The sequence below is a fragment of the Microcoleus sp. AT8-A3 genome (assembly GCF_036705675.1).
Classification (GTDB): Bacteria; Cyanobacteriota; Cyanobacteriia; order Cyanobacteriales; family Microcoleaceae; genus Microcoleus.
Genome location: NZ_JAUBVD010000025.1, coordinates 1 through 57,671, shown reverse-complemented (window position 1 = coordinate 57,671; position 57,671 = coordinate 1). Strand labels below are relative to the sequence as shown.

Genomic DNA, 57,671 nt, shown 5'->3' with positions numbered 1-57,671 from the left:
TATGGTGTTTGTCACTATAATTAAGAAAAAGAAGTTTGTCCGGGGTTTTTTTTATGAAAACTACCACAGAAAGCCTGCAGCTCACAGGTTTTGAAGAAATCTTAGAAGACCAGGAACTAACGGTTTCTTCAGCAGATTACAGCCTTTTGACCGATCTCTACCAGCTAACGATGGCCGCTTGTTACGTCGGGGAAGGGCTCGACGGGCGGGCCGCGAGTTTTGAGTTGTTCGCGCGCAGGCTGCCAGAAGGTTTTGGGTACGCGATCGCGATGGGTTTGGCTCAAGTTATCGATTATTTGGAGAAATTTCGGTTTTCTCAGTCGCAAATTGAGGCTTTGCAGTCCACTGGGATTTTTGCCGGCGCCCCGGAACGATTTTGGACTTTACTCGCCACAGCCCGTTTTACTGGCGATGTTTGGGCGGTGCCGGAGGGGACGGCGGTTTTTGCCAATGAGCCACTGCTGCGAATTGAGGCTCCTCTGTGGCAGGCTCAGTTAGTGGAAACTTATTTATTGAATGCCATAAATTATCAAACTTTGATTGCGACGCGGGCAGCGCGGCTGCGGGATGTGGCGGGCCCGGAGGCTAAGTTGCTGGAATTCGGGACGCGCAGGGCTTTTGGGCCTCAAGCTGCTGTTTGGGCGGCTAGGGCTGCTCTGGCTGCGGGATTCGACGGAACTTCTAATGTTTTGGCTGCTTTGAAGTTGGGCCGCAAACCTGTCGGTACGATCGCCCATGCTTTGGTAATGGCTGTTGCCGCCCTCGAAGGCAGCGAGAATCAGGCGTTTGCAGCTTTTCACCGCTATTTTCCGGGGGCGCCACTGCTGATCGATACTTATGATACTGTGGGGGCGGCGCGGATGTTGGCCGATCGAGTAAACAGCGGTGAAATGCAGTTGGAAGGCGTGCGGCTGGATTCGGGCGATTTGGCGGTGCTGTCGCGGGAAGTTCGATCGATCCTGCCTGGGGTTCCAATTTTTGCTAGTGGCGATTTGGACGATCGAGAAATTGCTAAATTAAAAAGTAGCGGTGCTTGCATTGACGGTTACGGTTTGGGAACCAAGTTAGTCAGCGGTTCCCCTGTCAACGGTGTTTATAAGTTGGTGGAAATTGACGGAATTCCGGTGATGAAAGAGGCAAGCGGCAAGGTAACATATCCAGGAAGAAAGCAAATTTTTAGACATATTGAAAATGGGCAAATTCTCGGAGATTGTTTAGGATTGTCGGGAGAAACTATTCATAATTGCGATTCTTACTTACCATTAATGGAGTTGGTTTTCAAGGAGGGAAAACGAGTCAAGAACCAGGAAAGTTTGGAGGATATCGCCAAACGCACTGCTGCTTCTGTCGCCAGTCTTCGACCCGAAACTCGTCAACTTGACAACCCGATTTCGCCGTCAGTGGAAATTTCTACAGATTTGCAGAGTCTCACCGAAAAAACGAAAAAGAGTCAATCGATTTTAGATTTTAGATTTTAGATTTTAGATTGAAGTCAACAGTCAACAGTCAACAGTCAACAGTCAACAGTCAACAGTCAACAATTACCGATTCCCTATGCAGAAGATTGCTCTTTTTGGAACCAGTGCCGATCCACCAACAGCGGGACATAAAACAATTCTGAGTTGGCTTTCGCAACATTTTGATTGGGTAGCAGTTTGGGCGTCGGACAATCCTTTTAAGTCGCACCAAACTTCTCTAGAACACCGATCGGCAATGCTGCTGTTAATGATTCAAGAAATTAATTCGCCCAGACACAATCTTTGCTTGCATCCAGAACTCAGCAGTCCGAGGACTGTGGAAACTGTGGAACAAGCAAAATTGCTGTGGCCGAATGCAGATTTGACGCTGGTAATAGGTTCGGACTTGGTGGGGCAACTGTCTCGCTGGTACAAATTTGAACAATTGTTAAAACAAGTGGACTTGCTGATAGTACCGCGACCCGGTTATCCATCAGAACAATTAGATTTGTGGCAGTTGAGGCGCATGGGTGCAGAGGTGGCGATCGCATCTTTGAGTGCTCCCAATGTTTCTTCTACTTCCTATCGGGAAAAAGGAGACAGGGAAGCTCTGACTCCCACCATCGAAGATTACATCCATAGGGAGCATTTGTACGCATGGCACGAGGCACAAACAAGAGCGAGGGTTGCTCATTAGCTGACTTTAAAGTAGGAGTAGATAATGTTATTTTTTCCGTCGATACCGTGCAGAACCGCTTGTTGGTGCTGTTGCTAATGCGGCCAGACGAACCGTTTATCGATTCTTGGAGTCTTCCCGGTACTTTGGTGCGACACGGAGAGTCTCTTGAAAATGCGGCTTACCGGATTTTGTCTGAGAAAATTCGGGTAAAAAATTTGTATCTGGAGCAATTGTATACTTTCGGAGAACCGGGGCGCGATCCTCGGGAAATTACCAGGGGCAATCGCTATCTTTCGGTGAGTTATTTTGCTTTGGTTCGTTTTGAGGAAGCTGAGTTAATTGCTGGGAGTGTAGTCGCGGGTGTGGGCCACCGCGTCGGCGGCATTGCTTGGTATCCCGTGCAACAAGTTCCTAAGCTGGCCTTCGATCACAATCAAATTCTCGAATACGGATATCGGCGACTGCGTAACAAACTTGAATACAGCCCGGTAGCTTTTGAAGTGTTGCCGGAACTTTTTACTTTGAGCGATTTGTATCAACTTTATACAACTATTTTGGGGGAAAATTTTTCTGATTATTCTAATTTTAGAGCTCGATTGTTGAAATTGGGTTTTTTGTGCGATACCGGTGTTAAGGTTTCGCGCGGGGCGGGCCGCCCTGCTAGTTTGTACCGCTTTGATGCGACCGCTTTTGCTCCTTTCAAAAATAAGCCTCTGGTGTTTATCTAGCTGTTTATTGGATGACATTCGGGGAGCAATTTAGTAACATGAGAATAGAAGCTATTAAGGAGTACGGACTATGAAAGATCCAGATGAATGCGCTAATATTCACGAAGTTCGGGAGGAAATTGATATCATCGATCGAGAAGTGATCGAGGCTTTGAGCAAGAGATTTCAATACGTCATCGCTGCAGCAAGGTTCAAAACGAGTGAAGCTAGCGTTAAATCGTTCGATCGCTTTCACGATATGTTACAGCAGCGGCGCGAGTGGGCTCAACAATCGGGTTTGAATCCTGATGTGGTTGAAAATATTTACCGGGATTTGGTAAATTATTATATTGAGGAAGAGTTGAAACATTACAAATCCAAGTAATCTTTCGCTACATTCAAATCTAGGACTATAGGAAAGTGAGTCCGCGCGGGCGGACTGTTAGCAATATTTATTAGGTGATTTGGTGAGATGAAAATTGCGATCGCACAACTCAACCCTACTATTGGTGATATCTTGGGCAACTCCAACCTAATTCTGGAGGCTGCGAAAAAAGCTGAGGTTGAGGGCGCAAACTTATTGCTAACACCGGAACTTTCCCTGATCGGTTATCCGCCGCGCGATTTGTTAATCAATCCGAGTTTCATTGCAGATGCAGGTGCACAGTTGCTGCAACTGGCGCAAGCTTTGCCGCCGGAGTTGGCAGTCATAGCAGGCACTGCCTTACCTAATGCTAATGCTGTTCAACTAGGCGGAAAATCATTGTTTAATAGCGCTGTTTTGTTGCAAAATGGCGTGGTCAAACAAGTTTTTCATAAACGCTTGTTGCCTACTTATGATGTATTTGATGAAGATAGATATTTTGAACCGGGAGAAAACAGCAATTACTTTTCTATTGGCGAAGTCAAAATCGGCGTGACAATCTGTGAAGATTTGTGGAACAATGAGGAGTTTTGGGGTAAACGCAGTTACGCGGGCGATCCTGTTTCCGATTTGGCAAAATTGGGTGTAGATTTAGTGGTGAATTTGTCGGCATCGCCTTATTCTGCTCTGAAGCGGGGAGTGCGATCGGCTATGTTGCAGCACAGCGTCATCCGCTGCGGGATACCGATTATTTATGCTAATCAAATAGGAGGAAATGACGATATTATTTTTGACGGCAGCAGTTTTGCTGTGAATCGAAAGGGTGATTTAATTCAGGTATTAGCTTCTTTTGAAACGGATTTTGCGGTGCTGGAATATGATGCAGCTAAACAAGATTTAGTTGCCAGCGGGAACGGGCAAGATGCCCGTTCCACAACTGATTTGGGATTAGGTGAAGGACGACAAAAACTAGGTTCGATCGGCAGTGGCGTTGGCAGCGGGAACGGGCAAGATGCCCGTTCCACAACTGATTTGAGTTTTTATCCGGCGGTTGGAGATGCCGAAATTTGGGCTGCTTTGGTTTTGGGAGTGCGAGATTATGTCCGCAAGTGCGGTTTTTCTAAGGTTGTACTCGGTTTGAGTGGCGGGATAGATTCGGCTTTGGTGGCTGCGATCGCCAGTTGCGCGATCGGGCCCGAAAATGTTCTAGGGGTGTTGATGCCTTCTCCTTATAGTTCGGATCATTCGGTTAATGATGCTTTGGAATTAGCCCGAAATCTGGGCATCGCGATCGAAATGTTGTCGATCGACGATTTGATGAAAACTTACGATCGCACTCTCGCCGATTTGTTTGTCAACACAACTTTCGGCATTGCTGAGGAAAATATTCAATCGCGGATTCGAGGCAATCTGTTGATGGCAATTTCTAATAAGTTCGGACATTTGCTACTTTCGACTGGCAATAAGTCGGAAATGGCGGTGGGTTACTGCACCCTCTACGGCGATATGAATGGGGGATTGGCGGTGATTTCCGATGTGCCGAAAACTCGCGTTTATTCGCTTTGTAGGTGGCTGAATTCTGGCGGATATGTAGGGGCGGTGCCCCCGTGCCCGCCCTCTCCCTACCCACCCCCGTACCCGCCCCAGGGAAAGGAAATTATTCCGGTTAATATTATTACTAAACCGCCTAGTGCTGAACTGAAGCCTGGACAAATTGACCAAGATTCTTTGCCGGATTACGATGTTTTGGATGACATCTTGCAGCGGTCGATCGAACATCATGAATCGGTTCAACAAATTGTCGCTGCTGGACACGATGAAGCCGTGGTTAAACGTGTAGTAAAATTAGTCAGGCAAGCGGAGTTTAAGCGGCGGCAAGCAGCCCCAGGTTTGAAAATTAGCGATCGAGCTTTTGGTACCGGTTGGCGGATGCCGATCGCCAAATCTTCCTTCTATTAAACCCATCCTTAAACGCAAAATGGTTAACATCGACGGTACTTTTGGCTTCGATTTTCTCGCGGGAACTCTCAGCAACGATACGATTAGAGGATTTGCGGGTAATGATACTATTCAAGGTTTGGGGGGAAACGACCGAATTTTTGGCGATCGGGAAAATGACTTGCTGGCAGGAAATGAAGGCGCTGATACGCTGTCGGGTGGTCAAGGAAGCGATACAATCTATGGAGGACAAGGTGAAGATTGGATTTTTGGCGATCGGGGTAACGATTTGCTAATAGGTGGCGAAGGCGGGGATATCTTAACAGGAGGCGCGGGGGATGATTTATTTGTGATGGAAAAAACCGCCGCCGCATCTACTATTACAGAAGCCGATATAATTACAGATTTTGGCAACGGCAATGATCAAATTGTCTTGACCGAAGGCATGAAATTTAGCGATTTAGAGCTTTCAGTTTCCGACAACCAAACTATTATGAAAGATAAAAACTCTGGCAAATATTTAGGAGTTGTTTTGGGAAATTCTAATCTGACAGAATCCAACTTTATGTCGCTGTTTGGCGGACTAGATAGGGGTCAGCTTTTGCCAATTTCTGTTAACACGATTATAGCCGATCGCGCGTTAGCGCAGCCCTCGCAGAGGATCGGACTAGAAGTGGCGCAAACTCCCCAAGAACAAGCGACAGGTTTAATGTTTCGCACAGAATTGCCAGACGACAGGGGAATGCTTTTCCCGATCGAACCCCCGCGAAACGTGCGTTTCTGGATGAAAAACGTGTTTATTGAACTCGATATGGTTTTTCTGCGGGAAGGCGTCGTGCAGGCGATAATTCCTAACGTACCGCCGTGTTTGAGCGAAACCTGCCCCAACTACGGCCCGGATGTTCCCGTTGACGGAGTGATTGAACTCAGAGGCGGAAGGGCGGCCCAATTGGGATTGAAAGTGGGCGATCGGATTCCCAATTTACCCTAAAAGGTAGATGATATCATGTCTGTTTGATTCGGACTTGTATGATGTTAAATTTTGTAGGGGCGGGTTCACCAACAATAATTGCCCATAATCTACAATATAATAAACCCGCCCCCGCCCATACTACCGGACATGATATGATTTTATCGCAGCATTCAACATTTGTGCATCCCATGAATCCTATTGAATTAAAAATAATCCCCAATCAAACTCAAGACGGTTTAGCTTACCAACATTTGCGCTTGCGAATTACAACTCAAGACGGTATCATCACACCCGATGATTTACAAGGTTTGAAACTTCCTCAACACGTTCAATTAAGCCAAGGAATTGTCATTGAAGGTAGAGGAGCAATTTGGCTGTACGGGTATTTAGTGCACGAATGTCATCCTGCAGCTTGGGTTGGATGTTACGATCCGCGATTAGAAGGTGCGGTGGTAGTAGCGACGCACAAGCACGAGGTATCAGTTGGACAGGTATTAAAATTGAGTTTACCGAGCGATTAAGACTCTCCTGAGTTTTAGGTAATAATAAATAAAAATAAAACTTCCCGTGGTGGGGGCATCTTACCTGCCTTAGCGACTGTGAATTTCTTACTCCCTCCCCTTGCTAAGGGGAGGGTTGGGGTGGGGTAAAAAATTTACGAGTCATTTAGCATTGCTATAGCTGCCTCAGAAGATTATTAGCCACAGATGCACGCACAGCAATCCGTATAAATTCACAAAACATCTGCGCTGTTTAGCGTGCAGTTGGTGTTGTCATGCACCTTGCTGAATCCGCACTAAGGCAAAAAAATAGTTTGACGGGCAATATACTATTGTTAGTTGTTATTTCTTAGTTATTAATTATGGCAAATTACAGAACTGTATTGTTTTTCAACGGTCTAACTTTAGTGTTAGTAGGGCTAGTGACGGCGTGTCTGACTTTATTTGGTTCTTCGGTAAAAGGGTTGTTTTTGCCGCCTTGTTCTGCCACGTATCCGGGTGCAGGTTTCTTTTTCTTGGCGTTTCAAATGTTATTTTATTTATCGGTAATGGTGTGCGCTTTTACCTTTGGATTGCTGAGAATTATTCAACCCGATCGCCCAGAAAATCGATTTATTTTATATTCGGCACTGTTTGCAGGTTGCTTTCTGTGCAATGAAGTTTTTCGCACCCACGTTCATCTGGGACGTGCGGGTTTTCCGAAAGTTACAATTGTCATATTTTACGCGGTGCTGGCAATTGCATATGGATTAGCTTTTCGGAGACAAATTCGCTCGACTCCCTATGCTTTACTGCTGAGTGGCGTTGGTTTGTTATTTGTTGCCTTTTTTGCAGAAGCGCTGCCTTTAAAAAACGAGATTGTTTCGAGCTTGCTGGAGGGAATACCGAAGCTGTTGAGCGGGATTAATATTGCACTTTATTTTTGGTTTTTGTGTCAGGGTTTGATAGTGCGATCGCTCAATTTTTCTAACAATAAATTACATCCCGAATGAAGTAAGATGAAAATTTGCCGTTGGGTGGGGGCGGGTTTTTGAGATAGTCGGTTTTTGGCAAATATTGTTGGTAAAACCCGCCCCTACATGATTGTATAATCGGTTAAAACTGAGATATTGCACAGTGTCAATTAGCTTTTTAGGAACAGGCTTTCCGGCCTGTTCCACAAGAAAATTTATATGTTGTGGAACAGGCCGGAAAGCCTGTTGCTGACAATGGTGCCTGTTCCACAAGAAAATTTATATGTTGTGGAACAGGCCGGAAAGCCTGTTGCTGACAATGGTGCCTGTTCCACAAGAAAATTTATATTTTGTGGAACAGGAATCTTGCCTGTTGCTGAAAATGGTGCAAAATATCAGTTAAAACAAAAAGTACCGCTGCGCCATTGGCAAAACTGTTGCCGGTTCGCAAGTTAACAATTCCCCATCCGCCCTGACTTCATAAGTTTCTGGATCGACTTCCATTTGTGGCAAATAATCGTTGAGTTTCATATCTCTTTTACTAATTTGTCGTGTGCCGGAAACTGCTACAGTGGGCTTTTGCAAACCAAGCTGTGCGGCAATGTCTCGATCGCGCGCAGCTTGGGAAACAAACGTCAGACAAGTCGCCCCAATCGCACCGCCAAAACTGCCAAACATCGGCCGCATATGCACCGGTTGCGGCGTCGGAATGCTGGCGTTAGCATCTCCCATCTGCCCATAGGCGATCGCCCCTCCTTTAATTACCAGTTCCGGTTTCACCCCAAAAAAAGCCGGCCGCCACAAACACAAATCCGCCAATTTCCCCTCTTCCACCGAACCGACATACTGACTAATTCCGTGAGTAATCGCCGGATTAATTGTATATTTCGCAATGTACCGCTTCACCCGAAAATTGTCATTAATCCCCTCTGTTTCCCCCCCTTGGTAAGGGGGGGTTATCCCTCTTGTTTCCCCCCCTTGATAAGGGGGGGTTAGGGGGGGTAAATTCCCCCGCTGCACTTTCATTTTATGTGCCGTTTGCCAAGTCCGAATAATCACCTCTCCCACTCTTCCCATCGCCTGCGAGTCAGAAGAAATCATACTAAACGCACCTAAATCGTGCAAAATATCCTCAGCAGCAATAGTTTCCCTTCTAATTCTCGACTCAGCAAAAGCCACATCTTCAGGAATGCCTCGATCCAAATGGTGGCAAACCATCAACATATCTAAATGTTCTTCTAAAGTATTGACAGTGTAAGGGCGAGTCGGGTTAGTTGACGAAGGCAAAACATTAGCTTGTCCGCACACTTTAATAATATCCGGTGCGTGTCCGCCGCCAGCACCTTCCGTGTGGTAAGTGTGAATAGCGCGATTTTTAAATGCGGCAATTGTAGCTTCCACAAATCCCGCTTCATTGAGAGTGTCGGTGTGAATTGCAACTTGCACATCGTACTCGTCAGCGACACTCAAACAAGTGTCGATCGTTGCTGGTGTAGTTCCCCAATCTTCGTGGAGTTTCAAACCCATTGCACCGGCAAAGATTTGTTCGACTAATCCTTGGGGTTGACTGCTATTTCCTTTACCTAAAAACCCTAGATTTACCGGGAAAGCGTCGGCTGCTTGCAGCATTCGGTACATATGCCAAGGCCCAGGAGTGCAGGTTGTGGCGTTTGTACCCGTTGCGGGGCCAGTGCCGCCGCCGATCATTGTCGTGATTCCAGAGGCGATCGCCACTTCAATTTGCTGCGGACAAATAAAGTGAATGTGAGTGTCAATTCCCCCAGCAGTCAGAATCATTCCTTCACCGGCAATTACTTCAGTACCAGGCCCGATAATAATATCTACCCTATCTTGAATGTAAGGATTTCCGGCTTTACCAATTTTGTAAATTTTCCCGTCTTGAATCCCAACATCTGCTTTAACAATTCCCCACCAATCTAATATTAAAGCATTAGTAATTACCGTGTCAACAGCGCCGTCCGCATTAGAAATAGGCGACTGTCCCATGCCGTCGCGAATAACTTTGCCACCGCCAAATTTAACTTCATCCCCGTAGGTTGTGAAGTCTTTTTCAACTTCTATGAATAATTCTGTATCGGCTAACCGGACGCGATCGCCCGTTGTCGGCCCGAAGGTTTCCGCGTAGGCGCGGCGATCCATTCTGTAACTCATATTAATTAGCTCCTTACTTGATTTAATTTTCCCACAAACTGGTTCACCTGTTCTTCTGTTTTAAAGAATCCTTCAGCAATTAAACCAAAGGAATCATTTTGTTCTATTTCTTGATAGTTAGGCAACAAATTAGCAAACTCTTCTGCATCAATGTTTAAATAGTTTGAAATTCTATCTATGTATACCTTAACTTTTAGACCATTCCTAGGCGTGCTTTCAGTTAACAAAAGATTTAAGATAAGTTTGCCATTTTGACTTCTTTCTCTCAATGCCAGACCTTTTGTTGTTGTATTTATCCAAAATATATCTGGTACAACTTCGTCATAAAGTAGTCTATAGACTTTTCCAAATTCATTGCTATCTGCTATTTCAAGTAATTGTTCCAGGGTCAAAGTGGGATTTTTTTTTGATATATTTACAGGTTTTATTTCAGGCTCGATAAACATTTTTCTTGCTAGTAACTCTCTACCGCTTGAGTCACGGAAATACTGGAATGTTGCGACATTGATTCTCACACCATAAGTTTCTGACAAGTATTTAATAATCCTTTCAGAAATAATATCTATCTGTGCAGCTACAATTATAATGTTGTGCTGATAATTCAAAATATCAGGGAATTCTGAGCTAAATTTATCACAGAAAGCATCTTCTAAGTTACTGCCATTTTTAGTCAGTAAATAAGCATTGGCAATTTCTGTAACTCTCTCCTTTGACAAATCCTTAACCCATGAGGCGTAATCCAAGGCTTGTGCTGTTACTTCTCTTGATGTTTTGTCCTTCTTTAACTCAACAATGACTAAATCTCCGTACCTATCTATACATAAAAGGTCAAGTTTTCCACCATAATCAGTAATCACTTGCCGACCAATTACTAAGAGATCATCTGCTAGGAGGGAAATATCATTATCTAGCCAGGTTTCCAAACGAAATTCTAAGTCTAACTTAGATTCGGTAATTTCATTCAATTTATCCTTTGATATTTCCCACAATCTAATTTGATCGGGCATATCGAATTATCCTCCTACTAATTATTCTTTTTAAGTTCGGCCAAAAAGTCTCGTCCCTCTAAAAATCTCATCCATCTAACTCACCATTCACTTTTCCATTGAAGCCGTAGACTTGACGACTACCAACAAACGGCACTAATTGCACTTCCCTTTCATCTCCCGGTTCAAACCTGACTGCTGTACCTGCGGGGATATCCAACCGCATTCCTTTTGTTTGTTCTCGATTAAATTCTAAGGCTTCGTTGGCTTCATAAAAGTGATAGTGGGAACCGATTTGAATGGGTCGATCGCCTTTATTTCCTACCAGCAACCGTAGTATTTTACGCCCTGCATTTAATTCTATTTCGCCTGCTGAAACAATCATTTCTCCGGGAATCATCTTTTCCTCCTCTGAGTCTATGTGGTTGATTTTTTAACGTATCGGATCGTGTACTGTTACCAACTTAGTTCCATCGGGAAAAGTCGCCTCAACCTGGACTTCATGCACCATTTCTGCTATCCCTTCCATCACATCTTCCCGCGTCAGGAGAGTTGTTCCGTAACTCATTAAATCGGCGACGGTGAGGCCATCTCTGGCTCCTTCTAAAATGGCGGCGGAAATGTAGGCTAGTGCTTCTGGATAGTTTAATTTTAAACCTCTTTGTTTGCGGCGCTCTGCTACCAGGGCGGCGGTGAAAATCAGCAGTTTGTCTTTTTCTTGGGGGGTGAGTTGCATTTTTATTCTTGTAAGTGCGATCGCATTATTTGGTTATGATATCGTTTACGGTTGTTGCTGAATGATTAAGAATGATTAAACCGCAGAGGGCGCAGAGGGCGCAGAGTCTCCAGAAGAGAGAGATGAATAATCTAGTTAGGAGGGCAACTATAGATTGAAACTCAAATATCATCCTATTTTATCCAAACTCTGGGCAAACAGCAAGGGCGTTCTGAAAAAGACAAGCGCAGCAAGTGCCAAATGCTGACAAACCAGTCTCTCGCTGCAGTTGTGGATGTACCGCGATATCGGCACAGCAAACCGTTAGGAATACGAGTCACGCCGACGGTGGAATTACCAGGATAAATTGTTGCCTCAGATGGCAAATCTCGCACTTTTTCGACGACTTCTGTGGTTACGGGTTCGCCTACCCAAGCGAGGGTGGCGACTACGGGTTTTCCTGCGAGGCCGTGAGGACTTTCGAGCATTTTTTCTCCACCTTTTAGCAATTGTCTATCAATCCATAAAGGACTGTTTTGTTGCCAGACTTCGGTGTGCGAGATCCATTCTCCCGACAAGAACTTTTCGCCCCTAGCACTGCGTCCAAATCTGGTAATTTTCCACAGTAAAATCTTCGCTGTTGGTGCTAATTCTACCCGCAAATTTTGCCGATATATGGCGCCATCAAAAACTATAGTTTCTTGGGGCAGCCATTCTAAATTAGCACCAGATTCTAGTTTAATGTCAATATTTTGTTGTGATTCTAGTCCGCTGCTGCGATAGATTTTACCAGCGGCGGCCGTGGTAATCAAGGCTTTGGCGTTGGCTTGGAGGTGAAAATGGCCCGAAAGTCGATCGCCCCCGACAACTCCCCCAGCCGTGTGCAAGATGACGCTGTGGCAAATCTCTTTCCCTTCAGGATAAAACGGGCGCTGCACCTTGAGGGGTGCTTGCATTTGATTGTGAATGATTTGAGTTGCACCGCTGCGGTTAGCGTAGACTAAATTGAGGTGGCCGTGCCATCCAGTTTCAACTTGATCTATATGTTGTTTGGTCAAATTTTCAGTCACTAATTTTTTAATTTAAAAACATTCACTATCAAAAACATACCACGACTGCGGCGCTTCCCTCCAATTAGTTAAATAATGATAATCGTTATCGGAAATATTTTTGGTTTCTGCACTTATTAGTATAAGAATTTACATTTATCAACCATCAGATCGGCGAAGATGCGCGTACCATGTAAAAATCAGTAACTAGAGGAGTGCAGAATATGCCTCAAGTTCTCTTCAAAGTTGATTTGACCAAACCGATGTCCGAACAGGAATTAGTCGGTCACAATCGCTGGCATCCAGATATTCCAGCAGTAGTTTCCGTCAATCCCGGCGATGTATTTCGCATCGAGTGCAAAGACTGGACAGACGGACAAATTAAAAATGACGACAATCCCGACGACATTCGCGATGTAGACTTAACAGTAGTTCACGTTTTGAGCGGGCCAATTTACGTTAACGGCGCGCAGCCCGGGGATATTTTAGTAGTCGATATCCTCGATATCGGGGCTTTGCAAGGGGACGAATGGGGTTTTACGGGAATTTTTGCTAAAGAAAACGGCGGCGGTTTCTTGACCGAACATTTTCCGACTGCTGCTAAAGCAATTTGGGATTTTCAGGGAATTTATACCGCTTCCCGACACATACCAAAAGTCAGGTTTGCTGGGATTACTCATCCGGGTTTAATCGGCTGCGCTCCTTCTCAGGAATTGTTGAATAAATGGAACAAACGGGAAGCGGAATTAGTAGCCACAAATCCCGATAGAGTGCCGCCTTTAGCAGCACTGCCGAACCCCAAAAATGCTGTTTTGGGGTCGCTGCAAGGGGCAGAATTCGAGCGAGTGGCGGCAGAAGCGGCGCGCACTGTTCCTCCCCGCGAACACGGCGGCAATTGCGATATTAAAAACCTGTCGCGGGGTTCGAGGATTTATTTCCCGGTTTATGTCGAAGGCGCGAAACTTTCGATGGGAGATATTCACTTTTCTCAAGGAGACGGGGAAATTTCATTCTGCGGGGCAATTGAAATGTCGGGTTACATCGACCTCCACGTTGATATTATCAAAGGTGGCATGGATAAATACGCGATGGTCAACCCGATTTTCAAACCCGGGCCGGTGGAACCCCGCTATTCTGAGTACCTCGTTTTTGAAGGGATTTCTGTTGATGAATTTACGGGTCAGCAGTATTATATGGATGCCCACGTTGCTTATCGCCGAGCTTGTTTGAATGCGATCGAATATTTGAAAAAGTTTGGTTTTACCGGAGAACAAGCGTATTTACTGTTAAGCTGTGCTCCGGTTGAGGGTCGCATCAGCGGCATTGTGGATATTCCTAATGCTTGCTGCACGATTGCTTTACCGACAGAAATTTTCCAGATGGATATTCTGCCGTCTTAATTACAGTCCTGGACGCACGTCGAGGTCAGAAACCGGGTTTCTTCGTAAATCTCTAGTTATCAACCAACGATTTTGCAGAGAAACCCGGTTTCTTTGCCTAAGTCCTGTTAGTATCAGCAATCAAAAATTGATATGCCTCTCTACGATTTTAAGTGTGAAACTTGCGGCACTTTTGATAAGTGGCGCCCTCTTGCAGAAGCAGATACACCGGTGCTTTGTCCGAGTTGCGAAACTGTTGCTAAACGCATCTTTTCGCCGCCGATGATTCTAACTGGAAAGCTGCGGTTGAAAGGTCAAGAAAATCGGGAACCGGAGGTAGTTAAGCGTTCTGAGGAACCTAAACCGCAGCGGAATCGCGAACACCGAGGGGGACGGCCTTGGATGATCGGTCACTGATGTAGTTTGATATTCCGACAGTCCGATAGTCCGGCAGGGAATGAATTCCCTGCCTCAAAGCGAAAGTCCTCGCTATGAGGACTGTAAAGTTAGTATTTGCTTGCTGTGCGTAAGTCCTGTATTTCAGTCGGTTTCAACCGACTTTTGCTATTAGACAGGGACTTCAGTCCCTGGCGGGCATGGCGGGCATGGCGGGCATGGCGGGCCAAGGAAGTATGAATCAATTCTACTCTCTTTAAAAAAGGCTAGGGAGTATCGAAATTTTAAGCGATCGCTGCGTAACTTCTAACCAGATTATACTAATTAATATGCGTTTTAAATTATCCTCCCATGCCAGCCACCCCTGAAAGCCTCCAAAAATTCGTCACCTACTGCCAACAACACATTACAGGCGATGAAAAAGGACAAGCACAGGTATTTTTAGACCGCTTCTTTCGGGCTTTCGGCCACGAGGGGGCATTAGAAGCCGGCGCAACCTATGAGGAACGCATAGAAAAAAGCAGCAAAAAAGGTCAACTCGGATTTGCTGATTTGGTGTGGAAAAAGCACGTTTTGATTGAAATGAAAAAGCGCGGTGAAGATTTGACTAAAAGAGAACACCGCACCCAAACAGAACGCTATTATATTCGCCTCAAAAAAGACGATCGCCCGCGCTACGTGATGATGTGCAATTTTGACGAGTTTCACATTTACGATTTCGACCTTCAGCCGGATCAGCCTGTAGACATTATATCCCTAAAGCAATTGCCCGCGCGATCGCCCGCTTTTGCCTTCATGGAATCTACCAGCCGCCGCCCCATATTCAAAAACAACCAAGTCGAGATTACCGAAAAAGCTGCTAGCAGAATGGGGATGCTGCTGGAAATGTTAATCGATCGCGGCCAAGAGCGCAAATTTGCTAAATTTAATCAGTTTCAGGCCCAGCGATTTGTGTTGCAGTGCGTCTTAGCAATGTTTGCCGAAGATAGAGGACTTTTGCCGCCGGCATTCTTTACTCGCTGCGTCAAAGATTGCCTAGAAGGAGCAAGTTCTTACGATGTCTTGGGCGGCTTATTTCAAGCAATGAATCAGCAGGGAGTCACGCCCGCAGGACGTTATGAAGGAGTCGAGTATTTCAACGGCGGATTATTTTCGGAAATACACCCCATTGAACTGCAACAGGGAGAGTTGAAAATATTAGAAGTTTGTGCCGAACAAAATTGGAGTCAGGTACGCCCTTCTATTTTTGGCAATATCTTTGAATCCGCTTTGAAAACAGATAAAAAACAGCGCCGCGCTTACGGGATTCACTTTACTACTGAGGGAGACATTCGTCGCATTGTTTTGCCCACAATTAGCTATTACTGGGAAGAGCGAATTAACGCTGCAAATACCGTAGCCAAACTGCAAAATCTGCACCAAGAATTAGGTCGCTATCGCGTCCTAGATCCGGCTTGTGGTTCGGGTAATTTTCTGTATGTAGCTTATCAGGAACTCAAGCAAGTTGAAAAGTTACTTTTAGATAAGCTAAACGAGTTCGACGGTACAAGAGGTTATATGAATTTAGTCACGCCGCTGCAATTTTACGGCATGGATATTAACTCGTTTGCGGTGGAGTTGGCGCGAGTGACGTTGATGATTGGCCGCAAGGTGGCGATCGACAATTTGGGATTGAAAGAACCTTCTCTGCCTTTGGATACTTTGGATAAAAATATTGTCTGTGCTGATGCTTTATTTACTGATTGGGTAAAGGCTGACGCGATTATCGGGAATCCTCCGTTTTTAGGCGGAAAGCACATGAGAATTGCCCTGGGAGATGAATATATTGACCGCGTGTTTAAACGCTTTCCTGATGTGAAAGATTCGGTTGATTTTTGTGCTTATTGGTTTCGCATTGCTCACAATAATTTAGAACTAAATGGCAGGGCTGGTTTAGTTGCTACTAATTCAATTAGTCAAGGTAAAAGTCGTGCTGCTGCTTTAGATTATGTCGCGCAAAATGGCGGTTACATTTATGCAGCCGTTTCTACTCAGCCTTGGTCTGGGGAAGCTAAGGTTCATGTTAGTTTGATTAACTGGAGCAAGGAAAAGCCGAAAGTTTACTATTTAGATAATCTCGCGGTTTCAAGTATTAACTCTTCGCTACAAGCTACGATTGATGTTTCTCAAGCTGCCCGGTTGTCAGCGAACTCAAACAAATGCTTTCAAGGTGTAATTCCAGTGGGAATGGGGTTTATTGTTACTCAACAGCAGGTTAATGATTGGATTAAAGCTGATGCGAAAAATCAAGAGGTTCTTAAACTTTTTTCAATGGGGGCAAATCTCGCAAAAAATCCTAATTGTACGCCGGAACGCTGGATTATTGATTTTAATGATATGAGTATTGAAGAAGCTAGCAATTACGAACTACCACTAGAGCATATTAGGATTCATGTTAAACCTGAACGCGAGCAAAACCGCGAAGCTATTCTGCGAGAAAAGTGGTGGAGATTTAAGCGTACTAATCAAGGAATGAGAAAGGCGATCGCCCCCTTATCTGACTACTTCACTGTACCGAGAGTCTCAAAGTGGGCTGTCTTCATTCCCGCCCCCGTTAGTTGGCTGCCGGGAGACAAATCAGTAGTTGTTGCCTCAGAAGACTTTTATATTCTCGGCATTCTCTCATCTAACATTCACCGAATTTGGATGCACGCTCAAAAATCAACTCTCAAAGGAGATATCGCATACACCCACAATACCTGCTTTGAAACTTTCCCATTTCCCCAGACACCGACTCGTAAATCAGTAGAGCAAATTCGGGCAACGGCGGTCGAATTGCATCAATACCGCACTCAACAAATGTCCGCAAAGCAGTGGGGAATTACTCAAGTTTACAATAAGTTTTTTGAAGAACCCACAAGTCAACTTTATAAACTTCATGAAGCGCTCGATCGCGAATGTAATGCAGCTTATGGATTTACTGACAGCGACGATATTTTAGCAAAAGTGCTGGAATTCAACCTAGAACTGGCAGAAAAAGAAAAACGGGGAGAGCCGGTAGTTGGGGCTTGTGTTCCAACTGACTACAAATACTAATCGCTCTTATCATAACTTTTGTAAATTTGCGTATAATCACATAGATTGTTGATATAGATCACAAACACTCTAGTCGAAAAAGAGAGATACTAGGGGAAGCCTTGAGTCTTGAGTTGTGATTTTTGAGTTAAAAATTTAAAATTTAAAAATTAAACACTCAAAACAGCTTTCTGCTTTCAGCATAAGTGCCTTCTGCATTTATTCGCTCAATTACTCCTGATTGTTTTGGGAGGAGCTTTCAATGTTATTATTTACCCACACTCAGCCCCAAGATAGCAAAGTAGAGCAAGAACACTCTGCTAAAAAAACCTTGTTACACCATTCAAACATTAATATAAGTTGGCTAAAAGGACGATTCAACTATTTGCGGATCGGTCAAAAAATCAGCTATGGCTATGCTTTAGCTATCGGCATAGCGATTTTGGGAACTGGTGCGGGACTGAGATTGGGAGACTACTTTCACCAGCAAGCTTTAGTTCAGGTAAATGTTGCTGGGCAGCAGCAGCAACTGCTGCAAAATTTGCAAAATACCGTATTTGAAGCCCGATCGCACGCGGCGAGATTGCCAGTCGTTTTGGGAAACGCCGTGTGGCTGCAATACGAACACGATCGCTTTGTCGGGCAAATCAATCAGGCCAAAATCCTGATTTCAGAACTTGAATCTTTCGCACGAGAACATCCCAAGAGACTAGCAACAGAAGAGGCAGCATTGCACGCTATATTGAAGAAATCTGCCCTCGTCATTGATTACTACGGTCAGCTAATTAAATTGCAGTTAAAAGAAGCGGAAGTTTGGAATTTGCCCCCCAACAGCATCGAGTCCGCACAGCTACAAATGTTGAGGACTAGCAGCGGCCAAGAGGCGATCGTACTAGATAACCTCGCTCAACGTTTAACTGAGCTAATTTCTCAAGTAGAAATTCACAAACAGGAAGGAACCCAAGCATTAGAAGAATCTGAAAATTTGCGAAACCGAATTATTCTCGGAAGTATGCTAATTTCAGCACTCATCGCCGCGGCGCTAGCGGACAAAACCAGCCGCGCGATCGCCCAACCCCTCGAAACAGTCACTAATGTCGCTCAGCAAGTTGCTCGCGAATCGAATTTTAACCTGCAAGTACCAGTCACAACCGACGACGAAATAGGAGTTTTAGCTGTCTCTTTCAATCAATTGATTCAGCGAGTTAGTGAGTATACAAAAGAACTCAAAGAAACTCAATCCCAATTAATTCAAACCGAAAAAATGTCGTCTCTCGGTCAAATGGTGGCAGGGATAGCCCACGAAATTAACAATCCTGTCAACTTCATCGGGGGCAACATTGACTATGCCAACCAATACATCGAAGATTTGGCAGGTTTGGTAACTCTCTATCAAGAATACTATCCCAACCCACCAGATGCCATTCTAGAGCGCATCGAAGACATTGAACTCGAATTTCTCAGAGAAGATTTGCCAAAAACCCTCTCTTCGATGAAAATGGGAGCCGATCGCATTCGCGAAATTGTCGTATCCATGCGGAATTTTTCGCGATCGGACGACGGAAAAATGAAATCAGCCGACATTCACGAAGGAATTGATAGCACCCTCGTAATTCTCAATCATCGGATCAAACAAGGTATTCAAGTTATTAAACAATACGGCAATTTGCCTGCGGTTGAGTGCTATCCCGCGCAACTGAATCAAGTATTTATGAATATTATTAGCAATGCAATAGATGCGCTGGAGGAGGTGAAAAAGGAAGACAAAGGCTATTCGCCAACGATTTGGGTGAGCACGGAAATTACAGCCGACAATACTGTCACCGTCAAGATTCGGGATAACGGGCCGGGAATTGCAGCAGCCTGTGTCCAACAGATTTTTGACCCATTTTTTACTACAAAGTCGATCGGCAAAGGTACTGGATTAGGATTGGCTATTTCCTATCAAATCCTTGCCAAGCATCAAGGCAAAATAGAGGTGAATTCTCAAATAGGACAAGGTACGGAATTTGTGATTACTTTGCCAGTTGCTGTGTAATATTCGCGGGGCGACTTCGTTTTTGTTTGGACGTGCAAAAATTAGACAATCAAAGTCCTCTTGAGGCGTGCTGGTGATACGGGATTGTACACCATCAGAGATCCGTTGAGGCGATCGCTCCCTTCAAAGCGGTTGCAGGATAGCCAGACGCTTAAGCGCGATCGCACCCTCGATCCAATCTCCGAAAGCCTGCCCATCACCTACGTTATCGATCGCAATACAATTTTTCTAAGTTTTGGCATCTCCGGGGCCGAAACTCTCAACGCCGATCGCGTTTACATTAGTGTCAACGCTTTAGATTATTCCGGCTATCGGCACTGTCGCCCCCATTATATTCAAGCCATGCAAGAAGTATTTCGGATCGGGGCATAATAGGAGAGAGAAGGCGATGCACTCTCTATCTTAATACCTCTGATTGAGCTAAAAAAGACAGCAATCATTAAATTAGGCAATAATGGGGGAGTGCCTTGCAAAAAAACTTGGTTTTGTTACGGCGGCGGTAAAGTTGCTGACGGCGTTGGCAATTCCTGTGAGGAATGAGAATTAAATAACTTCCACTCTTGAAAGTGGGATGGGCGTCCCGCCCGTCCACTCATGATGGGCGGGACGCCCATCCCACAATAACAATTAAAATTGTAAGTTATTTAATTAGCGCTCCTGAGTTAAAGCTGGCAGCGTTTCATGAGTTAAGTTTACAAGATCCGCAGCCTGATACTCGCAACCATAAAACCCCTCGATAAAAATTTTCTTAATAATTTTGCCACAACACTTGACTGAAGCTTAACCAACGGATAATCTATTTTAATGAAAGTTTCTTCCAAATAGCTTATAATAGTTATGCAATTTTCAACTGCCACTCAAACTCCTAAAAATTATGAAGCGGCGGCATTTTGTTGGGTTATCCCTATTGTTTGTAGCAAGCTGTTCTACAACAGTAAATCAATCTAATCGCACTTCTTCCAGTTTGGCCGTAAGTGAACCTGAAACCCTTGAATTTGCTGTGACTGATGTTCATGGTGCAGAAGATTTGCAGCAAAATTATCAAACCTTTCGCAGTGTTCTTGGGGAAGTTTTGGAGAAAAAAATTGAATTGTTCCCTGTCGATAACTATATAGAAGCAGCAGTAGCTCTCCAGTCTGGTCAGCTAAAACTAGCTCTAACAGGGCCATCTGAATATGTGATTATGCGGGCCCGGACAAATGCTGTTCCCATCATTGCCATCACCCGCCCCGACTATCACTCAATTATTCTTGTTCGTGCCAATAGCGAAATTAAGTCCGCAGCACAATTGAAAGGTAAAACAATAGCTATGTGGGAAATAGGTGCAACTGGTGGTCATCTAAGCCCGATTAAAATTCTCCTGGATGCTGGCTTAAATCCCCAATCCGACTTCAAAATCTCAATGTTGGGAATCAAGGGTTTGCAGGCTCTCAAAAAAGACCAAGTTGATGCCTTAGCAATTGGTGTGAATAGATACAAAGATTTACTCAAAACAGACAGTTTATCAACCAAGGATTTTCGGATTATTGCCACAGGGCAACCCTTACCTAATGATTTGTTTGTTGCTAGTAGTAATCTGCCTAATACTCTTGTTGAAGAAATTCGCGATCGCCTGGTCGAAAATCAAGATAAGCTAATTGAAGCAATTTTAGTTGGGAAAGATAATGATAAGTATCAAGGAGCTAAACTGGTCCCAGCAAACGACAGTGATTATAACATGATTCGTGAAGTTTATAAAGCTATTGGTCAGGGGAATGTTTTGTAAGGTTAAGTTTTATCTAATGCCGACTTTGTAGTAGGGCGTTAGCCCTTAATCCATAAACTATAGAGAAGATTTGGTACTAGGAATCAGAAAGTTTATTTACGTGCATTTACTAATTGATAAAGTTGTTAAAATTTAGCTCAGGTTGCCAGTATGCAAAAGTTTGAACAGGGAGAGAATAGGGCTGTGAGGTTCAAAAACCTTATCCTAAATAGAGGTAAAAATAATGTCCCTGTCAGTGAAGGATCTCGCGAAATTAAAAATTATCTCAAAAAAACTCCCTTCATTGCAATTAACCGTTTCATTTCTCGTTTGAGCATTGCCCAAAAAATTAATTATGGCTACTCCCTAGCAATTGGAATAGCCGTACTAGGAACCACAGGGGGAATGATCTGTGGAGACTATTACCAAAAGCAAGCTTTCAAAGCTTTAACCTTCGCCGACGATCAACAAGATTTGCTCAGGGATTTAGAATATTCCGTGCAGGTAGTCCAGTCACATCCCAAACGACTAATATCTATCTTGGGAGATTCAATCTGGTTTGAATATGAAACTGCTAAGTTCTCGAAAGATGTTAAGGCAGTTAAAAAAAATATTGCAGAAATAGACACTTTTAGTGAAGAATACTCGGAAGAATTAGCAGTAAATTATGCTGAATTAAAGGAATTATTAGACGGTTACACAACTGCGACAGATTCGTATTCTAAATTGCTCAAATCTTTTTGGCAAGAAATAGCTCCCTCCTCACTAAAACTAGAGGACGTTAAACAGGCGCAGCAGCAAGTATTGGATTTAATCAGAGGGGATAGAGCTGTTAAGCTCGATGTTAAGTTTGAGCGACTGTCAGAGAGTTTAAGCTTGATGACAGAAGTAGCTAAGGCACAGCAGAGACAAGCTTCTGTTAATTTTAAGAGAGCTGAGAAATTGCGAGTGCAAATCATCGTAGTGAGTATGTTAGTTTCAGTTGTGATCGCTACTTTTCTAGCCATTTGTACCAGTCGCGCGATCGCCATCCCTATCCAAGCTGTAACCAGCGTGGCTAAAACTATTACTCAACAAGCAAACTTTGATTTGCAAGCGCCTGTCACCACAGAAGATGAAGTGGGAACCTTAGCAAAATCCATCAATCAATTAGTTCAATGGGTAGCAGAATACACCCATGAATTAGAGCTGGCTCGCCAAACTTTGGAAGAGCGAGTAGAAGAAAGAACAGAAGAGCTTACAGCAGCGCTTCACCAACTAAAACACACCCAAACCCAGTTAATCCAAACCGAAAAAATGTCGAGTTTAGGGCAGATGGTGGCAGGGGTAGCCCATGAAATCAACAACCCTATTAACTTTATTCACGGCAACCTAGAATATGCCAACGAGTATATTATAAACTTGCTGCATTTACTTCGTCTATATCAGCAGGAATACCCGCAACCCACAGAGGCGATCGCACAAGAAATCGCAGAAATAGAACTAGAATTTATCACAGAAGATTTACTAAAACTGCTTGAATCTATGAAAATAGGTTCAGAACGCATCCGGCAAATAGTTTTGTCTTTGCGAAATTTCTCTCGCTTAGATGAATCTCAAATGAAATTAGTTGATATTCATGAAGGCATTGACAATACACTGTTGATTTTGAACAGTCGGCTCAAGCAGGGAATTGAAGTTGTCAAAAACTATGGAGAATTGCCAGAAATAGAGTGTTACCCAGCCCAGCTCAATCAAGTCTTTATGAATATTATAGCAAATGCGATAGATGCACTAGAAGAGTCATCCCATGACGCTAAAAAAGAGAAAATTCCTCAGATTTTAATTCAGACGCAAAAGTTGGACAGTAGCCAAATTATGGTGCGAATTTGCGATAACGGCCCTGGCATTCCATCCGCAATCCAAAACAAGCTATTTGACCCATTTTTTACAACTAAAGAACCAGGAAAAGGCACTGGTATCGGACTCGCAATTTGCTACCAAATTGTGGAAAAACATCGGGGAAAAATAGAGGTAATTTCATCTTTGGGAGGGGGAGCAGAGTTTGCGATCGCACTCCCCGCCTCATCTCAAACTTGAAGCTAGATATTGTCTATTTTGAGGACATTAATGTGTTAACGACGGCACATAATTTGTTATTCGACTATTTAAACTCAGCTCCGACAGCCGCCCAATTTCCCAAACCAGCCGATTTGCTCAACCAGTTGAAAGCCCGACGCAAAAAGTCGGGGCGAACTGGGCAGATATAGAGGCGCTTTTGGACTTAGTAAAAAACCATTAGCGCGAAAATTGAGCGGAAAACAGAACTCTTGGTGACAAGAAATCTGAAACCGTTGAATCACTAACGATTGAAATGGATGGGGGCGGAGGGACTTGAACCCACACGACCGTTTCGGGTCAACGGATTTTAAGTCCGTAGCGTCTACCATTCCGCCACGCCCCCCTTTGGTCAAGCTGCTGTGGTTTTGAGCGATTAACAGCAACAGCCTTTTATTCTACAGGCAAAACCCCGATTTACGCAACCCCTAATCAAAAAATTCCCAAAAGTCGCGCTGGATCTCCGCAAGCGGTACAATAGTTAACCAGCTAACGGAGCGTGTCAACTGACTTACCGGTGTTATTATTCCCCTAAAGCAAATCTATGTATATTACCTTACTGCTTTACGCCGTCTTGGCAGGAGCCTACCTCCTGGTAGTACCCGCGGCCACCTACGCTTACCTGAACAGCCGCTGGTACGTCGCTACCTCTTTTGAGCGGGGCTTCATGTACTTCTTGATGTTCTTCTTCTTCCCAGGTATGTTTCTCCTAGCTCCATTTTTGAATTTTCGGCCCAAACGGCGACAGATAGAAGCCTAAATGCGACGTATTGACGTAATTGGAATCAGTGTCGGCTTTTTTGTAGCAGGTGGGTTTGTCTACTTGCTACTGCAATTTGCCGGACTCGACAGTATGAATGCCGGGATTTGGAGTCAGTTGTTTTTGGTTGCTGGCTTGATTGGCTGGCTGGTGACTTATTTATTTCGAGCACTGACTCAAAATATGACCTACAGCCAGCAATTGCAAGACTACAAAGAAGCTGTCTTGCAGAAGCAACTGGATGCACTCACTCCTGAAGAATTAGCCAAACTTCAAGCCGAAATTGAGCAGGAAAAAGATAGTTAGTCAGTGGTTAGTTGTCAATTGTCAGTGGTTAGTTGTTAGTTGTCAGTGGTTAGTTGTTATATCATGTCCGGTCGAGCGATCGCGATTTTTGTAGGGGCGGGTTCACAAACAATACCGCCCATAATTGACAATCTCAAAAACCCGCCCCGACCGGGCTATTATGGTTAATCGCTCGGACATGATATTAGTTGTTATTAGCTAATACCAACTGCCAACAACCAACTGCCAACTGCCAACAACCAACTGCCAACAACCAACTGCCAACAACCAACTGCCAACAACCAATGACTGATGACTAATAACTAATGACTATTTCTAATTGTTTTGAAAAGTTACGCAAGAACCACCAATGTGCATTGATTCCTTTTATTACTGCTGGCGACCCAGACTTGGAGACAACGGCTAAAGCACTGCAAATTTTGGATGACAATGGTGCAGATGCGATCGAGCTTGGCGTTCCCTATTCTGACCCGCTAGCTGACGGGCCGGTGATTCAAGCCGCTGCTACAAGGGCTCTACAGCGGGGAACGCGGTTAGATTCGGTGCTGGAAATGGTAGCGAAAGTTAGTCCGAATTTGCGATCGCCCATCATTCTCTTCACATACTACAACCCGATTTTGTACCGAGGTATAGAAACCTTCTTGCAGCAAATCAAAAGTGCTGGAGTTCAGGGATTGGTTGTACCAGACTTGCCCTTAGAAGAAGCAGACAGTCTCATCCAACCTGCCAACAAATTAGGGATTGAACTAACATTATTAGTTGCGCCGACAAGTCCCAAAAGTCGTATAGAAGCGATCGCTCGTCAGTCTCAAGGATTTATTTACTTAGTCAGCGTGACGGGGGTGACGGGAGTACGCGAAGGCTTAGAAACGAGAGCAAAAGAGTTGCTGCAAGAACTTCGCGCCGTCACCGACAAACCCATCGGCGTCGGGTTTGGTATCTCGCAACCCGAACACGCTCGCCAAGTGAAAGAATGGGGTGCAGATGCTGCGATTGTTGGTAGTGCTTTTGTCAAACGGTTGGCAGAAGGTACTCCAGAACAGGGCTTAGAGGCGATCGGCGAATTCTGCAAAAGTCTAAAAACAGCGATTCAAAATCCTTAGTAACTGTACAATACTTTCAGCCATTAGACAGATGTGTGCGATCGGGATGTGCCATCACAATTGCGATTAAAGACCTTGTTGTACTTGAGATAATACACCACATTCCTTCTAGTTCCTGACTAGAAGGTTTTTTTTGAGCCGAACACGCACAACATTTCAACATAGTGGAGGCATGGAGAACCAAACAGCTATGTATGCAAACGACTTTGCCTTCTCCGGTGGGCTGTGCTGCGACTTTTAATAATGGGTAAAAGATTGAGGATTATTCATTCCTTCTTCCTGATTGGTGATTTCTCTCCGCTCGCCAAGCTGAAGAGCCTTCTTCCTTCTTATTTCTTCCTTCTTCCTTCTTCCTTCTTCCTTCTTCCTCCTACTATAACTTGAGGAATGTAACTTGGGATAGATGAAAAGCTACGGTTTCTATTCGTATACTTAAAAAAGTGTTTAAGTGCCTAATTTGGTAAGGCTAGCCATCTACAAAACCACCAGGCATTTGAGCATCTCACAATAGAAAGGAGCATTTTTGTCAGGAACTCAGGGCTAAGTGCCACTGAGCTTGTAAGAAATTGCAAGCTGTTCTGACCAGACCCCCGCATGGCGGAGACGTTATTTAGGTCACGACACCGGTGAATGCGACGCCAGTTTTCCGCTCTGTCATCTGCAATTAAACAGTTTTAAAGTCACTGAAACAGTGTTGCAGGTCTAACAAGCCTTTATAACCAGGTCGAGGCGAACATTACCCCGCAAGGGAGAAAGGAGACAACCATATCTCCATCGGAGGGGCAACCATACCTCTCCAACCCCGAAAGGCGATTCAAAGCGGTTGAAACCGCCGCGTCGTTTCCTTCTCAGGGCTCAAGCCACGCTTGTTTCCCACTTACCGAGCATTTTTATGAAGACACTAACTGCATTTCTGAAAAAAATTCGAGCTGTACAAATTTTAACAGTTTTTCTGGCTGGCATTTTAGTATTTGTGAGTACGGCCTGCAGCAGCGCCCCTGATATTATGGCAGGAAAAACTGATGTGATGACAGGAAAAGGAAAAACTGCCGACCAAATTAGAGAAGAAGTGCCGAGCGGCGCTGTAACGTCCGAATTCAAAGGCGGCATGAACGATTACAGCGATGTCGATCCTAGAAACAAAAAGATGACAACAACAGAAGCAAAAGCTCAGCTTCTCAAAGATCAAGCGCAGCGCCGCATTGACACGAAATCTAGCAACAATGTAGGTGAAAATGTGCGGCGGGTAGCGGATGATGCGCCTGAAAAACTCGACCAAATTGGCGAAAAGATCAAGGAGGATGCTCGCACCGCCCAGCAGAAAGCTGATGACTTTGGCGACAAAACCAAACAAGGCTTTGCTAATCTTAAAGAAAACACTCGCGAAGGCTTGAAGGGAGCAAAAGATATTGTTAAAGAAGCCACCGAGGGAGCAAAAGAAAGAGTATCAGAGGGTACTGAGTCTCTGAGATATAATACCGCCGGCGGCCAAGAAAATATCAATGATGCAGCACGAGATGCAAGATAGAAGGCTCAAGATGCCTCAGACGATATTTGCTCGAAAGTGAATCGAGATATTGACTGAACTCAACGATAGGCCCAAAGAGCGACAGACTACTAATCTCAAATAACGCTGTTTCCTTTTCTGGAAGCTACATTCCGACAGGGGTTTTAACCTCTGTCGGAATGTAGGTAAAGTCAATCAATTTTAGATTTTAGATTTTAGATTTTAGATTTTAGCATTGACTTGCGCGAGATAAATTCGGGGCCTGTATCCTGGATGCTTTCGGTAAATCGATTTTAGATTAAAGATTAAAGAATTGAAGCATTGACTTGCGCGAGATAAATTCGGGGGACTGGAATGCCACTGCTCTCACGACGGATTCTTTATAATATATATAGATTGTATTTGGACTTTTTAAGGTAATAACTTTTCGATCGGCTTTGCGGAAATTTGGGCGATCGAGCTATATTAAATTCAATTAATTAAGGTGTGTATTTTTCAATACATGACAAGGCAGTGTTTATACGGAATTTTGCGTTTATTTAATCGCCTTTGAGATTAAGAGCAGAAACTTATACGTAAGTAAACAGCTTTAATCGCGATCGCTCAAGTATAAAACATTATTTTTTAATAGATAATTTGATTTTTTGATCTACAGCTCGAAAATTATGGTGTTTATGCCCTAAGATAGATAGACCAAGTTTTGTCAAGTTAATGTCTGGGTTGAGGTCAGCCAATATGGACACAATAATAAATGGAGTATATTTGACTAGGGTAATACCGGGGTATCGCTCGATCGCGCAATCGCGCAATCGTACACAGATTCTCGATCGGCTATCGATCGATTCATGGGGGAGAAAGACCGACAACCCGCCGCTAAAATTCTCAAACCTACGCTATTGTGGCGGAGGATTTCCGAGAGGCGGTGCTGCCCAAATCTCCAAAAGTTGCATTAGCGACCGTTAATTGCATCGGTAGAAATAGTCCTAAACAGAAGAAAAATTTTCGACAGACTGAAATGCAGATCGGTTATTTACAAATACATTAAACCTTCCAATCTTTCAATTAATCTTGACTGTTACCTGCTATATAGAGGTGTATAAAATTTAGCAAAAAGAGGCCACGGATTCAGGATATATTAGAGCAGTAATCCGCAGCCAATCGACAGGGGAAATGGAGGTAAACCTTATCTTGGGAATTGTGTTTTGATGCTAGTAACGATGATGCACGACTTTTATGATGCGCTGGCAGATTTGGCAATCTATGCAGAGGCCCCACCGGCGGAGCGCCAACAAATCCTTGATCGCGTTGGGGCTAGTCAGAAAAAACTCAAAGAATTCGCGCACCATACGCCGATCAATTACCAACACAAGTTCGATCTGGTTGAGGCAGAATTGCTGGGCGTTTTGGGACAGACAGCAGAAGCAATGGAATTGTACGATCGAGCTATTACCGGAGCTAAAGCTAACGAATATGTCAATGAAGAAGCTCTTGCCTGCGAACTCGCTGCTAAATTTTACCTGTCATTAGGAAGGGAAAAAATTGCCAGAATCTACATGATAGATGCCTATGATTGCTATGTCCGCTGGGGAGACAGAGCAAAAATTGATGACTTAGAAAAACGTTATCCTCAATTATTAAAACCGATTTTAGAACAGGCAAAACTCCCTGCAAATTCATTAGCAAATTTTCCAACACCTGCTGGGCAAAATCAATCGCTTCATCCATCCATTCATCCATCCATTCATCCATCCATTCATCCGTCTGTTTCGGCGAGTGTCTCAGATTTCGGGAATTTTTCAACACTGCTCAAAGCTTGTCAAGCGCTCTCTAGTGAAAGAGAACTCGATCGACTGATTGCCAAACTCATGCAACTGGCGATGAAAAATACAGGAGCTGACAAAGGAGCGCTGATTTTACCAAACGGCAATCAATGGGAAATCGCGGCTACCAGCACGCTCGACAATTCGGGAGTCGAGTGGGCGATCGACTTATCATCCGCAAAACTCGATGACAACAGCGATATCTTGCCCCTCAAAATTGTTGACTGCGTTAAAAATTTATTGAAACCTGTGATTGTTCGGGATCTCACTCAACAACGTGATTGGGATTCCGACTCCTACATCCTCAAATATCAACCGCAGAGCCTGCTGTGTTGGCCGATTCTCGATCGAGGCAGCTTAGTCGGCATTTTGTATCTGGAAAATCGCTTAACCGCAAAAGTTTTTACCCGCGATCGACTGCAACTTCTCAATCTCCTGTCTTCCCAGGCAGCCATCTGTTTGCAAAATGCTCTGCTCTATAAAAAATATCAGGATTATAACCAACAATTAGAGCGATCGCTAGTAAAAATTAGCCGAACCGAAGCTCAGCTTGCGGAGCAGAAACAAATGCTGCAAGCAATTCTTGATGTCGCTCCGATTTGGATTTGGATGGTTAATCCTAGAGGTAAAGTACAGTTTTTCAACAAGACATTTTGTGAAGATGTGGGCGTGCCCCTGAGCGAGTTTTTAGCTGTCGATCATTACAAAGATATACTCGGAGAGAATGCAGCGAACTGTCTGGTTTCAGATGCGGCCTGCCTTGCCCAAGATTCGCCGCATTACTCCAGCGAAACTCTCAGACTTGTTGACGGCAAACTGCACTATTTAGAAGTCACCAAAGTGCAGTTAAAAAATTCCCAGGGCGAGACAATCGGGATTATCGGTTTGGGCGTGGATGCCACCGAGCGCAAGCGAGCCGCAGAACTTTTGCAAGAGCAAAATCAACAGCTCGAACAAACTTTAAAAAATTTACAGCAAGCACAACTGCAAATCGTCCAAAGCGAGAAAATGTCAGCTTTGGGCAATTTAGTCGCCGGAGTCGCCCACGAAATCAACAATCCGATTGGGTTTATTTCTGGCAATTTAAGCGAAGGTAAAAGGAGTTTGGAAGATGTAATCGAACACTTAGAATTGTATCGCTCCGCTGCCTCGCCATCGGAAATTGCCGACCACGCCGAAGAGATAGACATCGATTATCTTTTGGAAGATTTACCAAAGATGATTGATTCAATGCAACTCGGATGCGAACGCATTTGCAGCATCAGCAACAGTTTGCGTACCTTCTCGCGAGGCGACAAAGACTACAAAGTTCCTTTTAATATTCACGAAGGCATTGATAGCGCTATTTTAATTTTGAAACACCGCCTCAAAGCAAACGAACACCGCCCGCAGATCGAAGTTATCACTAAATACGGCAATCTCCCTAAAATAGAATGTTTTCCCGGTCAATTAAATCAAGTTTTCATGAACATCCTTGCCAATGCGATCGATGCCTTAGAAGAGTCAAATATAGGACGCACTTTTAGCGAAATTACCGCCAATCCCAACCGCATCACGATATGCACTGATATAGTTGGCGAAGGGTACATTAAAATTAAAATAGCTGATAACGGCACCGGAATCAAAGAGGAAATTAAACAGCAGATATTCGACCATTTGTTCACGACGAAAGGTGTCGGAAAAGGAACTGGATTGGGGTTGGCAATTGTCCACCAGATTGCGGTAGAGAAACATGGCGGAAGCATCGAGGTGAATGGCGAGCCGGGAGTTGGCACTGAGTTTGCGATCGTTTTGCCTGTGAAGGGAGAAAATTGAATTAAAATTTAATGTTTTTTGGGCGATCGGGTAATAACATATACTGACTTTAATTCGGGTCTTTTCTTGAAAGCCTTAGCATAACTCTTTTAAAGTTGTATTTTAGACACCCTATAAGTGAGCGCGTCACCCATTTTGAGTTGGGAGATGTCTATTATACAAAAAAAATTAATCACCAAGGCTTCGCCCTACAAAAATTTATCTTAAATTTAACCAATCTTGAATTTCTTGCGCTAACCAAGCCGCCTCAACCTCTTTCAAATTTTTTGCTACAACATAAAAGTAAGTTCCCATATCGTTACCGGCACGAATCTTGATTTGATTTCCCGAAAGAGAGTTATTGTGAATGAAAGCACCCAAGATTTCTGATATTTCTCCTGTTTCTTGTAAGTATTTACACCCCAATACCTGATGTGTTATTTTAAAAAATTTGCGATTAAATTTAACTTGCTTTATCTCAAAAATAACCTTAACTAAGAAACCTATTATAAGTACCGAAATTACTACCCCTATGCTCAATTCTCCTGTTAAAAAGGGGATAATTGTCGGGATGAATATCATTAGCATTACTGTTCCTAGATAAGCAGAGAATAAAGGCTTTCTGACTAAGACAGCCGGAATTTTAATGTGTAACTCCGTCGCTGATTTGCTAACTTGAATGAGACTGTGAGGCGGTTTAGCAATTTTCCGAACAGTCGCAATTTGAAGATTAGCTCCTTGTATGTTGCCCGATTTCAAAGCGGCTAAAGCCTCTCTAGCCAGGGGGAAACGCTTTTCTAACCCGATTTCCGTCATCTTCTCAATCCAGCTTACCAAAGTAGGATTGACACTCACGCGATCGCTAAACTGAATCCGAGAATCTTTCTGTGGCAAATCCGCAGGAGTCGCCCCCGTTAACAAATGAATTAAAGTAGCTCCCAAAGCATACAAATCCGAAGCCGCCACCGCCCGCCCCCAAAACTGTTCTAAGGGTGCATAGCCACTCGTTCCTACCACTGTAAACGTTACACCTGTCACCGCCGCTTGAGCTTGTACCGCACCAAAATCTACTAGATAAACCTGCTGATCTTCCCCCAAAATTAAATTACTCGGCTTAATATCTCGGTGCAAAACCGGGGGACTTAATTCATGCAAATAAATTAAAATTTCCAGAACTTCAGTGGCAATTTTTCGTACTTGTTTTTCGGAAAAATGCTGACCATTTTCTAACAATTCCTGAAGCGAAAACCCCGGAATATAATCTTGCACTAACCCAAACCAAGGCAATCCCGATCCGGCTTCCCTCTCCAGGGAAAAATAATCTCGATAGCAAGGAATGCGGGGATGATTTAGCGCCTGCAAAACTTGTGCTTCTCTTTCAAAGAGCTTGAGTTCTTCCCACTGCATTTCCGGGCTAAAAGCTAACATTTTTAGTGTCACCTGTTCTTGAAACTCTAAATCTACTGCTCGCCAAGTTTGATGACCGGTCGCTGTGCGCCCTAAACGCTGTTGCAATTGATAACGTTCTTGTAAAATTTTTCCTGGATTTAACACAGCATTGCACTATTTTTTTTAATTATATGAAATTTCCTTAACTATTAAATTAACTATTTTCCCGAGAGCGTTAAATTGCTAGTACAAGTAATTATCCGTGCATTTCTCCATTCGGCATAATTGTACCGCGCCACTGAGCCCCCGCTAAATTAGCAGTGCTCAAATCTGCCCTAATCAAAGTTGTGCGGTGCAAAATTGCCTCCCGCAAATCTGTTCTAGCCAGGTAAGCATCAGTCAAATCAGCTTCACTCAAATTTGCCTGATTCAAATTAGCTCGACTTAAATCAGCCCTCACTAAATTAGCTCGACTCAAGTCAGCCATAACTAAATTAGCATTGCTCAACTTAACATCAGGAAGAAATGCACCCCGCAAGTTAGCGCCAGCAAATTCAGCATCAATTAACACAGCTCTTTCCAACTTAGCATTTGTCATTACAGCCCAGGAAAAATTTGTTTCTACCAAAGTTGCTTCAGTCAAATATATGCCATCTAAAATAGCTTCGCTCAAATTCGCCTGAGTCAGATTTGCTTCCCCCAGAGATGCTTCTGTCAAATTCGCGTGACTGAGATTAGCTTTAGTCAAATCGGCACCTTGCAAATTGACGCCCCGCAAATCGGCACCTTGCAAATTTGCACCCCGCAAATTTGCACCCTCAAAAATCCGCACCTCCTTCCGCAAATTTGCACCCCGCAAGCACGCCCCGCGCAAATCTGCACCTTGCAAATTCACACCTCGCATATCTGCATCGCTCAAATTTGCATCAATAAAAACTGCCAAAGAGATATTGGCTCTGCGAAAGTCTGCACCTTGCAAAGTCGCTCCGTGGAAGTCTGCATCGGACAAATTTGCTCCGCTCAAGTTTGCTTGATTTAAGTTAGCACCGCACAGCTTTGCATTAGTTAAATTGGCGCGCTGAAGGTTAATTCTGCTCAGGTACGACATCGCTAAGTTTGCACCCCAGAGGTCAGCATTACTTAAATTGACGCCAATTAAATCGGCACCGCTCAGGTATACCCCTCTGAGATTCATACCTTGAAAATCTAGTTCTCCTGATGTATATCGCCTTAAAATTTCGCTGGCATTCATATTTGTTTTTGTTGTTAATTAGGTACAATCTGCTATTTCTAGAATTGTTAAAATTCTTCTGTTCGCGCAGGCGGAATTAGTTTGTCTAGCCCCTGACTTAAGTCGGGATATTTAATGATTTTGATTGACAAATTCTTGAGTCCAAGAAACTGTTTTGCTGCCTAACTGTCGCCCGTGAATTTTCACATGAGTAAGATATTTTGATTTTAAAGTACACAGTTTTTTGTGAATGTATGTAGCTGTACTCTGTTGGTTTGGTACTTCAGCAGACTCCAGAATCACATGGAGCCAACCGTCTTTAAATCCTACTGTAGCAGCAATTCCTTTAGGCTGTAGCAATTGATTAATCAATTGGGCGATCGCCTTTGGTTTGCCTTGTTTTGCCATTTCCAGAAGCTGATACTGATTTGCTTTAGGGCTAGAGTTTTCCGGCGGGATTTCGGAAATATTGTCTGCCATATTTTCTGGGATTTTAGAAAGATTTTTTCCGCTTTCTTTTGACTCCAATTCAATCAAAATTTCCAGCAATTTATCGGTAAACTTCTGAACTTTGCCTACATACTCTCTGAGATTTTTATATTTCCAGTACAAACGATCCTCTGCACTTCCGGTTGAAAACTTTCCATTTAAGGCTGATTCTAACTGGGTGAATATATTTTCTATTTGCGCTGTGGCGGAGTTAGCACTTTGACTGACTAATTCTGTCATTTCTTCTTCCAATCCCAACTTGCGTTTGATGGAATCGCTAATATTTATAATAACAGGAGCAGCAGGTTCTAAAATTTCGATAATAGTCGGCATTTCTGCAACTGGGAATGTTTCTACCATTTCCTGTCTGAACTCAGTAGGATAATTATTGCTGGTTTCTGGTTCTTGAAACGGTAGATTTTCTGCCGTGTCCGGCACTAAGTAACTCTTTTGAGGGTCATAATGATAGTGAGGTGGAGCAGCTTGAAGGATGTGGGTAATCTCGCCTGGATCAAAATAATCGCTGCCTTTGTCCACCAGCTCGATCTCTTGATAAACACTGTTGTTTAAATGTGTCTGATCGTAATCTTCACTAGCCGAAGATTCGGCTTCATGGGGTTCTTCCTGTTGCATTTTTGCGTAACAAGGATTCATCGCTTTGATGATTACGCTCGCTGCTTGGTCGTTTTCATCTCTGTTGTCGAGATTGCTAGCAGTTCTGTACAACTGAGATTCCAGTTCGGCTAGGGTGGTACAGACATTAAACAGTTGTCGCAGTAGATTGTCAAGTTCTTGAGTTTTCAGAAGTAGCCAGTCGCGATCGCTAAAAGTAAACTGGTGATAAAGAGTAGAAAAAATGAGGATTTTCGCCCTCAGCGGATTTGTTTGCTGCAAAATTTTTTGTCGCACATCAAATAAAGTGCCGGGGTTTCTTGCCCTTTCTTCGCTGCTGGGTACTTCCGAACTAAAGTGTTCTTCAAATGCGGGAGATTCCTGACCGCCAAAACTAGATATGTTTACTTCTAATTTGGTGAAGTCTTCAAATTCATACAGCCTGCTAAGTTGACAGACTATGAGGTCGGCTACTAAAGCATACTCGGTTTTTTTATTAACCTTAGAGACTATACTATTTAAAACTGCTTCAATATCTTCTAACCGGCTGTATTTGGCGCACAGTTCTTCGATTAAAATCCTTACATCGGCGCTGGCGAGTTGGGCAGGGTCGTTTTCCCAGAACTCTTTACAAGCAAAAAATATTATTTTTTTAATGCGCGAGAGATTCACGTCTTGTTCTAATTCGCGAACAACTTCATCTAAAATAGATAAAGCTTTCATAGTTTTCCTCCCATAAAAATACCCTGTCAGTCGATTTGAGATTTGAGATTTTAGATTTGAGATTTACTTGCAGCGCCGTGAATCTGGGAACCAGAACTTGAGTCTAAAATTTTAGTATCTCCACTCAGGAGCGTAGGTGGCACGGTACCCGTTTTTGGGCGGGTCAACACTTAGCAAGAAATAATACAATTATACCACATTTGATAAATGCAAGACTTTGATGCGATCGTAATTGGGAGCGGTATTGGGGGCTTAGTCGCAGGCTCGATGCTAGCTCGCTACGGGAAGCAGGTGCTCGTCTGCGAGAGCCACATCATAGCGGGCGGGGCAGCTCACAGCTTTTCGCGCCGGGGATTTCACTTTGATTCGGGGCCTTCTTTTTATTGCGGTTTGACTGACTCCCGCTCGTTCAATCCTTTGCGGCAAGTTTTTGATGTTTTGGAGGAATCGATCGCTGCAATTTCTTACGATCCGCTGGGGCATTACCATTTTCCAGAGGGAAGTTTACCGATTTATGCTGATGCGAGAAGTTACTTAGATGCTGTAGCTAAATTCGCACCGCAAGGTGCTGTAGAATTACAGCAATTTCAACAAAATTTATTAGTTTTGTATGAAGCTTTGCGTGGAATTCCGGCTTTAGCGCTGAGATCCGACTGGCAGTTGATACCTGTTTTGCTGTCTCGGTACTCGCCTGCTTTGCTGAAGCTGTTGCCGCTAGTAGGTGCGATCGCGGGTTCAGCAGGTTCCTTGATGGATCGGGACGTGCGTGACCCTTGGGTGCGGCGTTTGATCGATTTGGAGTGCTTTTTGCTGTCTGGTTTGAAAGCGCACGGAACTGTCGCGCCGGAAATAGCTTTTATGATTGGCGAACGATCGCGCTGTGCGATCGAATATCCTGTAGGTGGCAGCGGTGCGATCGTCGATGCTTTAGTCAGAGGCTTGCAGCGCTGGGGAGGAAAATTGCGCCTGGGAGCTCCCGTCGAGCAAATATTAGTTGAATCCGGCAAAACCACTGGCGTTCGCTTGAAAAATGGCGAAATTATCCGCGCCCCAATTGTCATTTCCAATGCCACAATCTGGGATACTTATACAAAATTACTGCGGCCTGAAGATTTGCCGAAAAGCTACCGAAAAAACGCTTTGTCGATGCCAGCAGTAGACAGTTTCATGCACCTGCATTTAGGAATTAAAGCCGAAGGACTCGAAGGTTTGACCGGCCACCACGTCGTCGTTCACGACAGCAAGATTGACATTACAGTACCCGGAAATACTTGCATGATTTCGATTCCTACAGTGTGGGATGAAACTCTGGCGCCGCCCGGACATCACGCCATTCACGCTTATACATTGGAACCTTACGAAGGTTGGGAATATGGCGAATTGTATCAGCAGAAAAAGCAAGAGCGATCGCAATCTCTGTTTCAAGCTTTAGAAAAAATTATACCGGATTTGCGATCGCGGATAGTCTTAGAGTCGATCGGCACACCGCTAACCCACGCCCGATTTTTGCATCGATATCAAGGAACTTACGGGCCTGCAATTGCCGCCGGAAAAGGCACATTTCCCGGGCCGCAAACACCAGTCAAAGGCTTGTATCGCGTGGGAGACAGCACCATGCCGGGAATTGGCGTGCCCGCTGTCGCAGCATCGGGTATTTTGTGCGCGAATACTTTGGTAAATTCCGATGTGACAGCACAATTTTTTTGACACTCCCCGACCTGAAGGCGCGGGGATTCTTGGATCAATCAGTCGAACTTATCTCTGTTTTGCTGCCACCATTGAGTAGAGATCGGTCTGTCCCCAAGCTTTGATTTCGGTGTGCCCCACCGTATTTAAATTAAAGCCAACTCCTGCCTGCTTCAACCCTTTCGCCAAAATGTTATTCGCGGCGTTGTGATCGCGATCCAATATCGTACCGCAACCACAAATGTGGGTTCGAGTTGACAGCGTTTTCTTAACAAGATTTCCACAATTTGAACAGGTTTGAGAAGTATACTGAGGAGCCACAGCAATTATTGTTTTGCTGTACACTCTTCCAAAATACTCCAAATAATGATCAAGTTTGTGACCACGCTGCATCGCTAATAGATTTAGCAAGCTTGTGATTTTTGACCATATTCCGCACATGAAGGTCTTCGTAGGCTACAAAATCGTTAGATTTTACCGCGCACAACGCCGTCTTTATGGCGAAGTCTTTACGCTGCCGACTGACCTTCAGATGTTTTCTTCCTAACTTGTTGATCGCTTTCTTCCGATTACCCGATCCTTTCTTTTTTCGAGAAACTCGCTTCTGCAATCTCTTCAAAGCTTTTTCACTTTTACGGAGATATCGAGGGTTGGCAACTGTTTCGCCATCGCTATCAGTATAGAAATGGTTTAGTCCAACGTCTATTCCAATAATTTCACCAGTAGAAACGAATTCCTCTTTTCGTTCCGCATTGATACAAAATTGTGCGTAGTAGCCATCGGCACGACGCACAATTCTGATTCGCTTTATCTCACTGGGTGCATAAAAATGCAAGTCCCGACTACCGATTAACTTAAACCTTCCAGCAGCAAAACCATCCTTAAGTGTCAAGCATCTTTTGTCGGTAGAAAATTCCCAACCCGAAGTTTTATACTCAACGGATCGAGTATGTTTCTTGAACTGCGGGTATCCCTTTTTCCCTGGTTTCTTGGCTTTGCAATTAGCAAAGAAACGTTGGATAGCAAAAATGGCACGTTCTGCCGAAGCCTGACGTGCCATCGAATTAAGCTTGCCTGCCCATTCAAACTCTTTTGCCATGATGGCGCATTGTTTGTACAGGTCTACTAACTTAACTCCTTGATTTTCTATCCAATACCTAAGAGTTTTGTTTCGGACAAATTGAGCCGTCCGAATCATGTCGTCGATGATCCGATACTGCTCCGTTTTGCCCTTTAACTTAAACTCTAAAACTATCATTGGAATAGCCTACCACTTCTACAAAGACTTTTACTTGCAAATCTGTATGTTTAACAATTATTCACACATTGTGGGAATTAAAGCCGTCCTAGAAGGAGGGGGCTTTAGACCCGATTTTTTGGTAAGCGAAGGAAGAAGAAAGAAGGAAGAAGGAAGAAGGAAGAAGGAAGAAGGAAGAAGGAAGAAGGAAGAAGGAAGAAGGAAGAAGGGAGAAGGAAAATTAACTGGTTCCCTGGCTCTGGCTGGGAACCGAGATCCAGAGGCTCTGCCTCGCTTGCAAAAAAACAGGAGGCAGAGCAATAGTGAAATGCGTTCCCAGGCTCTTCCTGGGAACGAGGAAAACGAGGAAAAAACTACTTTTTACAAAATCTCCCTGCTGCCAAAACTGATTATCCACCAGCGGCAAAAGCGCCCATAATTGCGATCGACAAAGCCAAACCTGGCAACAGCAGCAATCCTAACATCAAAGCATCGTGTCCGCTCATCACTTTCTCCTGATATTGACGTTAAACATTATACTCTATAAACTGCCATCTTGCCTCGGTCTTAATAATTAATTAAAACCGACAGATAGATTCAGGATTGACAGGGCAAATTTTATTAACAATGGGATTGCCGCGCAAGTCCAGCGTAGTCAACTTTTGCAAAGATTGCAGGGAACTGATATCCGAGATTTGATTGTTGTACAAGTCTAGTAAAAATAAATTATTTAAAGCTTGTAGCGCGCTGCTATCCGAAATCGGATTGTTGAACAAATAAAGTTCAGTCAAATTAGTTAACGATTTCAGCGGACTGATGTCTGATATTTGATTGTTACCGAGGTTGAGTTCAATTAAATTAGTCAGCGATGTCAAAGGACTAATATCTGATATTTGATTTTGGAATAAAACCAATTTATTTAAATTAGTTAAAGATTTCAACGGAGTAATGTCAGATATTTCATTTCCGAACAGAAACAGCGTCTTGAGATTTTTTAAGGAAGCCAGCGGCGTGATATCCGATATTTTATTATTATAAAGGTAGAGTGTCTGGAGTTCAGTTAAATTTGCCAGAGGAGCGAGATCGGAAATTTGATTGTTGTAGAGAATCAGCGCATTTAAGTTAGTTAACTTTTGCACCGGAGCGATGTCTGAAATTTTGTTGTCAAACAAGACAAGTGCGGTAAGATTAGTTAGATATGCCAGGGGACTGATGTCTGAGATTTGATTGGTATCCAGAACGAGTATAGTCAGATTTATTAGAGAGGAAAGCGGACGGATATCTGATATTTGATTGACATCTATAACCAGAGCTTTCAGGTTAGTTAAAGATTGCAGGGGAGCGATGTCAGATATTTGATTACTGCCGAGGATGAGAGTAGTAAGTTGAGTAAAAGATGAGAGGGGGCTGATATCGGTAATTTGAAGATTTTTGAGGTTAAGTTCTGTTGTATTAGAAAGCAGTTCGTTAGCTCGATCGCACTCGGCGGTGTCTGATATTTGCAACAGTATGTCTACGGTATGTTTGGCGCCTGAAGAGATGTTTTCTTTGTGCTTGCACCAATCGGTAAAGTTATTATAACTTATCATAAGCTGTGCTGCCTTAATCGAGTTTAGATGCGAGATTTGAAATTTTAGATAAGTATAGCAATTATATTTCATTGGTGAATGAGATTTTTTTCGGGTTTTGAGAAATTTTAGCAAAAATTGTGTAAAGTAATCTTAACATCGTTAATTGCATTGCCTTCGCAGGAGCCAAGAGCCAACTATGACACCAGAACTAATTTTTAATGCCGGTAATCTGTTCGTTGTGCCTTTCTGGGCAATTATGATTTTATTACCCAACTGGGGAATTACCCGAAAAGTGATGAATTCCTTTATTCCGTTTGCAGTGCTCGCCGTTTTGTACATATATTTGTTTGGTAGCAGTCTGACGGCGGAAAATGCGGCTGCTTTGTCGAATCCTAAGTTAGCAGATATTGCTAAGTTTCTGGGGGAGGAAACGGCGGCGGCTACGGGATGGATACATTTTTTAGTGATGGACTTGTTTGTCGGGCGCTGGATTTATTTGGAAGGACAGCGGACAGGAGTTTGGACGGTTCATTCTTTGGCTTTGTGTTTTTTTGCTGGGCCGATGGGATTGCTTTCTCATATTGTAACTGCTTGGATTACTCAAAGGTTTTTCCCGAGTTCTGAAAGTCTTTCAGGGGGGGTTTCTCCGGTTCACCCGCAAGAAAATTGATGTATTGTGGAACGGGCTCTCCTGCCCGTTCGTTCCTAAGAATGGCGCAAGATATCAGTAACAATATAGATACAGCATATTCCATGTAGATGTGGTACACACAATTTTCTAGCCCGTGTAAGGTGCGGATACACCCGTCAATCTGTAAGTTTTATCGACCAATATTTTGCAGATACGCACCCTACAGATTAACACCACACAATATATTTATAGTGTACTTCATGAACCACCGAAGAGGCTGTATTAGCTAAATCCGTCCCTTGTATTTTGAAAGAGGTAGATGGCGGTTTACTGTTGGGTGGGGGCGGGTTTAGAAAATTATGGGTTTTAGGCAATTATTGTTGGTGAAACCCGCCCCTACAATCCTCGATCGCAGCTTGGAACTTTTACAAAATTTTACCAGATTAAGAATTGGCTAGGGGCAGCACTAAACGAGCGACAATTAAATTGTTTTCTAACATTTCTAGAGAAAAGTTTCCCCCCATTAAGCGTACTGCTCGCTGACAAATTAAGAGATTTTGCACGATCGACCTATGGGAATTAGCAACCGCTAATATATCGGGTTCGGAACCGCCGTTGAAGGCAGCAATTAACTGTCGATCGCACGCGCCGCTATCGATCACAGACAATTCTAACAAATCTTCCCCCAACAACTCAGAGCGAATCTCAATCTTGGCACCAACAGCAGAGCGCCTGCAAGCCGTCGCCAGCAATTCGCACAGAATCAAATCCAGCTTGATGCTGTCCCCGCGAACGCTCAAAGTCTGACCGGCCGGCATAGACACAGCAGCTTCTCTGTGCACATCCAGCAAGACTTTCGAGTGTTTGACCAGGGGGGCCGTTCGATCGAGCGATCGTCTCAGCCAAGCGCTCACAGGCACCGCATCTTGTGCGAATTGCAGCCGCCAATGTTCCTGTTTCAGCAGCAAATGAGTTGACCCCAAAGCATTGCCAATTTGCCGCAAAACCTGTTGGTAGCGCAAAATTTTCAGAGCATCCTTTTGTTCCTTCGCCGACTGCAAAATCGACTGACTCAACTCCCCCAACTCCTTCACCCCCGCTCCCACAGTGCGGTAAAACTCCTCAAAACGGCGTTGTTTGTACCAGTTGAGCAACTCTAGATCCAATCGCTGCGACTCCTGGATCGATTGCACCGCCAAATACCTGCGCCACCAAGCCAACTGAGACGCCATCGAGCTAAGTAAACTCACCGACAACTCCGACCACTGGCGGCCCGGAGCGTCTGCAGCCACCACAATGCCCACCGGAGCGTGTTCTGGGGCCGTCCGCAGCGCCACCGTCATAATCTCGCCAATTCCCGGACTGCGTAGCCACCGCTTTGTCGCCAGTGGCAGTTGGCTCGTGCTCTGTTGCACCACGCAGTTAGCAGCCAGGGTTTGTTGGATCAAAGCATCTGTTTGGACAGGAATCACCGCCTCGGGATTGAGGGCAAATACGGGATTAGCAGCTACCGTCGCCACGATCGAACCTTCCTCATCACCGGGATTCCAAGTAATTACGGCTACTAAAGGACAGGAAATTGTCTGGGAAACGTGTTGAGCAAAGTTACGATCGAGCTTTTGTAGCGGCAACTCTGGGAACATCGGCGGTGAAGCAGCAGATATCTCTTGCTCAGATTGCTCATCAGGAGAATGGTGCAAAACCGCCAAACCCGATTTGAGCGATCGCTCAAATTGCTGATATTTGTCGATTGCCGAACTCTGCTGCCACGAGTGCAGGATCAATCCGAGTTGTTCGCCCACTAGCCGAACTAATTCTTGCTCAGATCGCCTCCAAGTGCGAGTTGCACTGTGTCCGACAACCAGCAAACCCTCGATCGATTTGCGATTGGCGATTTTCGATTTGAGATTGGGGTTTTCTCCCTCGGACTTTTTCGCCCTAGTGCTCGATGCCAACAGCGATCGCACCCCAGCTTCCCCCAACACTTCCCGCCAAGCGCCCAACCGCCCATCTTCCTCCCAATTTTCAATAGCCAGAGGTGCACTTGCTTGCAACAGCCCCACGTCAGCCACATCCAGGGCGTTGAGTGGCGACGGCACTGCCCTGCGGTTGCGGGGCAGATTTTGGCAGACAATTTCAAAGCGATTTTGTTCTTCGCCGTACAGCAGCAGCAAAAAGTATTCGCATTTGAGCCGATCGCACAACTGTTCGGCGGTATTTTTCAAAGTCGTCTCCCAGTCAGCATCGCTGTAGATGGCGTGAGCTATTCCGGCAGTTAAATCTCGATCGATCTCAATTTGCTGAATTTTCTCCTCCATCTCCGACACAGGAGCCGTCAGAGCCACTAACTGCGCCACTCCCCGCAGATAATGCTTTTCATTGTCTTGCCAAATCCGGGGCTCGCCGGCTTCGACTGCCAAAAATCCCAACAATTCCCCTTCCGAAACAATCGGCGCAGCCAACAGAGAGCGAGCGCGGATTTGCTGCATCAACCGCCCTGTCAGCTCAGTTTTCAGAGAACTTTGAGATTCACCGATCCAAACCATTTCTTCCCTGCCCAAAGCCTGATAAAATTCGCCCAAGTCTTGGACGGTGATGCCCGAAGCCGCTCGGCCCGGCCCGCTCAAACCCGGAGTAACTTCGCGGTTGCTGACTCTGCGCCAAAAATAGCGCCGCTCTCGCTCGAACCAATAAACATTGGTGCGCGTCGGCTCAATAAATTCATGAGTTTGTTCTACCACCGCTTGCAAGTATTGGTCGAGCGATCGCAATTCCCCCAACTGCGAAATCAGCGCTAAAAGAGACTCATCTGGGTGTTTAACTTGTTGTCGCTGCCAGTCTTTTTCTATTTGGTAAAGAGCAGTTGCCAGCGCTCCAAATACGATCGCCAACTGGGTTTTTTCCCCCGACTTGGGCGACGCTCCCCATACCTCAGTTCCGAGCAAAATCACGCCGTAGCAGCGGTCTTTGTAGCGCAGCGGAAACAGAGTCGTGCCTTGAATATTGAAAGTTTGAGCTGCTTTGCGCCATTCTCCGGCTCGGTTTTCCGATCGCAAATCCGGGACTCCCACCGGCCGGAGCTGAATCACCACTTGTTCCAGCAAATCCCCTGGGCTGAGGGCAAACCGCTGTTTGAGAAAAGACTGGTCGCCGTTAGGAGTTATGCCGCCTTTCCCGAACAATCTGTGGGCCTGTCGATCGTACAACCCGATCCAAATCAAACCCCAGTCAAATTCCGCTTGCAAGTAACCGAGTGTGGTCGAAAGTAGCACTTCCACATTCTCCTCTTCTCGGAGAGTCTGGAGAACGCGTTCTAGGGTCGCGATTTGTTCGTCTAAATCCTTTGGTCTTTGCTGCTGCCCCATTTCCAAGCTTCCCCGCACCTTGTCTAATTTAAAATTACTAACTTAAAGATTCAAAAAATTAAAATGCCAAAGAGTCAACTTATAATATAATCGTCTCACTTATCCTTCAGTCTCAAACATTGGATAAAGTCGATCGAGGTTGAAGTAAAAACTTCGCCTTCCCTGCCTGCTCGTGAATATTTTTATTTTCCTTCTCCTTTCTCATTTGTAAATTGCCCCAGTACAAATCATTGGATATTTATCAATCAAGTGTACGCCCGCTGTTGTTTTCCGTATTGAAAACCGATGCCGAGTGGCTGCACAACCGCACTCTCCAAGTTCTTGAACTTGCAGCCAGAACCCAGTCAAACCCCGCCACCAGCCAAATGCTCTCTCGATTGCAGAAATCTTTGGGAGTCCAAGATTCTCGCCTCGAACAATCTTTGTGGGGACTGAGCTTTAACAATCCTGTCGGCTTGGCCGCCGGATTTGATAAAAACGGCGTAGCTGCCGATATTTGGGCAAATTTTGGCTTTGGCTTTGCCGAACTTGGCACTGTCACTTGTCAACCACAGCCGGGAAACCCCCAACCTCGCTTGTTTCGCTTGACGGAGGACAGTGCAGCCCTCAACCGCATGGGATTTAACAATCAAGGAGCCGCGGCAATGGCAGCCCGGTTTCAGGCAGCACAGAAAAAGTCCCCACTCGATGCCCAGGGCCCCATGCCTCAGTCTCCGTTCCCCTTGGGCATCAATCTCGGTAAATCTAAGGTAACACCGTTAGAGCAGGCAGCAGCCGACTATTTGGAGAGTTTTAAGCTGCTGAAAGATTGGGGCGACTATTTTGTAGTCAACGTTTCCTCTCCGAATACGCCGGGGTTACGATCGCTCCAAGATGCTGCTGGGCTTAGCACAATTTTGGAAATCTTGCAACAAGAAAATCAGGGAATCAAGCCCATTTTAGTCAAGATTGCGCCGGATTTGGAGTCCGAGGATCTCGTATCTATCCTCGACTTAGCAAAAACCTACCAATTAGCAGGAATTATCGCCACCAATACCACCATCCGCCGCGACGGATTGAAAACACAAATATTGCCAGAAACAGGCAAACCAATCGCCGAAGAAGCCGGGGGAATTAGCGGGCTTCCTGTGCGGGAGCGATCGACAGAAGTAATCCGATTTATCTGGCAATATACAAAAGGCGAATTACCCATAATTGGAGTTGGTGGCATTTTCACCGCCGAAGATGCTTGGGAAAAAATAGCCGCCGGTGCGAGTTTAATTCAAGTTTACACCGGTTGGGTTTACGAAGGGCCTTGGATGGTGCGTCGGATTCTCCAAGGTTTGCTGCAAAAGTTAGAAAAACGCGGATTTAGTTCTATTTCTGAGGCAGTAGGTTCGGACAATCAATACACATAGGAGTGAAAAGCAAGTCTTGGGCAGGAAGCCCGATCAATATTACCCTTGTTGCACCCCTCGATCAGTGCATTGAGCAGCCATCCACTCCCGGAAATAATCGCCGCCACCTTTAGCATCTGATTAACTCTTCAAATTTCCCTATAAAGGCACTAGCCGATCGCTGTATTTGATCAAAACTTTATAATCTCGATCGTACCACGCCCTAGGTATCATATCTTGAACTTGAGCGACATCAACAAGCTGGCTTTTCGTTCCGTAGGCAGATTCCGTTTCATAGATGATTTTTTCCTGGAGAATTATCTCTCGCTTGAAGGGAAAAATCATCATAGGAACACCGTATTTTTGCAGGGGAGGCAAGTAGTTTTCAAGTAAGGAAATATCTACCGGATAGCCTCGACAAAGGTCAACGGTTGAATAAACTGCCACTATCAATTTACCGTCTATATATGTCCAGCCAGCTTCATACAACTTGCTGATGTTTAGACAGTCTTTATAGCAGTTGATTGTGCCTCGTTGAGGATGATACACAGGAATCAGCCATTCAGGGGCTTTGTTAATTGCTTCTGCTTTTCCTTTGCGATCGTGATAGTGAGCTTCTCCAACAGCTAACCAGCTTTGGCAGTCTCGTCTAATATCCATGAGTTCACCCAGAATCTGACTCACAGTGCGATCGCTAAAAAAAGTATCAGGCAACACCATACCAACAGTTCCCTAACATTAATACTACAAAAAATCTTTTGGTTTCGATCGATTTTAATTAGTATTGCATCAAAAGTAAATCGGCGTTCAAAATCTTCAACAATCTTAACAACTCGATTTATCTAACACGCATCTAATCAAATATTTCCGCTAATTTCAAAGCATTAACTTGAGCTTGAGCTTTCTGCAGCGACTCCTGCCATTCCCTTTCTGGATCGCTATCAGCAACAATCCCCGCACCCACCTGTCCCCAAACAACTCCCCCGGTTGTACCGTCACTTTTTGGTGCATATAAAAGGGTGCGAATCAAAATATTTAAATCCAGGTTCCCGCGCCAGTCCAAATAACCGCAGGAACCGTAAAATAAATTGCGCTTCACGGGTTCCAATTCTTCGATGATTTCCAGACAGCGCACTTTCGGGCAACCTGTAATCGTACCGCCCGGAAATACCCCTCGAATTAAGTCGATCGCGTCGCAATCTCCTCTTAATGTACCGATAACATTACTGACGAGGTGCATCACGTGACTGTAGCGTTCAATAGTCAGAAATTCGTTAACTTTTACCGAACCCCATTCACACACCCTCCCGATATCGTTGCGCTCTAAGTCAACTAACATAATATGTTCTGCTCTTTCTTTGATATTCTCTATTAATTCCCGTGCTAACTGCTCATCTTCAATGCAGGTTAAACCTCGCCGTCTCGTTCCCGCGATCGGTCTAGTATCCACTTTTTTTCCTAATAATTGAACCAGTCTTTCCGGCGAACAACTAACTATCGCCCCCCACGGAGTTTGCCAATAACTTGCAAAAGGCGAAGGATTGATCCGTTGCAAAGCGCGGTAAATTGACCAACTACTGCAATCTGTACGGGCTTCAAACCGCAAAGATAAATTAGCCTGAAAAATATCGCCTGCATGAATATACTTCTGAGCTTTTCGCACTATTTCTTTATACTCACTCTGAGATAATTGGAAAATAGGAGTAGCGGAATTTTGTTGATAATTTTCCGGTAAATTATTCTGGATTATTTCTCCCTTGGTTTGCTCTAATTGATGCTGCATAACATCGAGTTGAGAAGGTTGACTCGCAGCCAACCAGAGAATTTGCGTTTGATGGTCTAAAACCGCAAAAGATTCTGGTTCGTACCAACAGCTAACCGGGAAAGGAAGCGGATCGGTATTGAGTTGGGGCAGGTGTTCGATTTCCCATGCTAAATCATAACCTAGCCATCCCAACCAACCCCCCGTAAAAGGAATTTCCGGCGGTACATTCACTGCTAAATTTTGCTCTTGAGAGTCCAAAAGAGCGCGCAAAAAAGGTAAAATTTCCCCGACTGGCGGTGTCCATAGCTGAGATTGACCGTCAATTATCCGGGGAGAACCTGCACAAATAGAATATCGTGCCAAGTTAGTAGAAGATGTAACTGGACTTTCTAGCAGAACAGCCATCTCGCGGGGGAAACACTCCGATATTGAGCCTGCACCGGCGGTTTTACCGAGAAATAAAATTTGAAAAATCTCCGATCCGCTGCGCTGATTTAGGGGAAGCTGTCGCCAATGCCAAGGTTGTATTTGTTTCATAATAGATTGCACTCTGGTTAACACTTTCAGGAATTACGCAAAATGTCAATTCTGTAGTAAGGTGCACAATTGGCCCCCTCCTAAAATCGATTTAAAGCGTTATCTCAGCCATTATTTACAACTTTCCAAATATCTCCGCTTGCCTCTTTTTTGAGGCGTATCCAACCCCTAACGGAGTTAATGAGAAATATAGTTTTGGTTCTTTGCAAATCATCTAAGGTAATTAATTCTTCTCTGATTTTTCCCTCCTCTAAAAGTTGAGAACGAAACGTCCCCGGTAATAAACCGCACTTGAGGGGAGGTGTGATTAAACCTGCGGGTGTATCGATCGCGATATTGGCGATCGTGGATTCGGTGATAACTCCATCTTGATTCCACAGAAAGACATCCTGATATTGGGGCTGCGACTCCAAAGCCATTGTATAAGGCAATCGGTAAGTTGTCTTGTGGTAAAGAAATGGGTTTTGAGAATCGATCGGTTGGCGGGCAATTCCCACAGATGCACCGATTTTTAAGATACCGCTATCTAGTGTCTGAGCTTGTAACGTTATGTTTCCCTCACAAGATATTGTTAACCGTATTTTGTGTTTGACTGACCCGCAAGTCATACTTAATGCTTGTAAAGCTTTGCTTGTTTCTGTTAGCGATAGGGAAAATTTAAAATAATCAGCCGATCGCTCTAATCTTTGAAGATGTCTGTCTAGCAAAAAATAGCCGTTTTTGGGTTCCCATAAAAGTGATTCCAGCAATTCAAAGTTTGGCTGGTGTTGAATCATATTTTTGTCAATATAATATAATGTAAATTCGGGAACAAGACAATTATTAGACCCGCGAAGCGGCCTGTTCGTGTAATTATATAGGAAGTTAACTTGAATTTATGTTGCCTAAATCCTTTATATTTCAATGGCGCCTTGCCATCGGGCTGTTAATATTAACCTCAGTGCTCACACCCCTAGCGCTCAACTACTACGTCCGATTTGTTACCCGCAACTACCGCCACAGCGATATAGCTAACGTGCCTGCTGAACCCATTGCTATAGTTTTTGGTGCCGGACTTTGGGAAGACGGCACTCCAAGCCCCATGTTAGCCGATCGAGTGCAAGCAGCCGTCGATTTGTACAAAGCGGGGCGAGTGGACAAACTTTTGATGACAGGAGACAATAGCACCGTCGATTACAACGAAGTCCAAGCAATGCAGGACTTCGCCGAAGCCCAGGGCGTACCGATTAATAATATCGTTCTCGATTATGCCGGATTTAGTACCTATGAAAGTTGCTACCGGGCGAAAGAGATTTTTGGCATAACGCAGGCTGTTTTAGTTACCCAAAACTTTCACTTAGCCCGCGCTGTTTATACCTGTCGCCGGTTGGGCATAAAGGCGATCGGCTTAGGAACGCCGGATTGGGGCAAATTTCGCCAAAAGGGCATGATTCGCTACACTTTCCGCGAATTTTTGGCAGTCATCAAAGCGCTTTGGGAAGTGCGCGTTACCCGTCCCGAACCGACTTTTTTGGGGCCGTTTGAAGGAATTCAAGAAAAGTTATGATATCATGTCCAGTCGAGCGACCGTGATTTTTGTAGGGGCCCGTGAGCCAACAATACCTGCCAACAAAGGACAATCTCAAAAACCCGCCCAGACCAGGATATTATGGTTAATCGAGCGGACATGATATGAGTGATATGTTGAAGACTTTAGTCCTTAAAACAAGGACTAAAGTCTTCACTAAAAACGGATTTTCTTACAACTAACTGGACATCAGGTAAGGATCGCGAATTAAATAACTTACAATTTTAATTGTTATTGTGGGATGGGCGTCCCGCCCGTCTTTTTTGGACGGGCGGGACGCCCATCCCACTTTCAAGAGTGGAAGTTATTTAATTCTCATTCCTAAGTCCGGGAGTTGTAAGTTTTGAGTTAAACCAAAGTCCCGACACAACTCATCAATCATAACTCGCTCGTTCCGGTAGTGTTCCATAACTTACTCGCGTTTGGAAAGCCCCGCCAGCGACCAAGTTAGGCTCACCATCATTAAGCGGCCTAGAGCCTTCAAACGCTCTTCGGCGTTATTTTCAACCAATTGAGACAGAGTTTCAGACTTAAGATTTTTCGACAATTCTTCAGCAGTTTCTGCTGGTTTTTCCAACTGAGGTTGTTCAGAAGATGTCTCAAGGCTGACTTGTGGCTGCTGATTTTTTTCTTCGGTCATTTTCTGAGTCACATCCTGGAGTTATTGCATACATAACCCTTAATACAAATGTAATTTATTTGTATCCGGGATTTGGCGAGTCAATCGATTTTAGATTTTAGATTTTAGATTTTAGATTGAAGCATTGACTTGCGCGAGATAAATACGTTCGGCAAGTTTCTCGGATACAGGTTTTTGATTTCTCCACGGATGAATCACGTGGCGGGTATCCTGGATGCGGGAATTGTCAAGTTTTCCGTACCCGACAATCGCAGTTACCAACTGACTTAAAAATTGGGATGTCAGTTGTTAGCTATCTTAAATAGCACTTAGCCAATTTTCCTCAGAAAGCCGATTTGTTCACAGATATGTCGTCGTCAACGAATTTTTTGTAAGAAACGGGATTTCTGAGCCTAAGTCCTGTTAAATTCAAAACTCACACACTACTACTGATGATGCACATCACTGAATTGTTATATTTACTTAACAGTAATATTTCCAAGATTCTGATATTGTTAAAGCTTAACAATTAATTTTGCTCGGATTTATCTCAATCTGCAAGCAAGTGTCTGGAAATTATTAACAAACTGAAGGTGTAGAGCCGATGGCAATTTATGTTGATACTGCAATTGTAGCGGAAGCCGCACGGGCGAGCAAGTTCGGATGGATAGCGGGAATTACTACTAATCCGACACTTTTGGCAAAAAGTGAGTTATCTCCTGAGCAAACCCTTAAACAACTGGCACAACTGATTCCAGGGGAAGTGTATTATCAGCTAATGGCATCTGATGTTGATGGCATGGTAGCAGAAGGAAAAGCGGCTTTTGAATTAATTGGACAGCAAACAGTGTTGAAAGTTCCCGCAACGGCGGCTGGTTTTCAAGCAGTCGCGCATTTGTCACCGTCCATTCCTTGCGCGGTGACAGCTATTTACAGTGCGGCCCAGGCCGTTGTTTCAGCAGAAGCGGGGGCTAAATATGCGATCGCCTACGTGAATCGCGCCACCAGATTGTTGGGAGACGGTTTTGCCTTAGTGCGGGATATGGCAAATGTGTTGCACAGAAGTAATACTGAGATTTTGGCAGCTAGCATTAAATCGCCGGAAGAAGCGGTGAAGACATTATTAGCTGGCGCCCATCATTTAACATTGCCTTTTGATGTGTTGCAGGCGATCGCAGTTCACGAATTATCCCAGCAAACAGTTGATGAATTTGCCCAAAACGGGCGGGGAATTTTGGGATAATACCAAATTTATGTGAAAAGTGCAAATTGCGAATTCCTAGTGGGTAATTGGTATGGGTTTTGAATCACTAATATCAAATAGGCTAACATCCGAATGATGCCGATCGTGCGAGCGTCCTGCTCTCGATGATAGCTCACGAGCGGGACTCTAGCTTGCAGGGTAAATTCCGAGTCACCCTATTTGATAAGACTGATGAGTGAGGAATACTAACTAAGGAGCGCGAATTAAATAACTTACAATTTTAATTGTTATTGTGGGATGGGCTCTTATAGCCCGTCTTTTTTGGATGGGCTATAAGAGCCCATCCCACTTTCAAGAGTGGAAGTTATTTAATTCTCATTCCTAATGACTATTGATACCACTCAAAAAAACAATGCAACTATAAGCCATTACTTCAAACCTTACAAAATCAGTCATTACCAAATCTCAAATCTAAAATCTAAAATCTAAAATCTAAAATAGTAGGACTATGGCATTCGCCAAATCTTAATAGTGCGATCGGGACTGGCGCTCACAAAAGTCTTGCTATCTCTGGAAATAGCAACCGAACTCACAAACTGACTGTGACCCGAAAGACTGCTTCTTTCTTTTCCCGTCTTCAAATCCCAAACTATAATATCTCCGCCCCCGCTGATCAAAGTGCGGCTGTCCGGGCTAAAGGCGATCGTCCTCACCCAGCTCGAATGCCCTTTAAAAGTGCGGGTGCGCTTCCCGTCTTGTACGTTCGACAAACGGATCGTATTGTCGGTGCTAGCACTAGCCACAATTTGCCCGTTGGGGCTAAAAGCCACAGCATTAACCGGGCCCCCGTGACCTGTGATAATTCTTCTGACTTCTCCGGTACCGAGATTCCACAAACGCACAGTCTTGTCCTGGCTGCCGCTAGCGAGAGTTTTACCATCCCGGCTCAAAGCGATCGCGTTTACTCCCCCCGCGTGGCCGCTCAAAGTCCGCAACCTGCTGCCGGTTCTGACATTCCACAAGCGAACAGTTTTGTCATCGCTGCCGCTAGCGAGAGTTTGACCGTCCCTGCTAAAAGCGATCGCATTGACGGCTGCTTTGTGAGCGGCAATCGTCCGCATCCGTCGCCCCGTCTTCAAATCCCAGAGAATCACATTATTATCGCCGCCGCCGCTGGCCAAAATCGAGCTGTTCGGGCTCACCGCCAGCGTGTTGACCGATTTTTTAGAATGCACCGAATTAAGAGTCCGCACCAGGCGTCCCGTCCTCACATTCCAAATTCTAATCGTCCCAAAGCTTGCGCTTACCAAAGTTTGACCGTCAGGCGACAGGGCGATCGCATTTACACTCCCGACATTATCCAAACTTCTTTGCAAAAAATGAGTGGTAGGTAAAGTCGAAAGCAGCCACACGGGGTTTGCCGGAAACACCCCGTAACGCAGCGAACCGTAAATTTGAGACGCGCCAATACTCACCATCAAAACAGCCGTGCCCGCCAGCAACTTCTTTTTCCAATCAAAAACATCTTTCTGGGTCTTGTTCAATCCCGAATTCAGAGGTCTGAGGCGGTTTATGGAGCTCTGTTTCTTCGCCCCACCCTCCCCGGCAGTTGTGCGAATTTTAGTTTGCCCCGTCGTCGGCAACTGAGTCGGCACCTGAGTTTCTGCGCCGTCGAGATTAATTTCCTCCAAGCACTGCAAAACCATCTGGGGACTTTGAGGTCGATTCCCCGGAAAAGGCGCCATCAGATAATCGATCACATTAGCCACGGAGTCGGAAACTTGAGGTGCTCCTTTGCGCCACATTAATCTGCCCGTGCGCGGGTTCTCTGGAAACGCAGTCGGCGGCTTTCCAGTCAGCAAATAAACAAAAGTGCGCCCCAGAGCAAAAAAATCCGACTGCGGAACAGCCTTGCCATTTGTTTGTTCCGGCGGCGTGTAGCCTGGGGAAACAATACCAGTCACATTTTGCCCCTGGCCCACCTTAGCGAAATAAGTCGCCGAAACTTCCCGAGCAGTCCCGAAGTCAATCAGCACTAACTGCCCGTTTGGCTTGCACATAATATTGTGCGGCTTGATATCCCGATGGAAATAGTTGAGGCGGTGAACTTGGTCTAAAATTTCCGACAGTTGTTTGAGCCAGTTTACAGCTTGTTCTTGACTGATCGGGCGGCCCCGATGTTTCAGCCAGTCTTGCAAATTGGCCCCAGCAATTTTCTCCATCACCAGACAGTGAAAAGACTCTGTGCTGTGAGCTGGCGTAAATATAAAATAACCGTCGCGATCGACTTTTGGAATACCTGGATGTCTGAGCCTGACCAATACGTCGGCTTCTTGCTTAAACAGTTCTACAGCTTTGGGATGTTCTTTGAGCAGGACTTTGAGCACTCTTCGGGCGCCGTTGTCGTCCACTTCAAATGTTCTGCCAAAGCCGCCGCCTCCGAGAGGCGCGACTAGCCGATATCGACCTTGCAACAAAAGTTCTGACCCGCAGTGGATACACGCGGATTTGCCAGAGTTGGCTGGATCGGAGGGATTCGGGCATTTGGGATTGAGGCAATAACTCACAGAAGCCACATAACCCTGATTGAGGTTGCTCTATCAAGTTTTACTTTGACACTGCTCTACAAAAGTTGGCTAAACTTATCTAAGTTTCACCATTCAACTAGAAGTATTTTCTAGAGGGTCTGATTCCTGCTTCTGCCAAGAGAGTCGGCTCTTACTTGTCCACAGGCGTAAATTCGGGTGGAGCAGCACCCTATTTTTGAAGTCTCTACAACTATTTATTATTGTCGAAGCTTTTAGCCATTGTTTAACCATTATTTTCAACCAATTTAACGAATCGTGGTATCCCGTTCGACCTTTTTATAGGCTGGTCAGTTTTAAATCGACCGTCGTTTACTGAGTCCAACTCAATTTTCAACTTATGACGATCGTAGCACACCTAGTAAAAGACTCATGAGCACCCTTGATTGAAATCTTCCAACGTCTCTGAAGTCGAGGGAGGCTTTAGTCTTGCTTGACTTCAGCATCCCGTGTTTTTGTATAACCGGGGCAGTGCGATCGAACGATCGGCTTGAGGCCAAAGGTTTTGTTATTTGTCACAGCCGATCGAGGTCACAAATCCCCGATCGCAGCACATAATGTACAAACAGACCAGAAATAATAACGAGAGAGCATCCACATTTCAATTGTACGATCGCAACCACCACTCTCGAAGAAAGAAGTGAGAGTGGGAGAGTGAACGAGTGAGGGAGTGAAAAAATCTGCCTTCTTCCCTCGAACCTCTTCCCTCTTCCTTCAGCACAAGAAAGCCTTTTAAACAAGTCCCTCAATTACCGGATGGAAGTAGAACGCCAGCGCCAAAACCGTATAAGCTGCCAACAGCAAAGTACCTTCTAGCCAGTTAGAATTGCCATCAGAACTGATAGAATTGGCGATCAGCACCGACACCGCAACTGCTACAAGTTCAAACGGGTTGAAATTCAAGTCCATCGGTTGGCCCAAGACAAAACCTGCCAAAACCAACACCGGCGCAACAAACAAAGCAATTTGCAAACTCGAACCCACGGCCACAGAAACCGACAAATCCATTTTATTTTTCATCGCCACCGTCACCGCCGTCGTATGTTCGGCTGCATTGCCAATAATCGGCACTAAAATCACCCCGGTAAACAGTGATGTCAGCCCCAAACGCGCCGTCGCTTCTTCCAGAGTACCCACCAACAGTTCCGACTCGACAGCTACCATCAGGGTACAGGCCAACAGCACCCCAATCCACAGCGGCAGATTGACTTTGTGGTCAGGACCCTCTGGTGCTAAGTTATTTTCGGCTAAATCTTCCAGCATTTCTATTTCTGCTACCCCCGCATCGTACAGATAACTGTGGGTTTTCATCGAAAACAGCAGCGTCAGCACGTAGACGACAATCAGGACTATAGCAACAGCGCTAGAGAGGTTCTGCATAGTTTGCGGAGGGATGCCAATAGAGGTGGCATTAACTGCAGTTGGCACCAAAATGGCAATCACGGCTAAGTTCATCGCTGAAGCATTCAACCGGGCGACTGTCGGCTGAAATTCTTGTTCTTTGTAGCGCAAGCCGCCCAGCAGCATCGCCAATCCCATCACCAGCAGCAGGTTGCTCATAATTGAACCGGTGATGCTGGCTTTGACAACATCTATTAGTCCGGCGTTGAGGGCGACGATGCCGATAATCAGTTCCGTGGCATTTCCGAAGGTAGCGTTCAGCAAACCCCCCAAATTGGCACCGAGGACGACGGCGATTTCTTCGGTGGCCGTCCCCATCCACGCGGCTAGAGGGATGATGGCTAAAGCCGAGGTGACGAAGATTGTGGAGGATTCCCAGCCGAGAAAGTGTCCGGCGATGGAAACTGGGATAAATAACAGCAGGCTGGAAATAATTGTATTTGTGTTTAGCATTTAGATTCTCAAAAGCTGCCAACCGTCAATCATAGCCTGTGACCAAATGAAAAAAAGGGTGAGGGTGAGGGATTTGGGTGTTTGCTTAAAGCTGGGGGTGGGCGATCCTCTTCTGCAAGCTTCGCTAACGGGCGATCGCTGCATTGCGGCTTTCACGGATGTGACAAACTAAGAGAGCGATTTGTTTAGCCGATCGGTTCAATGGATTTTTGTATTCTACCCGATCGATCGCATCAGCTTCCGCATTGTCTTGAGAGCAAAGTTGACTATTTCTGGGCGATCGTTTTTTCAGATGTTCGTAAGCGTGATATAATCTTTAAATATTGCCATTCTGCAAGTATAGCTATACATAATACTTAGGACTGCTTCAGCCATGCCTCTACAAGAAGAGATTGAAAGAACAAGGCAAGAAATTCGGACAGATAGCTACTCAATGTCTATTGGCGAGTGGATCAGTCTTTATGAGAGTAAGGAAATCGATATTCACCCAGAATTTCAAAGGCTTTTTCGTTGGTCGGATTTTCAAAAATCCAGGTTTATAGAATCAATTCTTTTAGGTATACCGATCCCACCAATTTTTGTCAGTCAAAGAGATGATGGGATTTGGGATGTGATCGATGGTTTGCAGAGACTCTCAACCATATATGAATTTGTAGGTATTTTGAAACCAGACAATCAAGAGCAAGATACATTTTCTGCTATCGCCTTACAAGAAACAACTTACTTACCTTCGTTAAAAGGTAAAAAATGGAACGATCCTGACGATAAAGATAACTCTTTAACTCAGGCGCAGCGTTTATTGATAAAAAGAACCAAAATATCCGTCAATATTGTTGCAAAAGAAAGTGATGAAATGATTAAATATGAGCTTTTTCAGCGGCTGAATACAGGAGGATCGATTGCTACACCGCAAGAAGTAAGAAATTGCATTCTTTTAATGTTGAATAAAGATTTATATAATTTAATGCGTTCACTTGCGAATCGCCATTCATTTAAAAGCTGCATTGCTTTGAGCGATAGACTTTATGAAGAACAGTATGATATGGAATTAGTATTGCGTTTTATTCTTTTCTTCGATATAGATTATGCAAGTCTTCTAACGCTGGGCGGTGATGTTAGCGAGTTTCTAACGGCTAGAATGTATGAAATGGCTATTAAAAAAGATTTGGACAGCACCCACATAGAGACAGCGTTTGATGTGGCATTCAGTATGCTTAATGAAGCTATGGGAGAAGACAGCTTCAAGCGATATAAATCGGAGAATGATAAATTCCTGGGAGGCTTTCTCTTATCGGCATATGAGGTAATAGCATTAGGAATTGGATACAACTATCAAAATCCGGTTCCAACAGACCAATTACCTAATCGTATAAAAAGTATTTGGTCACATCCAACTTATAAACAATGGTCGGGAGCTGGAGTGAATGCAGCAAGACGCTTACCGTATCTTATTCCGCTTGGTAGAGAGGTCTTTTCCCCTTCATGAGCATCCAAACACCGGAACAATTAATCGATAGATTGGCAACGGATCTTGCTTGGCGAAAGAAGGAACTGTCAGAAATGAAATCTTTGATAGAAGCGAAAAATGTTTCTGACCAAAGACATAAAGTATTAGTTCGGAGTGGAGTATGTATTCTCTATTCCCATTGGGAAGGTTTTGTCAAGTTAGCAGCAAACTCTTATCTAGAATATGTTATCTCACAAAAGCTTACGTATCAAAAGCTTTCTAGTAATTTTTTAGCTTTGGCTATGAAAGAAAAACTTAAAAAGGCAAAAGAGACACATAAGCCATCATTGTATATACCTGTTTGTGAATTTTTTCTTTCCGAATTAAATCAGAGATCTATCCTACCTAAACCTAAAGATGCAATATCTACTGGATCGAATTTAAACTCTGAGGTTTTAAAAGAAATAACTTATACTCTAGGAATTGACTTTTCAATATACTCTACTAAATCGCCATTAATTGATACCCAGCTTTTAAAGACAAGGAACGAAATTGCCCACGGTGAGGATTCGGTGTTTGATAGGGATGAATATCTAGAGCTACACAGAGAAATTATAGGAATGCTCGATATATTTCGTACCGATATAGAAAATGCTGCTATTCAGAAAAAATTTAGGCGGGATTCACCTTAGATAATGACAACAGGAGCCAATAATTATCAGCCCTATCAAAAAAACTAGATTTTTTCAAAAAACAAATCGATATGAAAGCGGCAAAGTGGCGAGCATCTAATTAAAATTATGATATTGGAACTGGCAATTCTTGATTTTAAACCTAATATGACGGGAGCAACATAACATATGAGTGATATCGGTCTCACACACATCGCACTGCCCGTTTCTGATGTCGATCGCACTATCGAATTCTACTCCAAGTATGCTGGAATGCAGGTCGTTCACCGCCGCATCGATGCAGAAACTGGTGTTGCTGTGGTCTGGCTCTCCGATCGCACTCGCCCTTTTGTAATTGTGCTAATTCAAACAGACTCCGTACATCCCGTTCTGTCTCCCTTGGCACACCTGGGAGTAGGTTGCAAAAGCCGCGAATATATGGACGAACTCTGCGACAAAGCACGTCAAGAAGGCGTATTGCTTGAAGAACCAAAAGATTCTGGATATCCGATCGGCTACTGGGCTTTTTTGCGAGACCCGGACGGTCAATCGATTTTAGATTTTAGATTTTAGATTTTAGATTTACTTGCGCGAGATAAATGCGGGGGCAATAAGTGATTT

General features: G+C 44.5%; 45 protein-coding genes, 1 tRNA gene and 2 pseudogenes. 30 read left to right on the top strand and 18 right to left on the bottom strand.

Annotation, left to right across the window (positions count from 1 at the left end; translation table 11 throughout):
- Positions 1–53: 53 nt before the first annotated feature.
- The 8 genes from QUB51_RS16280 to QUB51_RS16245 all read left to right on the top strand — a co-directional run bounded on the left by QUB51_RS16280 (position 54) and on the right by QUB51_RS16245 (position 7,610).
- On the top strand, positions 54–1,478 hold the full coding sequence (locus QUB51_RS16280) for a nicotinate phosphoribosyltransferase (RefSeq protein WP_333056329.1): 1,425 nt from the start codon (positions 54–56) through the stop codon (positions 1,476–1,478).
- Between the two features lie 76 nt (positions 1,479–1,554).
- Positions 1,555–2,154: a nicotinate-nucleotide adenylyltransferase gene (locus QUB51_RS16275; protein WP_333056330.1), complete on the top strand. Its 600-nt coding sequence runs from the start codon at positions 1,555–1,557 to the stop codon at positions 2,152–2,154.
- Positions 2,115–2,864: an NrtR DNA-binding winged helix domain-containing protein gene (locus tag QUB51_RS16270; RefSeq protein WP_333056331.1), complete on the top strand. Its 750-nt coding sequence runs from the start codon at positions 2,115–2,117 to the stop codon at positions 2,862–2,864. Before QUB51_RS16275 ends, QUB51_RS16270 begins: the two co-directional genes overlap by 40 nt.
- Before the next feature lie 70 nt (positions 2,865–2,934).
- Positions 2,935–3,228: an isochorismate lyase gene (locus QUB51_RS16265; RefSeq protein WP_333056332.1), complete on the top strand. Its 294-nt coding sequence runs from the start codon at positions 2,935–2,937 to the stop codon at positions 3,226–3,228.
- 87 nt (positions 3,229–3,315) lie between these two features.
- Positions 3,316–5,166 carry an NAD+ synthase gene (locus tag QUB51_RS16260; RefSeq protein ID WP_333056333.1) on the top strand — a complete coding sequence of 617 codons (1,851 nt, stop codon included), beginning with the start codon at positions 3,316–3,318 and terminating at the stop codon, positions 5,164–5,166.
- Between the two features lie 19 nt (positions 5,167–5,185).
- A complete protein-coding gene (locus QUB51_RS16255) occupies positions 5,186–6,136 on the top strand; it encodes a DUF192 domain-containing protein (protein ID WP_333262308.1) in 951 nt (316 codons plus the stop codon).
- Between the two features lie 170 nt (positions 6,137–6,306).
- Positions 6,307–6,639, top strand: coding sequence for a CRISPR-associated ring nuclease Crn3/Csx3 (gene crn3 / locus QUB51_RS16250; RefSeq protein WP_333056335.1), 333 nt, complete (start codon positions 6,307–6,309; stop codon positions 6,637–6,639).
- Positions 6,640–6,980: 341 nt separating this feature from the next.
- The gene (locus QUB51_RS16245) at positions 6,981–7,610 is read left to right on the top strand and encodes a hypothetical protein (protein ID WP_333233512.1); all 630 of its coding nucleotides are present in this window, start codon (positions 6,981–6,983) and stop codon (positions 7,608–7,610) included.
- A 360-nt stretch (positions 7,611–7,970) separates the two neighbouring features.
- Here QUB51_RS16245 and ureC read toward each other — a convergent pair whose 3' ends face one another.
- The 5 genes from ureC to QUB51_RS16220 form a co-directional block, all read right to left on the bottom strand.
- A complete protein-coding gene (ureC, locus tag QUB51_RS16240; protein WP_333211426.1) occupies positions 7,971–9,743 on the bottom strand; it encodes an urease subunit alpha in 1,773 nt (590 codons plus the stop codon).
- Positions 9,744–9,748: 5 nt separating this feature from the next.
- Complete coding sequence (locus QUB51_RS16235) at positions 9,749–10,750, bottom strand: DUF91 domain-containing protein (protein WP_333056339.1); 1,002 nt, start codon at positions 10,748–10,750, stop codon at positions 9,749–9,751.
- Between the two features lie 67 nt (positions 10,751–10,817).
- Entirely contained in the window at positions 10,818–11,129 is a 312-nt protein-coding gene (locus QUB51_RS16230) for an urease subunit beta (RefSeq protein WP_333056340.1), read from the bottom strand.
- A 33-nt stretch (positions 11,130–11,162) separates the two neighbouring features.
- On the bottom strand, positions 11,163–11,465 hold the full coding sequence (gene ureA / locus QUB51_RS16225; RefSeq protein WP_006635319.1) for an urease subunit gamma: 303 nt from the start codon (positions 11,463–11,465) through the stop codon (positions 11,163–11,165).
- A gap of 173 nt (positions 11,466–11,638) precedes the next feature.
- Entirely contained in the window at positions 11,639–12,514 is an 876-nt protein-coding gene (locus QUB51_RS16220) for an urease accessory protein UreD (RefSeq protein ID WP_333262312.1), read from the bottom strand.
- 203 nt (positions 12,515–12,717) lie between these two features.
- On the opposite strand from QUB51_RS16220, the gene fmdA reads away from it, so the two are divergent.
- The 7 genes and pseudogenes from fmdA (at position 12,718) to QUB51_RS16185 (ending at position 23,183) form a co-directional block, all read left to right on the top strand.
- Complete coding sequence (gene fmdA / locus QUB51_RS16215; protein ID WP_333211431.1) at positions 12,718–13,893, top strand: formamidase; 1,176 nt, start codon at positions 12,718–12,720, stop codon at positions 13,891–13,893.
- Positions 13,894–14,025: 132 nt separating this feature from the next.
- Positions 14,026–14,289, top strand: coding sequence for a zinc ribbon domain-containing protein (locus QUB51_RS16210; protein WP_333211433.1), 264 nt, complete (start codon positions 14,026–14,028; stop codon positions 14,287–14,289).
- Between the two features lie 330 nt (positions 14,290–14,619).
- Complete coding sequence (locus QUB51_RS16205; protein ID WP_333262315.1) at positions 14,620–17,343, top strand: DNA methyltransferase; 2,724 nt, start codon at positions 14,620–14,622, stop codon at positions 17,341–17,343.
- A gap of 241 nt (positions 17,344–17,584) precedes the next feature.
- Positions 17,585–19,360: an ATP-binding protein gene (locus QUB51_RS16200; protein ID WP_333211437.1), complete on the top strand. Its 1,776-nt coding sequence runs from the start codon at positions 17,585–17,587 to the stop codon at positions 19,358–19,360.
- A gap of 60 nt (positions 19,361–19,420) precedes the next feature.
- Positions 19,421–19,900, top strand: a pseudogene (locus tag QUB51_RS16195) (7-cyano-7-deazaguanine synthase).
- 334 nt (positions 19,901–20,234) lie between these two features.
- Positions 20,235–21,125 (top strand): phosphate/phosphite/phosphonate ABC transporter substrate-binding protein, encoded by an 891-nt coding sequence (gene phnD, locus QUB51_RS16190; RefSeq protein ID WP_333056345.1) that lies wholly within the window; start codon positions 20,235–20,237, stop codon positions 21,123–21,125.
- Between the two features lie 150 nt (positions 21,126–21,275).
- On the top strand, positions 21,276–23,183 hold the full coding sequence (locus tag QUB51_RS16185) for an ATP-binding protein (protein WP_333262318.1): 1,908 nt from the start codon (positions 21,276–21,278) through the stop codon (positions 23,181–23,183).
- A 279-nt stretch (positions 23,184–23,462) separates the two neighbouring features.
- Here the strand turns inward: QUB51_RS16185 and QUB51_RS16180 are convergent.
- Positions 23,463–23,547, bottom strand: a tRNA-Leu gene (locus QUB51_RS16180).
- Positions 23,548–23,745: 198 nt separating this feature from the next.
- Here QUB51_RS16180 and ndhL point away from each other — a divergent pair.
- The 5 genes from ndhL (at position 23,746) to QUB51_RS16155 (ending at position 30,512) form a co-directional block, all read left to right on the top strand.
- Positions 23,746–23,961, top strand: a complete 216-nt coding sequence (gene ndhL / locus QUB51_RS16175; protein WP_193972727.1) for an NAD(P)H-quinone oxidoreductase subunit L — start codon at positions 23,746–23,748, stop codon at positions 23,959–23,961.
- Positions 23,962–24,267, top strand: coding sequence for a DUF3007 family protein (locus QUB51_RS16170; RefSeq protein WP_333056347.1), 306 nt, complete (start codon positions 23,962–23,964; stop codon positions 24,265–24,267). It begins immediately after the preceding gene.
- Positions 24,268–24,572: 305 nt separating this feature from the next.
- A complete protein-coding gene (gene trpA / locus QUB51_RS16165) occupies positions 24,573–25,370 on the top strand; it encodes a tryptophan synthase subunit alpha (RefSeq protein ID WP_333233507.1) in 798 nt (265 codons plus the stop codon).
- Positions 25,371–26,262: 892 nt separating this feature from the next.
- Positions 26,263–26,898, top strand: a complete 636-nt coding sequence (locus QUB51_RS16160) for a DUF6658 family protein (protein WP_333056350.1) — start codon at positions 26,263–26,265, stop codon at positions 26,896–26,898.
- A gap of 1,184 nt (positions 26,899–28,082) precedes the next feature.
- Positions 28,083–30,512: an ATP-binding protein gene (locus QUB51_RS16155; protein ID WP_333262348.1), complete on the top strand. Its 2,430-nt coding sequence runs from the start codon at positions 28,083–28,085 to the stop codon at positions 30,510–30,512.
- 198 nt (positions 30,513–30,710) lie between these two features.
- Here the strand turns inward: QUB51_RS16155 and QUB51_RS16150 are convergent, their stop codons facing one another.
- The 3 genes from QUB51_RS16150 to QUB51_RS16140 form a co-directional block, all read right to left on the bottom strand.
- Positions 30,711–32,045, bottom strand: a complete 1,335-nt coding sequence (locus tag QUB51_RS16150) for a serine/threonine-protein kinase (RefSeq protein WP_333211270.1) — start codon at positions 32,043–32,045, stop codon at positions 30,711–30,713.
- Positions 32,046–32,136: 91 nt separating this feature from the next.
- Positions 32,137–33,132: a pentapeptide repeat-containing protein gene (locus QUB51_RS16145; RefSeq protein ID WP_333056353.1), complete on the bottom strand. Its 996-nt coding sequence runs from the start codon at positions 33,130–33,132 to the stop codon at positions 32,137–32,139.
- Positions 33,133–33,243: 111 nt separating this feature from the next.
- A complete protein-coding gene (locus QUB51_RS16140; RefSeq protein WP_333211272.1) occupies positions 33,244–34,935 on the bottom strand; it encodes a hypothetical protein in 1,692 nt (563 codons plus the stop codon).
- Positions 34,936–35,142: 207 nt separating this feature from the next.
- Here QUB51_RS16140 and QUB51_RS16135 point away from each other — a divergent pair, with 207 nt between their 5' ends.
- Positions 35,143–36,642, top strand: coding sequence for an NAD(P)/FAD-dependent oxidoreductase (locus QUB51_RS16135; RefSeq protein ID WP_333056358.1), 1,500 nt, complete (start codon positions 35,143–35,145; stop codon positions 36,640–36,642).
- A 48-nt stretch (positions 36,643–36,690) separates the two neighbouring features.
- Here the strand turns inward: QUB51_RS16135 and QUB51_RS16130 are convergent.
- Positions 36,691–37,879, bottom strand: a pseudogene (locus QUB51_RS16130) (RNA-guided endonuclease InsQ/TnpB family protein).
- Between the two features lie 46 nt (positions 37,880–37,925).
- Between QUB51_RS16130 and QUB51_RS16125 the strand changes: the two are divergent.
- Positions 37,926–38,297 (top strand): hypothetical protein, encoded by a 372-nt coding sequence (locus QUB51_RS16125; protein WP_333211274.1) that lies wholly within the window; start codon positions 37,926–37,928, stop codon positions 38,295–38,297.
- A gap of 139 nt (positions 38,298–38,436) precedes the next feature.
- On the opposite strand, the gene QUB51_RS16120 is transcribed toward QUB51_RS16125, so the two are convergent.
- Positions 38,437–39,447 (bottom strand): leucine-rich repeat domain-containing protein, encoded by a 1,011-nt coding sequence (locus QUB51_RS16120; protein ID WP_333262322.1) that lies wholly within the window; start codon positions 39,445–39,447, stop codon positions 38,437–38,439.
- A gap of 178 nt (positions 39,448–39,625) precedes the next feature.
- Here QUB51_RS16120 and QUB51_RS16115 point away from each other — a divergent pair, with 178 nt between their 5' ends.
- Positions 39,626–40,099 carry an ABA4-like family protein gene (locus QUB51_RS16115; RefSeq protein WP_333211278.1) on the top strand — a complete coding sequence of 158 codons (474 nt, stop codon included), beginning with the start codon at positions 39,626–39,628 and terminating at the stop codon, positions 40,097–40,099.
- A gap of 404 nt (positions 40,100–40,503) precedes the next feature.
- On the opposite strand, the gene QUB51_RS16110 is transcribed toward QUB51_RS16115, so the two are convergent.
- Entirely contained in the window at positions 40,504–43,425 is a 2,922-nt protein-coding gene (locus tag QUB51_RS16110) for a GAF domain-containing protein (protein ID WP_333233914.1), read from the bottom strand.
- Between the two features lie 230 nt (positions 43,426–43,655).
- On the opposite strand from QUB51_RS16110, the gene QUB51_RS16105 reads away from it, so the two are divergent.
- Positions 43,656–44,822, top strand: a complete 1,167-nt coding sequence (locus QUB51_RS16105; RefSeq protein WP_333057550.1) for a quinone-dependent dihydroorotate dehydrogenase — start codon at positions 43,656–43,658, stop codon at positions 44,820–44,822.
- A gap of 138 nt (positions 44,823–44,960) precedes the next feature.
- Here the strand turns inward: QUB51_RS16105 and QUB51_RS16100 are convergent, their stop codons facing one another.
- The 3 genes from QUB51_RS16100 to QUB51_RS16090 form a co-directional block, all read right to left on the bottom strand.
- The gene (locus tag QUB51_RS16100) at positions 44,961–45,521 is read right to left on the bottom strand and encodes a hypothetical protein (RefSeq protein WP_333057548.1); all 561 of its coding nucleotides are present in this window, start codon (positions 45,519–45,521) and stop codon (positions 44,961–44,963) included.
- Positions 45,522–45,654: 133 nt separating this feature from the next.
- Positions 45,655–47,103 (bottom strand): anthranilate synthase component I, encoded by a 1,449-nt coding sequence (locus tag QUB51_RS16095; RefSeq protein WP_333262327.1) that lies wholly within the window; start codon positions 47,101–47,103, stop codon positions 45,655–45,657.
- A gap of 104 nt (positions 47,104–47,207) precedes the next feature.
- Positions 47,208–47,879, bottom strand: coding sequence for an aminotransferase class IV (locus QUB51_RS16090; RefSeq protein WP_333057546.1), 672 nt, complete (start codon positions 47,877–47,879; stop codon positions 47,208–47,210).
- 101 nt (positions 47,880–47,980) lie between these two features.
- Between QUB51_RS16090 and QUB51_RS16085 the strand changes: the two genes are divergently transcribed.
- Complete coding sequence (locus QUB51_RS16085) at positions 47,981–48,649, top strand: ElyC/SanA/YdcF family protein (RefSeq protein ID WP_333233916.1); 669 nt, start codon at positions 47,981–47,983, stop codon at positions 48,647–48,649.
- 433 nt (positions 48,650–49,082) lie between these two features.
- Here QUB51_RS16085 and QUB51_RS16080 read toward each other — a convergent pair whose 3' ends face one another.
- Positions 49,083–49,310 (bottom strand): hypothetical protein, encoded by a 228-nt coding sequence (locus QUB51_RS16080; RefSeq protein ID WP_333057544.1) that lies wholly within the window; start codon positions 49,308–49,310, stop codon positions 49,083–49,085.
- A gap of 583 nt (positions 49,311–49,893) precedes the next feature.
- Between QUB51_RS16080 and QUB51_RS16075 the strand changes: the two genes are divergently transcribed.
- Positions 49,894–50,532 carry a transaldolase family protein gene (locus QUB51_RS16075; protein WP_333057543.1) on the top strand — a complete coding sequence of 213 codons (639 nt, stop codon included), beginning with the start codon at positions 49,894–49,896 and terminating at the stop codon, positions 50,530–50,532.
- 467 nt (positions 50,533–50,999) lie between these two features.
- On the opposite strand, the gene QUB51_RS16070 is transcribed toward QUB51_RS16075, so the two are convergent.
- Positions 51,000–53,069, bottom strand: a complete 2,070-nt coding sequence (locus QUB51_RS16070) for a serine/threonine-protein kinase (protein WP_333211286.1) — start codon at positions 53,067–53,069, stop codon at positions 51,000–51,002.
- Between the two features lie 741 nt (positions 53,070–53,810).
- Complete coding sequence (gene cax, locus QUB51_RS16065; protein ID WP_333211288.1) at positions 53,811–54,932, bottom strand: calcium/proton exchanger; 1,122 nt, start codon at positions 54,930–54,932, stop codon at positions 53,811–53,813.
- A 46-nt stretch (positions 54,933–54,978) separates the two neighbouring features.
- Between cax and QUB51_RS16060 the strand changes: the two genes are divergently transcribed.
- The 4 genes from QUB51_RS16060 to QUB51_RS16045 all read left to right on the top strand — a co-directional run bounded on the left by QUB51_RS16060 (position 54,979) and on the right by QUB51_RS16045 (position 57,623).
- Complete coding sequence (locus QUB51_RS16060; RefSeq protein ID WP_333262330.1) at positions 54,979–55,104, top strand: hypothetical protein; 126 nt, start codon at positions 54,979–54,981, stop codon at positions 55,102–55,104.
- A 201-nt stretch (positions 55,105–55,305) separates the two neighbouring features.
- Positions 55,306–56,418: a DUF262 domain-containing protein gene (locus QUB51_RS16055; protein WP_333057537.1), complete on the top strand. Its 1,113-nt coding sequence runs from the start codon at positions 55,306–55,308 to the stop codon at positions 56,416–56,418.
- Positions 56,415–57,071, top strand: a complete 657-nt coding sequence (locus QUB51_RS16050) for an MAE_28990/MAE_18760 family HEPN-like nuclease (protein ID WP_333057535.1) — start codon at positions 56,415–56,417, stop codon at positions 57,069–57,071. The genes QUB51_RS16055 and QUB51_RS16050 overlap by 4 nt, the downstream gene beginning before the upstream one ends.
- Before the next feature lie 168 nt (positions 57,072–57,239).
- Positions 57,240–57,623 carry a VOC family protein gene (locus QUB51_RS16045; protein WP_333262333.1) on the top strand — a complete coding sequence of 128 codons (384 nt, stop codon included), beginning with the start codon at positions 57,240–57,242 and terminating at the stop codon, positions 57,621–57,623.
- Positions 57,624–57,671: the final 48 nt, after the last annotated feature.

Bases quoted from the DNA above. Each gene is read 5' to 3' on its own strand.
- QUB51_RS16280 (WP_333056329.1), top strand. From the start codon at position 54: ATGAAAACTACCACAGAAAGCCTGCAGCTCACAGGTTTTGAAGAAATC.
- QUB51_RS16275 (WP_333056330.1), top strand. From the start codon at position 1,555: ATGCAGAAGATTGCTCTTTTTGGAACCAGTGCCGATCCACCAACAGCG.
- QUB51_RS16270 (WP_333056331.1), top strand. From the start codon at position 2,115: ATGGCACGAGGCACAAACAAGAGCGAGGGTTGCTCATTAGCTGACTTT.
- QUB51_RS16265 (WP_333056332.1), top strand. From the start codon at position 2,935: ATGAAAGATCCAGATGAATGCGCTAATATTCACGAAGTTCGGGAGGAA.
- QUB51_RS16260 (WP_333056333.1), top strand. From the start codon at position 3,316: ATGAAAATTGCGATCGCACAACTCAACCCTACTATTGGTGATATCTTG.
- QUB51_RS16255 (WP_333262308.1), top strand. From the start codon at position 5,186: ATGGTTAACATCGACGGTACTTTTGGCTTCGATTTTCTCGCGGGAACT.
- crn3 (WP_333056335.1), top strand. From the start codon at position 6,307: ATGAATCCTATTGAATTAAAAATAATCCCCAATCAAACTCAAGACGGT.
- QUB51_RS16245 (WP_333233512.1), top strand. From the start codon at position 6,981: ATGGCAAATTACAGAACTGTATTGTTTTTCAACGGTCTAACTTTAGTG.
- ureC (WP_333211426.1), bottom strand. From the start codon at position 9,743: ATGAGTTACAGAATGGATCGCCGCGCCTACGCGGAAACCTTCGGGCCG.
- QUB51_RS16235 (WP_333056339.1), bottom strand. From the start codon at position 10,750: ATGCCCGATCAAATTAGATTGTGGGAAATATCAAAGGATAAATTGAAT.
- QUB51_RS16230 (WP_333056340.1), bottom strand. From the start codon at position 11,129: ATGATTCCCGGAGAAATGATTGTTTCAGCAGGCGAAATAGAATTAAAT.
- ureA (WP_006635319.1), bottom strand. From the start codon at position 11,465: ATGCAACTCACCCCCCAAGAAAAAGACAAACTGCTGATTTTCACCGCC.
- fmdA (WP_333211431.1), top strand. From the start codon at position 12,718: ATGCCTCAAGTTCTCTTCAAAGTTGATTTGACCAAACCGATGTCCGAA.
- QUB51_RS16210 (WP_333211433.1), top strand. From the start codon at position 14,026: ATGCCTCTCTACGATTTTAAGTGTGAAACTTGCGGCACTTTTGATAAG.
- QUB51_RS16205 (WP_333262315.1), top strand. From the start codon at position 14,620: ATGCCAGCCACCCCTGAAAGCCTCCAAAAATTCGTCACCTACTGCCAA.
- QUB51_RS16200 (WP_333211437.1), top strand. From the start codon at position 17,585: ATGTTATTATTTACCCACACTCAGCCCCAAGATAGCAAAGTAGAGCAA.
- phnD (WP_333056345.1), top strand. From the start codon at position 20,235: ATGAAGCGGCGGCATTTTGTTGGGTTATCCCTATTGTTTGTAGCAAGC.
- QUB51_RS16185 (WP_333262318.1), top strand. From the start codon at position 21,276: ATGCAAAAGTTTGAACAGGGAGAGAATAGGGCTGTGAGGTTCAAAAAC.
- ndhL (WP_193972727.1), top strand. From the start codon at position 23,746: ATGTATATTACCTTACTGCTTTACGCCGTCTTGGCAGGAGCCTACCTC.
- QUB51_RS16170 (WP_333056347.1), top strand. From the start codon at position 23,962: ATGCGACGTATTGACGTAATTGGAATCAGTGTCGGCTTTTTTGTAGCA.
- trpA (WP_333233507.1), top strand. From the start codon at position 24,573: ATGACTATTTCTAATTGTTTTGAAAAGTTACGCAAGAACCACCAATGT.
- QUB51_RS16160 (WP_333056350.1), top strand. From the start codon at position 26,263: ATGAAGACACTAACTGCATTTCTGAAAAAAATTCGAGCTGTACAAATT.
- QUB51_RS16155 (WP_333262348.1), top strand. From the start codon at position 28,083: ATGCTAGTAACGATGATGCACGACTTTTATGATGCGCTGGCAGATTTG.
- QUB51_RS16145 (WP_333056353.1), bottom strand. From the start codon at position 33,132: ATGAATGCCAGCGAAATTTTAAGGCGATATACATCAGGAGAACTAGAT.
- QUB51_RS16140 (WP_333211272.1), bottom strand. From the start codon at position 34,935: ATGAAAGCTTTATCTATTTTAGATGAAGTTGTTCGCGAATTAGAACAA.
- QUB51_RS16135 (WP_333056358.1), top strand. From the start codon at position 35,143: ATGCAAGACTTTGATGCGATCGTAATTGGGAGCGGTATTGGGGGCTTA.
- QUB51_RS16125 (WP_333211274.1), top strand. From the start codon at position 37,926: ATGTTTAACAATTATTCACACATTGTGGGAATTAAAGCCGTCCTAGAA.
- QUB51_RS16120 (WP_333262322.1), bottom strand. From the start codon at position 39,447: ATGATAAGTTATAATAACTTTACCGATTGGTGCAAGCACAAAGAAAAC.
- QUB51_RS16115 (WP_333211278.1), top strand. From the start codon at position 39,626: ATGACACCAGAACTAATTTTTAATGCCGGTAATCTGTTCGTTGTGCCT.
- QUB51_RS16110 (WP_333233914.1), bottom strand. From the start codon at position 43,425: ATGGGGCAGCAGCAAAGACCAAAGGATTTAGACGAACAAATCGCGACC.
- QUB51_RS16100 (WP_333057548.1), bottom strand. From the start codon at position 45,521: ATGGTGTTGCCTGATACTTTTTTTAGCGATCGCACTGTGAGTCAGATT.
- QUB51_RS16095 (WP_333262327.1), bottom strand. From the start codon at position 47,103: ATGAAACAAATACAACCTTGGCATTGGCGACAGCTTCCCCTAAATCAG.
- QUB51_RS16090 (WP_333057546.1), bottom strand. From the start codon at position 47,879: ATGATTCAACACCAGCCAAACTTTGAATTGCTGGAATCACTTTTATGG.
- QUB51_RS16085 (WP_333233916.1), top strand. From the start codon at position 47,981: ATGTTGCCTAAATCCTTTATATTTCAATGGCGCCTTGCCATCGGGCTG.
- QUB51_RS16080 (WP_333057544.1), bottom strand. From the start codon at position 49,310: ATGACCGAAGAAAAAAATCAGCAGCCACAAGTCAGCCTTGAGACATCT.
- QUB51_RS16075 (WP_333057543.1), top strand. From the start codon at position 49,894: ATGGCAATTTATGTTGATACTGCAATTGTAGCGGAAGCCGCACGGGCG.
- cax (WP_333211288.1), bottom strand. From the start codon at position 54,932: ATGCTAAACACAAATACAATTATTTCCAGCCTGCTGTTATTTATCCCA.
- QUB51_RS16060 (WP_333262330.1), top strand. From the start codon at position 54,979: ATGAAAAAAAGGGTGAGGGTGAGGGATTTGGGTGTTTGCTTAAAGCTG.
- QUB51_RS16055 (WP_333057537.1), top strand. From the start codon at position 55,306: ATGCCTCTACAAGAAGAGATTGAAAGAACAAGGCAAGAAATTCGGACA.
- QUB51_RS16050 (WP_333057535.1), top strand. From the start codon at position 56,415: ATGAGCATCCAAACACCGGAACAATTAATCGATAGATTGGCAACGGAT.
- QUB51_RS16045 (WP_333262333.1), top strand. From the start codon at position 57,240: ATGAGTGATATCGGTCTCACACACATCGCACTGCCCGTTTCTGATGTC.